Annotated in this window: 44 protein-coding genes, 1 tRNA gene and 1 pseudogene; 20 read left to right on the top strand and 26 right to left on the bottom strand. The window is 31.8% G+C overall.

Going from position 1 to position 46,079, the window contains the following annotated elements:
- The 9 genes and pseudogenes from Q4517_RS13605 to Q4517_RS13565 all read right to left on the bottom strand — a co-directional run.
- Positions 1-262: pseudogene (locus Q4517_RS13605) on the bottom strand (IS982 family transposase); the annotation flags it as partial.
- Positions 263-355: 93 nt separating this feature from the next.
- Complete coding sequence (locus tag Q4517_RS13600) at positions 356-958, bottom strand: DUF4230 domain-containing protein (protein WP_303510431.1); 603 nt, start codon at positions 956-958, stop codon at positions 356-358.
- A gap of 44 nt (positions 959-1,002) precedes the next feature.
- On the bottom strand, positions 1,003-1,593 hold the full coding sequence (locus Q4517_RS13595; protein ID WP_303510428.1) for a lipoprotein signal peptidase: 591 nt from the start codon (positions 1,591-1,593) through the stop codon (positions 1,003-1,005).
- A gap of 125 nt (positions 1,594-1,718) precedes the next feature.
- Entirely contained in the window at positions 1,719-3,611 is a 1,893-nt protein-coding gene (locus Q4517_RS13590; protein WP_303510426.1) for a peptidase M61, read from the bottom strand.
- 75 nt (positions 3,612-3,686) lie between these two features.
- Complete coding sequence (locus tag Q4517_RS13585) at positions 3,687-4,253, bottom strand: DUF4097 family beta strand repeat-containing protein (RefSeq protein ID WP_303510424.1); 567 nt, start codon at positions 4,251-4,253, stop codon at positions 3,687-3,689.
- 130 nt (positions 4,254-4,383) lie between these two features.
- Positions 4,384-4,761: a TraR/DksA C4-type zinc finger protein gene (locus Q4517_RS13580; RefSeq protein ID WP_115900129.1), complete on the bottom strand. Its 378-nt coding sequence runs from the start codon at positions 4,759-4,761 to the stop codon at positions 4,384-4,386.
- A gap of 4 nt (positions 4,762-4,765) precedes the next feature.
- Positions 4,766-8,173 (bottom strand): isoleucine--tRNA ligase, encoded by a 3,408-nt coding sequence (gene ileS, locus Q4517_RS13575; protein WP_303510421.1) that lies wholly within the window; start codon positions 8,171-8,173, stop codon positions 4,766-4,768.
- 118 nt (positions 8,174-8,291) lie between these two features.
- Complete coding sequence (locus tag Q4517_RS13570; protein WP_303510418.1) at positions 8,292-10,205, bottom strand: OmpA family protein; 1,914 nt, start codon at positions 10,203-10,205, stop codon at positions 8,292-8,294.
- A gap of 54 nt (positions 10,206-10,259) precedes the next feature.
- Positions 10,260-11,021: a TerB family tellurite resistance protein gene (locus Q4517_RS13565; RefSeq protein WP_303510416.1), complete on the bottom strand. Its 762-nt coding sequence runs from the start codon at positions 11,019-11,021 to the stop codon at positions 10,260-10,262.
- 116 nt (positions 11,022-11,137) lie between these two features.
- On the opposite strand from Q4517_RS13565, the gene Q4517_RS13560 reads away from it, so the two are divergent.
- On the top strand, positions 11,138-11,548 hold the full coding sequence (locus Q4517_RS13560) for a BrxA/BrxB family bacilliredoxin (RefSeq protein ID WP_073182156.1): 411 nt from the start codon (positions 11,138-11,140) through the stop codon (positions 11,546-11,548).
- Between the two features lie 57 nt (positions 11,549-11,605).
- On the opposite strand, the gene Q4517_RS13555 is transcribed toward Q4517_RS13560, so the two are convergent.
- Positions 11,606-12,064, bottom strand: coding sequence for a LexA family transcriptional regulator (locus Q4517_RS13555; RefSeq protein ID WP_303510411.1), 459 nt, complete (start codon positions 12,062-12,064; stop codon positions 11,606-11,608).
- Between the two features lie 25 nt (positions 12,065-12,089).
- The gene (locus tag Q4517_RS13550; protein WP_303510409.1) at positions 12,090-13,346 is read right to left on the bottom strand and encodes a Y-family DNA polymerase; all 1,257 of its coding nucleotides are present in this window, start codon (positions 13,344-13,346) and stop codon (positions 12,090-12,092) included.
- A 62-nt stretch (positions 13,347-13,408) separates the two neighbouring features.
- Between Q4517_RS13550 and Q4517_RS13545 the strand changes: the two genes are divergently transcribed.
- The 6 genes from Q4517_RS13545 (at position 13,409) to Q4517_RS13520 (ending at position 18,142) form a co-directional block, all read left to right on the top strand.
- Positions 13,409-13,870, top strand: a complete 462-nt coding sequence (locus tag Q4517_RS13545) for an Lrp/AsnC ligand binding domain-containing protein (protein WP_303510406.1) — start codon at positions 13,409-13,411, stop codon at positions 13,868-13,870.
- Between the two features lie 9 nt (positions 13,871-13,879).
- The gene (locus tag Q4517_RS13540) at positions 13,880-14,461 is read left to right on the top strand and encodes a HupE/UreJ family protein (protein WP_303510404.1); all 582 of its coding nucleotides are present in this window, start codon (positions 13,880-13,882) and stop codon (positions 14,459-14,461) included.
- Positions 14,462-14,529: 68 nt separating this feature from the next.
- Complete coding sequence (locus Q4517_RS13535) at positions 14,530-14,958, top strand: dCMP deaminase family protein (protein WP_303510402.1); 429 nt, start codon at positions 14,530-14,532, stop codon at positions 14,956-14,958.
- Positions 14,945-16,516 carry a S41 family peptidase gene (locus Q4517_RS13530; protein ID WP_303510400.1) on the top strand — a complete coding sequence of 524 codons (1,572 nt, stop codon included), beginning with the start codon at positions 14,945-14,947 and terminating at the stop codon, positions 16,514-16,516. Before Q4517_RS13535 ends, Q4517_RS13530 begins: the two co-directional genes overlap by 14 nt.
- A 210-nt stretch (positions 16,517-16,726) precedes the next feature.
- On the top strand, positions 16,727-17,323 hold the full coding sequence (locus Q4517_RS13525) for a TetR/AcrR family transcriptional regulator (protein ID WP_303510398.1): 597 nt from the start codon (positions 16,727-16,729) through the stop codon (positions 17,321-17,323).
- Positions 17,324-17,386: 63 nt separating this feature from the next.
- Positions 17,387-18,142: an HD domain-containing protein gene (locus Q4517_RS13520; RefSeq protein WP_303510396.1), complete on the top strand. Its 756-nt coding sequence runs from the start codon at positions 17,387-17,389 to the stop codon at positions 18,140-18,142.
- On the opposite strand, the gene Q4517_RS13515 is transcribed toward Q4517_RS13520, so the two are convergent.
- The 4 genes from Q4517_RS13515 to nadD all read right to left on the bottom strand — a co-directional run bounded on the left by Q4517_RS13515 (position 18,132) and on the right by nadD (position 21,766).
- Complete coding sequence (locus Q4517_RS13515; RefSeq protein WP_303510393.1) at positions 18,132-18,698, bottom strand: MOSC domain-containing protein; 567 nt, start codon at positions 18,696-18,698, stop codon at positions 18,132-18,134. The genes Q4517_RS13520 and Q4517_RS13515 overlap by 11 nt on opposite strands.
- 8 nt (positions 18,699-18,706) lie before the next feature.
- Complete coding sequence (locus tag Q4517_RS13510) at positions 18,707-20,203, bottom strand: GH3 auxin-responsive promoter family protein (RefSeq protein ID WP_303510390.1); 1,497 nt, start codon at positions 20,201-20,203, stop codon at positions 18,707-18,709.
- A 63-nt stretch (positions 20,204-20,266) separates the two neighbouring features.
- Positions 20,267-21,130 carry a M23 family metallopeptidase gene (locus Q4517_RS13505; protein WP_303510389.1) on the bottom strand — a complete coding sequence of 288 codons (864 nt, stop codon included), beginning with the start codon at positions 21,128-21,130 and terminating at the stop codon, positions 20,267-20,269.
- A gap of 48 nt (positions 21,131-21,178) precedes the next feature.
- Positions 21,179-21,766, bottom strand: coding sequence for a nicotinate (nicotinamide) nucleotide adenylyltransferase (gene nadD / locus Q4517_RS13500; protein ID WP_303510387.1), 588 nt, complete (start codon positions 21,764-21,766; stop codon positions 21,179-21,181).
- A gap of 199 nt (positions 21,767-21,965) precedes the next feature.
- Here nadD and Q4517_RS13495 point away from each other — a divergent pair, with 199 nt between their 5' ends.
- Together Q4517_RS13495 and Q4517_RS13490 are read left to right on the top strand one after the other, a co-directional pair.
- Positions 21,966-23,567 (top strand): hypothetical protein, encoded by a 1,602-nt coding sequence (locus Q4517_RS13495; RefSeq protein WP_303510385.1) that lies wholly within the window; start codon positions 21,966-21,968, stop codon positions 23,565-23,567.
- Positions 23,568-23,579: 12 nt separating this feature from the next.
- Entirely contained in the window at positions 23,580-24,137 is a 558-nt protein-coding gene (locus Q4517_RS13490; RefSeq protein WP_303510384.1) for a hypothetical protein, read from the top strand.
- A gap of 87 nt (positions 24,138-24,224) precedes the next feature.
- On the opposite strand, the gene gmk is transcribed toward Q4517_RS13490, so the two are convergent.
- From gmk to thiL, 5 genes are all read right to left on the bottom strand, one after another.
- Complete coding sequence (gene gmk / locus Q4517_RS13485) at positions 24,225-24,806, bottom strand: guanylate kinase (RefSeq protein ID WP_303510383.1); 582 nt, start codon at positions 24,804-24,806, stop codon at positions 24,225-24,227.
- A 3-nt stretch (positions 24,807-24,809) separates the two neighbouring features.
- Positions 24,810-25,676 carry a YicC/YloC family endoribonuclease gene (locus Q4517_RS13480; protein WP_303510382.1) on the bottom strand — a complete coding sequence of 289 codons (867 nt, stop codon included), beginning with the start codon at positions 25,674-25,676 and terminating at the stop codon, positions 24,810-24,812.
- A 31-nt stretch (positions 25,677-25,707) separates the two neighbouring features.
- Positions 25,708-26,607, bottom strand: a complete 900-nt coding sequence (locus Q4517_RS13475; protein ID WP_303510381.1) for a DMT family transporter — start codon at positions 26,605-26,607, stop codon at positions 25,708-25,710.
- 152 nt (positions 26,608-26,759) lie between these two features.
- On the bottom strand, positions 26,760-27,230 hold the full coding sequence (lysM, locus tag Q4517_RS13470) for a peptidoglycan-binding protein LysM (RefSeq protein ID WP_303510379.1): 471 nt from the start codon (positions 27,228-27,230) through the stop codon (positions 26,760-26,762).
- 159 nt (positions 27,231-27,389) lie between these two features.
- Positions 27,390-28,439 (bottom strand): thiamine-phosphate kinase, encoded by a 1,050-nt coding sequence (gene thiL / locus Q4517_RS13465; protein ID WP_303510377.1) that lies wholly within the window; start codon positions 28,437-28,439, stop codon positions 27,390-27,392.
- 139 nt (positions 28,440-28,578) lie between these two features.
- Between thiL and Q4517_RS13460 the strand changes: the two genes are divergently transcribed.
- From Q4517_RS13460 to Q4517_RS13420, 9 genes are all read left to right on the top strand, one after another.
- Positions 28,579-29,787, top strand: coding sequence for a choice-of-anchor B family protein (locus Q4517_RS13460; protein ID WP_303510375.1), 1,209 nt, complete (start codon positions 28,579-28,581; stop codon positions 29,785-29,787).
- A complete protein-coding gene (locus tag Q4517_RS13455; protein ID WP_303510373.1) occupies positions 29,788-31,113 on the top strand; it encodes a hypothetical protein in 1,326 nt (441 codons plus the stop codon).
- Between the two features lie 3 nt (positions 31,114-31,116).
- Positions 31,117-31,875 (top strand): MbnP family protein, encoded by a 759-nt coding sequence (locus Q4517_RS13450; protein WP_303510371.1) that lies wholly within the window; start codon positions 31,117-31,119, stop codon positions 31,873-31,875.
- 7 nt (positions 31,876-31,882) lie between these two features.
- Positions 31,883-32,950, top strand: a complete 1,068-nt coding sequence (locus tag Q4517_RS13445) for a cytochrome-c peroxidase (RefSeq protein WP_303510370.1) — start codon at positions 31,883-31,885, stop codon at positions 32,948-32,950.
- 136 nt (positions 32,951-33,086) lie between these two features.
- Positions 33,087-33,416 (top strand): iron-sulfur cluster assembly accessory protein, encoded by a 330-nt coding sequence (locus tag Q4517_RS13440; RefSeq protein ID WP_115899898.1) that lies wholly within the window; start codon positions 33,087-33,089, stop codon positions 33,414-33,416.
- Positions 33,417-33,448: 32 nt separating this feature from the next.
- A complete protein-coding gene (sufB, locus tag Q4517_RS13435) occupies positions 33,449-34,897 on the top strand; it encodes a Fe-S cluster assembly protein SufB (protein ID WP_303510365.1) in 1,449 nt (482 codons plus the stop codon).
- Positions 34,898-34,974: 77 nt separating this feature from the next.
- Entirely contained in the window at positions 34,975-35,724 is a 750-nt protein-coding gene (gene sufC / locus Q4517_RS13430; protein ID WP_303510363.1) for a Fe-S cluster assembly ATPase SufC, read from the top strand.
- 103 nt (positions 35,725-35,827) lie between these two features.
- On the top strand, positions 35,828-37,141 hold the full coding sequence (gene sufD, locus Q4517_RS13425; protein WP_303510361.1) for a Fe-S cluster assembly protein SufD: 1,314 nt from the start codon (positions 35,828-35,830) through the stop codon (positions 37,139-37,141).
- A 232-nt stretch (positions 37,142-37,373) separates the two neighbouring features.
- On the top strand, positions 37,374-38,057 hold the full coding sequence (locus tag Q4517_RS13420; protein ID WP_303510360.1) for a LytTR family DNA-binding domain-containing protein: 684 nt from the start codon (positions 37,374-37,376) through the stop codon (positions 38,055-38,057).
- Between the two features lie 3 nt (positions 38,058-38,060).
- Here Q4517_RS13420 and Q4517_RS13415 read toward each other — a convergent pair whose 3' ends face one another.
- Together Q4517_RS13415 and Q4517_RS13410 are read right to left on the bottom strand one after the other, a co-directional pair.
- A complete protein-coding gene (locus Q4517_RS13415; RefSeq protein ID WP_303510358.1) occupies positions 38,061-38,663 on the bottom strand; it encodes a hypothetical protein in 603 nt (200 codons plus the stop codon).
- 7 nt (positions 38,664-38,670) lie between these two features.
- Positions 38,671-39,480, bottom strand: a complete 810-nt coding sequence (locus Q4517_RS13410; protein WP_303510356.1) for an alpha/beta hydrolase — start codon at positions 39,478-39,480, stop codon at positions 38,671-38,673.
- A gap of 505 nt (positions 39,481-39,985) precedes the next feature.
- On the opposite strand from Q4517_RS13410, the gene Q4517_RS13405 reads away from it, so the two are divergent.
- Positions 39,986-40,705 (top strand): DUF547 domain-containing protein, encoded by a 720-nt coding sequence (locus Q4517_RS13405; protein ID WP_303510354.1) that lies wholly within the window; start codon positions 39,986-39,988, stop codon positions 40,703-40,705.
- A 43-nt stretch (positions 40,706-40,748) separates the two neighbouring features.
- On the opposite strand, the gene Q4517_RS13400 is transcribed toward Q4517_RS13405, so the two are convergent.
- The 4 genes from Q4517_RS13400 to Q4517_RS13385 all read right to left on the bottom strand — a co-directional run bounded on the left by Q4517_RS13400 (position 40,749) and on the right by Q4517_RS13385 (position 45,733).
- Entirely contained in the window at positions 40,749-41,120 is a 372-nt protein-coding gene (locus Q4517_RS13400) for a VOC family protein (protein ID WP_303510352.1), read from the bottom strand.
- A 12-nt stretch (positions 41,121-41,132) separates the two neighbouring features.
- A complete protein-coding gene (locus Q4517_RS13395) occupies positions 41,133-41,579 on the bottom strand; it encodes an SRPBCC domain-containing protein (RefSeq protein ID WP_303510350.1) in 447 nt (148 codons plus the stop codon).
- Positions 41,580-41,678: 99 nt separating this feature from the next.
- Entirely contained in the window at positions 41,679-42,887 is a 1,209-nt protein-coding gene (gene odhB / locus Q4517_RS13390; RefSeq protein WP_303510347.1) for a 2-oxoglutarate dehydrogenase complex dihydrolipoyllysine-residue succinyltransferase, read from the bottom strand.
- Positions 42,888-43,006: 119 nt separating this feature from the next.
- Positions 43,007-45,733: a 2-oxoglutarate dehydrogenase E1 component gene (locus Q4517_RS13385; RefSeq protein WP_303510344.1), complete on the bottom strand. Its 2,727-nt coding sequence runs from the start codon at positions 45,731-45,733 to the stop codon at positions 43,007-43,009.
- A gap of 271 nt (positions 45,734-46,004) precedes the next feature.
- On the opposite strand from Q4517_RS13385, the gene Q4517_RS13380 reads away from it, so the two are divergent.
- A tRNA-Asn gene (locus Q4517_RS13380) sits at positions 46,005-46,078 on the top strand.
- The last annotated feature ends 1 nt before the right edge of the window (position 46,079 follow it).

The raw sequence follows: 46,079 nt of genomic DNA, 5'->3' as shown, positions 1-46,079 counted from the left end.
GAATATTATCAATATGATTGATTAGTTTTCTTCTTCTACGATTATAAACACTTCGCTCAATTTTTGATGAAATAGTATCAGGAAGCTGTCTGAACAGATTGTTTTCACTATCAATGCCCATATATTCAGCAGTAAGACTTAAACTTATTAATTCCAAATCATTTAGCTTTGGCTGTCTTCTTTGGTAGGTTAAAAGCTGGTGTTTTGATATTTTTTGTAACACTTTCAATATTCTTTCGTAATTTGCATTTAAGTTGTTCATTGTTAATATTTTGTGGTTAAAACAAATTGCTGATTATCAGTAAGATGAACAACTTTTTTATTTTAAATCATAATGCACAACGGGTTATTAGATTTAATCTTTTAGTAACAGCCTTTCAAAAACACCAGAATTCGTATTATCCACCACTTTCCAATTATAAATTTTAGAGAGTTGGTAAATCTTCGATAATTCTTCAAACAAACGAGTTTTAGCATCTTCTTGTAGTTGAGATACAGTTATTGTCGATTTAATCTTTTCAATAGCTTTAGCATTCAACTTATTCAGTTCTTGTTTAGAAAAGGTATTGAACTGACTTTGTCGTAAATCGAAATATTTAATGTCGGGAGAAATTAGAATTTCTTCTTTAGGAATTTTATTTATGATGATTTGTTTACCGATACTGTCTATCTGGATTTCTAGTTCTGATAAATCATACCCCACCTCAACTTTAGCATTTACAGAAAGCATTGCTTTCTTTTCAAATGTAAGGTATCCATAAAAATATTTTTTGGCATCCATAAAGCTGTACATTTCAGAGAAACTTCCTTCTGAAACCACCAACTTACTTAGATTCTGAATTCCGTTTAAAACCACCTGAATTTCTTCTTGCTCGTACTTTTCTTCCTTCTTTTCATACCATAATTTTGCAATTAAAAATCCTAATACAAAGACAGCAAGATATTTTAGTAAGCGCATCGTTTTCTTTTTCTATAAATATAGGAAAAGTATTTAAAGTGCTTTTATGAAGCTTGTTTTGTTTCTTCTTCTTTAGGAAATGCTTGTTTATTAAAGATAAAAAGTAAAGCAACTCCTATCGTTATCCAAGAATCTGCACCATTAAAAATAGCATTAAAAAAGGTAAAACTTTCCCCTTCGTAAATAGGAAAGTATAACATATCTACTACTTTTCCGTGAAATAGTTCTCCGTAAGGATTATCTGAAAAAAGTGTTGCCACGTTGTGGTATGAAGAATCAAAAATAATTCCATAAAAAACAGAATCGATAATATTACCTACTGCTCCTGCTAAAATTAGCGCTATCGCAATGATAACAGCTGTATGCGCTTTTTTCTTGATAGATTGCCACAACCAATACACAATACCTGTAACCGCAATAACTCTAAATAAGGTTAAAAACAACTTCCCTGTTTTTCCACCAAATTCAAAGCCCCATGCCATACCATTATTCTCGGTAAAATGGATTTTGAACCAATCGTTAAAAACAACTACTTCTTCTCCTAGCTGAAAATGTGTTTTGATGTAAATTTTACTAATTTGATCAATTAAAATTGCCAGAATTACAGTAAGTATTGCGATGTGTTTTTTAGACATTTTTTCTATTTAATGGAAACAAAAATAAGAAAACTATTTTTATGTTTTTCTTCTGATTTTTAGAAAGAAAAGACCAATAGTCCTTTAGACATATTGGTCTTTAATATATGGTTAGATAAAAGATATTATCCTTTTAACCAAACTTTTCTTAGTTCTCTTTGTTCTTGTGTTGCTTTTGGGTTTTCTTTTAAGCTAGTTCCTTTTGTATACGACTGCGTTAAGGTTGTTTTAATAACCACCTCTTTACCATCTCTTTCTAATTTTACTTCAACTTTGTTTCCTGGTTGCCACATAAACATTTTAGTAAAAATTTGGTTTGCGTTTTCCTTTGTTATAGCTGCTCCATCTACTTCTTTGATTGCATCATTAGATTGTGCTCCATTTTCAGCCCAAAAGCTGTTGTCTTTTACAGCTTCTGTAAATCGGATAGTTTTTGTTGCTTTATCTGCTCTCACAATCATAGCTCCATTATTTTGGATATAATTTGTTTTCACTTTTGATTCATCTAATACTAATCCTGCCTTTGCAAAAAACTCATTATAATTAATTGGCGTACCATCTACTACATGTGTATTCAAGAATTCTCCTATTGAAGGATATGTCATTTCAGTAATTTCTTCAATTAATTTATCATCCTCGAATGGTTTATTTTTTCCATATTTTAATGACAACTCTTTCATTAATGATAACACACCTCTATTTCCATTACTTTCTTCACGCATTAAAAGATCAATACACATCCCTATTAAAGCTCCTTTTTGATACACATTGTAATACTGAGAAGCATAAGGCTCGTCTAATACATTTTCACTCATTTTAGTAAAACTCATAGCGTCATTCATAGAAGATGCTGTTTTAATTTTACCCATAATTTTACTGTAAAATTCATCTTCTGTTACCAAACCTTGATTTACTTGAAATAATGTAGCAAAGTATTCTGTAATTCCTTCATACATCCATAAATGCTTAGAGAATGTTGGCTGGTTGTAATCGAAGTAATGTACGTCTTCTGAATGTACACTTAACGGAGTTACAATATGGAAAAACTCGTGAGATACTACATCAATCATACTTTTTGCTAATGCTTCATCTGGCATTGCTTCTGGTAACACTACCACAGTTGATGTGTGGTGTTCTAAAGCTCCAAATCCTTTAGGTGCTTTTTCAGTTCCGTCAGATAAATATAAATAAATATCATAACGTGCCGTACTATTAATGCTTCCTAAATATGCTTTTTGCGCTTGCATCATTTTTTCCATCACAGCTTTAATTTTTTCAGCTGAGTGTTTTTTGTTTGGAGAATATACACTTAACACAATTTTAATATCACCAACTTTGAACTCTTCTACATCTAATTCTCCATAAAACATAGGGTTATCTGTAATATCAAAATAGCGTGGTGCAAAATAGCTTGACGTTAACGTTGAACCATCTTTACTTGATTTTGTTCCTACTTCTTGTAATGCAGAAGTTCTTGTAAAGTTGGTAGGCGATACAACATCTAACTTATATTGACTATTTTTTAAAGAATCAAAGTATCCTACAAATCCATGAAGGTTTAATACATAATTGGTAGGCTCTATATTGGTTCCTGCTGGTGAAAATGGGGCCTCTCCTCCAATTCCTCCTGAGACTTCCATATCAAAAGTATCATTTACTAAATACGTTACTTTATCTAATTTTTCAGCATTGGTAATTTCCCATGTATTGGTATCAGCTTTTGTAACTTCTAATTCATTTCCTTCATAATCTAAAGCCTTAAAGCTATCTATATATTTACCAAAATCACTTACAGAGTACGTTCCTTGAACTACTCTTGGTAGTCGATAGGTTACTTTTTCAACAGTAAATCTACCTGGATTAATCGTTACAGGTACTTTATCATTATCTACCTTTGTTAAATCTAAGGTTGTTACAATTGGCGTTTGAACGGCTAAATCGTTTGTTGCTTTTTTTGTAGAGTTACAGCTTGTTAATATCAATGCTGTAATGGCTGCGGTTAGTATACTTTTGTTCATTTCTTAGTTTTTAATTATCCATTAGACAAAGTGATGTATGTTTTGTTACGTGCAACTATTATAAAATTTTGTTAATTACTCTAATCCTATATTTAAGTTAGCATGAATTGAATTTATTGTAAGTATTTTAGAAGTAAATGTTATTTCTTTAGAAAATAGAGATATTTTTCTTTCTCCATTTATAAGGATTGTTCCGTTGTTAGTTTTTAACCCCAAACTTGTTTGTTTATCAATATTAGCAAAAACATTGCCTTGAAAAAGATCTATACTTGAGTTTCCTTTAATTGTGTTTAACTTTATATTTCCTCTTTCTATATAGATATTTACATCTCCTTTATAACTTTTTGAAGTTACTCCAATCGTTCTTCCATGAATGCTTATATGTTTATTTTTGGGAACTTTTATAACTGCTCTTGCTCTTTCTAGTCTCCTCGTTATATATTTTCGAAAGACTTCATTTTTTAATGCTGGAATATTTAACTCAAATGTTATTGTAAAAACTTTTCCTTCTTTTTTAAATAATATATTATGTGTATGTGGGTTTTCATCTAATAAAACTACTTCGAGTTGTTCATCTTTTGAATTTTCAATTACAATATCGTCCAAACCGTAAGTAACGACTTCGAGTTCGTTTGCTAACATTTTTCTTTTCTGTATTATTTTTTCTTGACAGTAAAGAAAATGAACACTTAGCATAAGTAAAAACAATAGATATTTTTTCATACAAAAAAAGCCTCTAAAAGAGGCTCTGTTTATTTTTAACTTTAATACGTTATTGTTTGCGTTTTGCTTCAATACTTAAAGTAGCATGTGGTACTAACTTTAAGCGTTCTTTTTGAATTAGCTTACCTGTAACTCTACAAATACCATAGGTTTTATTTTCAATACGAACTAAGGCATTTTTTAAGTCACGAATAAATTTTTCCTGACGTATGGCTAACTGCATATTTGCTTCTTTAGCCATCGTATCTGACCCTTCTTCAAAAGACTTAAATGTTGGCGACGTATCATCAGTTCCATTATCTGAACCGTTTTTATACGATGCTTGTAACAATTTTAAGTCTTCTTCAGCTTTTTCAATTTTCTTTTGAATGATTTCCTTAAACTCTAGTAAATCACTATCTGAATATCTTATTTTAACATCATCCATAATGCTATATTTTTTCAATTAACATTCTACTTTTAATGGTATCAAACTCAATTTCTGTACCATTCTTTAAATCATCAACAAAAACTAATTCGTTTGTTAATGTTTCTGTCTTAATGTAGTTTTCATTTGCTAATACCGATTCTTCTAAATCGTTCGCTTGTAAAATGGTTAATTTTATTTTATCGGTTACTTCTAAACCTGTGTCTTTTCGTGCGTTTTGAATTCTATTAATTAATTCTCTTGCCACACCTTCTTTTCTTAAACTATCGTTTATCGTAACATCTAAAGCTACTGTTAACCCTTCTGCATTTGCTACCAACCAGCCTTCGATATCTTTTGATGAAATCTCCACATCTGCGGTTCCTAAAGTAATCATTTTATCATTAACTTTTACAGAAATTTCACCATCTTTTTCAATTTTAACGATATCTTCTTGTGTAAAGTTTTGAATTTGATTTGCTATCAGCTTCATTTCTTTCCCAAATTTAGGTCCTAAAGCCTTAAAATTTGGTTTGATTTGTTTTACCAAAATTCCTGAAGCATCGTCTAATAATTCTATCTCCTTAACGTTAACTTCTGATTTTATTAAGTCAGCTACTGCTAAAATTTCTTCCTTCTGCGTTGCATCCAGTACAGGAATCATTATTTTTTGTAGCGGTTGACGTACTTTAATTTTCTCTTTAGCTCTTAGAGATAGAACTAACGAAGAAATGGTTTGTGCGTTTTCCATTTTACGCTCTAATGACTTATCTACTAAATCAGCATTGTATTTTGGAAACTCTGCTATATGTACACTTTCAAAACTTTCTTTTCCTGTAGCATTCACTAAATCTTTATATAAACGATCCATAAAGAAAGGAGCTACTGGAGACCCTAATTTAGCTACCGTTAACATACAGGTGTATAACGTTTGGTATGCAGAGATTTTATCTTGTGCATACTCTCCTTTCCAGAAACGTCTTCTACATAAACGTACATACCAGTTACTTAAGTGATCTTGTACAAAATCAGAAATAGCTCTGGTTGCCTTAGTAGGCTCATATTCAGCATAAAATTTATCTACTTTTTGAACTAAGGTATTTAATTCAGATAAAATCCAACGATCAATCTCTGGTCGTTCATTAATAGCTATTTCAGCTTCGCTATACGTAAAGTTGTCAATATTTGCATATAGAGAGAAGAATGAATAGGTGTTATATAAAGTTCCGAAGAACTTACGTTTCACCTCTTCTATTCCTGCTAAGTCAAATTTTAAGTTATCCCATGGATTTGCATTTGAAATCATGTACCAACGCGTTGCATCTGGACCATATTCTGACAATGTAGTAAACGGATCTACTGCATTTCCTAAACGCTTCGACATTTTTTGCCCGTTCTTATCTAACACCAATCCGTTAGACACTACATTTTTATATGCTACTGAATCGAATACCATCGTTCCAATTGCGTGTAAGGTATAGAACCATCCACGAGTTTGATCTACTCCTTCAGCAATAAAGTTCGCTGGATAGCTTTCTTTATTATCGATGAGTTCTTTATTTTCAAACGGATAATGCCACTGTGCATACGGCATAGAACCAGAATCGAACCATACATCAATTAAATCGCTTTCGCGCTTCATTGGTTTTCCTGATGCCGAAACTAAGATAATTTTATCAACTACATTTTTATGTAAGTCGATTTTATCATAGTTATCTTCAGACATATTTCCTACTTCAAAATCAGCAAAAATATCTTCAGACATTATACCTGCATCAACTGACTTTTGAATCTCTTCTTTTAATTCAGCTACAGAACCGATACAAACTTGCTCTGTTCCATCTTCAGTACGCCAAATTGGTAATGGAATTCCCCAAAAACGAGATCGTGACAAGTTCCAATCATTCGCATTTTTTAACCAGTTACCAAAACGTCCTTCTCCTGTTGATTTTGGTTTCCAATTAATAGTTTCATTTAAATCGAACATTGTATCCTTTACATCGGTTACTTTGATAAACCAAGAATCTAATGGATAGTATAAAATTGGTTTATCGGTACGCCAACAGTTCGGATAACTGTGCACATATTTTTCAACCTTAAAGGCTTTGTTTTCTGTTTTTAGTTGAATCGCTAGCTCTACATCTATCGATTTCTCTGGTGCTTCTCCGTCGGCATAGTATTCGTTTTTCACATACTTCCCTGCAAACTCCCCCATTTCTGGACGGAACTTCCCTTGTAAATCTACTAACGGAACTGGATTCTCATTTTCGTCTAATACTAACATTGGCGGCACTTCTGGAGTTGCTTGTTTTGCAACTAACGCATCATCTGCTCCAAAGGTAGGTGCTGTGTGTACGATACCTGTACCGTCTTCAATAGTAACAAAATCTCCTGAAATTACCCTAAAAGCATTTTCTGGATTTTGATATGGTAAAGCAAATGGTAATAATTGCTCGTATTTAATACCTACTAAATCTTTTCCGATAAATTCTTTTACAATTGCATAAGGAATTTGCTTATCTTCTTTAGTATAATTTACTAATTCAGCTACATCTTCTACTTGATTAAACTTCTTCCCTGCAAATTGTTTTGACACTAAGTTTTTAGCCAACACAACTTGAATTGGCTCAAAGGTGTATTGGTTAAATGTTTTTACTAAAACATATTCAATCTTTGGACCAACCGTTAATGCTGTGTTTGATGGAAGTGTCCATGGAGTTGTTGTCCAAGCTAAAAAATGTACATCTCCTTCAACTTGTAAAAACTCTGGTAAGGTTTCTTTTATTGTTTTAAACTGAGCTACTACTGTAGTATCGGTAACATCTTGATACGTTCCTGGTTGATTTAACTCATGCGAGCTTAATCCTGTTCCAGCTTTTGGTGAATACGGTTGAATAGTATACCCTTTATACAGCAAATCTTTATCATAGATTTGCTTTAACAACCACCAAACTGATTCCATATATTTTGGTTTATAAGTAATATATGGATCTTCCATATCTACCCAATATCCCATTTTTTGAGTTAGGTCATTCCAAATATCGGTATAACGCATTACCGCTTTTTTACAAGCTTCATTGTATTCTTCAACCGTAATTTTGGTTCCAATATCTTCTTTGGTGATTCCTAATTCTTTTTCAACCCCTAATTCTACAGGTAAACCATGCGTATCCCAACCTGCTTTACGCTTAACTTGGTATCCTTTTTGGGTTTTATAACGACAAAAAATATCTTTAATGGCACGTGCCATTACGTGGTGAATTCCTGGTAAACCGTTTGCTGAAGGTGGTCCTTCAAAAAACACAAATGGTTCGTTTCCTTCACGTGTAGTAATACTTTTTTCAAAGATGTTGTTTTCTTCCCAATAGTTTAATATTTCTTCTGCTACTTTTGGTAAATCCAATCCTTTGTATTCAGTAAACTTCTTACTCATTTTGTCGGTTTATTAATTGAATGTGCGAAATTACGTATTTTCTTGTAATTGTTGAATTTGAGATATAAAAAAACACCTCAAAATTGAGGTGTTTTTGATACTTTATAGGTTATAATTGTTATTTTTTAACTATATAAAAATAAGATCTTCTATTTTTTTGATGCTCTTTTGTAGAGCATTTTGTTGTTTCATCACAATCGTTTAATAGTTTTTCTTCACCATAACCTAGTGCTTTTTCTATTCTTTCTGAAGATATCCCTCTAGAAACAATGTAAGCTTTTGTTGATTTTGCTCTTTTATCAGATAGCTTTTTATTGTATTCTTTTGATCCTCTACTATCTGTGTGCGATTCTATTCTAATTATCATTTCTGGGTGATTTTTCATTACCGAAACAATATGTTCTAACTCATATTCTGCATCTTTTCTTATTGCATACTCATCAAAATCAAAATAAATAGGGTTAATCACAATTTGATCTTCTATAATCAATGGTTTTAATGATAAGTTTGTAGTAACAAGCTGTTTATTTACATCAAGGGTTTGTAATTGTTTTGTGTCTGCTTTATAATCTTCTTTTTCTGCTATAACTACAAAATTTTTCTGACAATCAACTTCAACAAACCTATAACTTCCATTTTCTCCTGTTATTTGCTGTGCTTGAACCTTACCATTAGAATCAATTAATTTAACTGTTGCTCCTAAGATTGGTTTATTACTTTTTTCTTCTGATACTACACCTGTTATATCTTCTTTACAGTTATATAAAATAAAGCTATAAATGTCATCGTCTCCTTTTCCTCCTTTTCTATTAGAAGAGAAGAAACCTTTGTTCTTTTCATCATCTATAACAAAAGCAAAATCGTCATACGATCCATTTATTGGAGCACCTAAATTATTTGGTTTTTGATAAGTACCTGAATTATTTTTTGATTCAAAAATATCAAGCGCTCCTAAACCTAGATGACCGTCTGAAGCGAAATACAAGGTATTGTTTTTAGCTATGAAAGGAAACATTTCTCTTCCTTCAGTATTTATTTCTTTTCCTAAATTTACTGGTTCTCCGTAAATGTTATTTTCTAAAAGTGCTACTTTGTATATGTCTGTTTTTCCAAAACCATTTGGCTTATCTGAAATAAAATACAATGTTTTCTCATCTGGACTTAAAGTTGGGTGCCCTACAGAATAATTATCATTATTAAATGGAAGTTCCTTTATGTTTCCCCACTCTCCGTTTTCAAACTCTGCTTTATATATTTTAAGATATGCTATTTGATTATCTCCTCCTTCTAATTTCTTCCCATTAAAATTTGTTCTGGTAAAGTACATTGTTTTACCATCTGAAGTAATTACAGCATTAGATTCGTGATATTGTGAACTTAATGATGAAATTATTTCTTCTTTTTCTAAATCTATTATTTGTTTTTCTTCATTATAAACTTCATTTGCTTTGTAGATGTTTAAATGCGGTTGGTTGTTCCATTTATATAGTTTGTCATTTTCTCCAACAGGTTTTGTAGAAGCAAAATAAAGCTCATTACCATAGGTAAACCCACCAAAGTCAGAATACTGAGTATTGACTGAGAGATTGGTTATATTTACAAATGTTTTCTTTTTTCCATTACTATATTTGTTAAAATAACCTTCATTTTTCTCTAAAGCTTGCCCTCTTGAATCATTCTCTTTAATTTCACTAAACTTTAAAAGCCATTTATCAGACTCTTTAATTTTACCATTACTTTTTAAAGATTGTGCATATCTAAAAAAATATTCTGGCGAAGTCATACTTTCATAGTTATCCATTAAAAGTTTATACCATTTTTCGGCCTCCAAAAACTCTGAATTATAATAATGAGAATCTCCTAAACGACTAATAACTTCGTATGATTCATTTCCTTTATCATAAATTTTCTCGTATAATTCTGCCGCTTTCTTATAAGCAAACTCTTCAAAATATTTGTCAGCTGTATACTTTCTTTGCCCTAAACAAATACCACTAAAAAAAATAAACAATACTACTAACTGTTTTCCCATATCTTCTATCTTTTGTAGTTAAACAACACTAAAAACATTCATTTTTTTGAAATTTCAGCTTATTCCTCGTTCTTTTTTAATTTGTTCATAAGCTGCTTGTATTTTTTGAAATTTTTCTTTGGCTCCTTTTCTATGCTCCTCTCCTAAATTTTGAAGCTTATCTGGATGGTATTTTTTTGCCATTCTACGATAAGCTTTCTTTACCTCATCGTTAGTGGATTCTTTTGTTATTTCAAGCATTTTATAAGCACTATCAGATTCGTCATAAAACATTGCCTTTATTGAAGAATAATCGTATTCGTTAATATACAAGTAACTTGCTATCTTTCTAATCTCTTCTTCCTCTACACTAGTTACTTGCCCATCTGCTTTTGCTATTCCAAACAAAAAATGTAGTAACTGTAATCGTGTAGCATGCGACATATACTGACGTATTTGTAAACAAACTTGACGTGTAGATACTTGTTTTTTAATAATCCCACTAAACAATTTGAATGCATGATTTGCTCGTTCTTTGCCATACATTTTCACAAAGTATGAACGAACATAATCTAACTCACGTTTATCTATCTTTCCATCAGATTTTATAACTACAGACGCTAATATTAATAAGCTTATTTCAAAATCACCTGACGTGGCTCTTCCTCTTCTTGGTTGACCTCCTGTCTTTTTTTGATATTCTTGCTGTTCTTGTACGAAATCTTCTACAGAAATTCCATCAATAAAACTTCCTACAGCAAACCCTATAACAGCTCCTATTGGACCTCCTAATGTAAAGCCAGCTCCTGCTCCAAGCCATTTTGCAAATTTTCCCATTGTTTGTTTTTTAGAGGCCACAAAGATAAAACATTACCAATCTATCTCCATACATATTTCAAGTTGATTGTTGCCACGAAAAGAAGTATCTTTGCCTTAAATTTTAATTCAAAAATATGTATCCAGAAGAATTAGTAAAACCAATGCGTGATCAATTAATTGACGCTGGTTTTGAAGCTTTATATACTGCTGAAGATGTTGACAATGCTTTAGCCAAAGAAGGAACTACGTTAGTAATGGTAAACTCTGTTTGTGGGTGTGCTGCAGGTACTGCAAGACCTGGTGCTATTGCTTCTTTAGGAGCAGATAAAACTCCAACAAACTTAACTACAGTTTTTGCAGGTGTAGAAAAAGAATCTACAGCGAAGGCAAGAGAATATATGATTCCTTTCCCTCCATCATCTCCTGCAATTGCTTTATTTAAAGATGGTAATTTAGTACACATGTTAGAGCGTCATCATATTGAAGGTCGTTCTGCACAAGCTATTGCGCAAAATCTAGCCGCTGCTTACGACGAGTTTTGTTAATTTTTATTTAGAACAAAACCTATTAAAATAAAAAATCCAGCAGTTTGCTGGATTTTTTTATACTTTCTTAATTACATTGGTTACAACTCCCCAAATGATAAAATTATTTTCTTCTGTAATTTTTATGATTGGGTAATTTGGATTTTCAGGCTGCAACCAAACTTCACTATCTTCAACTCTTAATCGTTTTACGGTAAACTCTCCATCTAAAAAACACACTGCTATTTTATTATTGGTTGGCGGAATACTTCTATCGATTACCAGTAAATCATTATCATCTAAACCTGCACCAATCATCGACTGACCACTTACTCTTGCAAAAAAGGTAGCTTCTTTATTTCTAATAAGTTCTTCATCTAAAGAAATACGCGTTTCCCTGAAATCATCAGCAGGAGAAGGAAAGCCCGCAGAAATACCTGTATCCATTAAAATAGCTCCTTCACTTTCATTTAACTCTTTTGGTAAGAAAAAAGTCAATGCCTCTGATGCTTTTACTGGTTTTAATTTTCGTAACATCTTATTATTTGTTGTTTAACTAAGCTTATTTTACTTTAATAATATCGTTAATATTTGTAGTATATTTTGGTGATAATCGTTCTTGACGCATCTTCCAAGTACGTTGTAAATCTTGGTTTGCTAATTTAATCTTATCTGCTTTATAAGTCTGATTAATTTTATCAATCGCACTCATTAAAGAGGCGTGCTTCGGATTTTCACTTGCAAACATATCTATCTGATAATTGTCTGAAGGTACCAACCCTGTTACAATTACTCCTGCTCTTTTATACTTTATCCCGGCTTTAAAAATAGCTGCTACCGCTTGTACTGCACTTTTACTTATTGTTAATGTGGAGTTTGTCGGGTATGGAAGTACAACTGTTTTACTTGCTCGATGTTGTTCAGTTTCTTTTTTATGATAATCACTACGCAATAACACTATTATCATATGACAACTTGAGTTTTGCTTTCGTAATTTTTCTGCACAACTTACAGCAAACGTTGAGATTCTTTCTTTAATATTATCTAAGTCCGAAAATGTATATTCAAAACTTCGGGTTGTTGCTATTGCTTTTTTATTAGTAGGTTCATCTAATTGTATTTTAGGCTCTCCTTCTAAATCTTTTTTTAACTTCCAACCTGTTATTGAAAGGTTTTTCAACACCCAATCATCATTTAACTGTGTAAAATCGTACGCTTTTATACATCCTTTAGCTTGTAGTCTTTTTTGTATACCTCTTCCAATTCCCCAAACACTTTCTATAGAAGTCCATTTTAATGCTTTTATTCTTTTTTCTTCGGAATCAATCACACACACTCCACCTGTTTCTTTCAAAAATTTTCGTGCAATTTTATTAGCTACTTTACTCAACGCTTTTGTTGGTCCAATTCCTACACAAGTTGGAATCCCCGTCCATTGTAAAATTCTACTTCTTATTTCAGTTCCATAAGAATTAAAATTATATTCATCAAAACCTTTGAATTGCAAAAATGCTTCATCAATAGAGTATACTTCCACATCTGGAGAAAATTGTTCTAAAATTTTCATCACTCTAGCGCTCATATCACCATACAACGGATAATTTGACGACAGCACTGAGATATTATTGTTTTTACAAAACTGATCCCACTTAAAAATTGGTGCTCCAAATGGAAGTTGCAAGTCTTTAGCTTCATCACTCATTGAAATAACGCAACCATCGTTATTACTTAAAATAGCCATAGGTTTCCCTTGCAAATTCGGATTAAAAACCCGCTCGCAAGAAGCATAAAAGTTATTACAATCTACCAACGCATACATAGTTGTAAAGGTACAGAATATTGAAAAAATGAACTCTAACTAACTTTCCTTATTTTTGTTTCATGGTTAGAAAATTAAAAATTGACGGAATTGATAAAATCATTATCAAACGCCTTGTTAAAGATGCACGTACACCTATTTTAAGTATTGCTCGAGAAGTGGGGATATCTGGTGCTGCCATTCATCAACGATTACGAAAGTTAGACGAATCGGATTTAATTGATGGTTACAAAATGGTATTAAACCCAAAAGCATTAGGATATACTACTACCGCTTTTGTTGGTGTATTTTTAGATTCTTCTAGCTTATATTCTTCGGCAATTAAACGCTTAAAAGAAATTCCTGAGATTGTAGAAAGTCACTATACTACTGGTAACTATGCTATTTTCATTAAAATACTGTGTAAAAACAACGAGGACTTAATGCATTTGTTAAATAAGGATATTCAAACCATAAAAGGAGTTTCAAGAACCGAAACTTTTATATCTTTAGACCAACAAATAGATCGACAAATAAAAATTTAAAAATCCCTAATGAACGATTTTATCTTCTACTTTAAAATGGGCTTGTTTCACGTACTAGATTTTAAAGCCTATGACCACATTTTATTCTTAATTGTATTAGCTGTTGTGTATCAATTTAAACAGTGGACAAAAGTTTTATGGTTAATTACTTTGTTTACTATTGGTCACTCAATAACTTTAGCACTTTCGGCATACGGAATTTTAAATGTACGAGCAGATTTAATTGAGTTTTTAATTCCGTTAACTATTTTTATTACGGGATTAATGAATGTATTAACCGCAAAAAAAGCATCGGTAGGAAAAGAAAACCAGAATTTATTTTTTGCTTTATTCTTTGGGCTAATTCACGGGCTTGGTTTTTCTAACTATTTTAAAATTATGATTGGAAAAACTTCTGATAAATTTTTACCTTTATTAGAATTTGCCTTAGGTGTAGAAGTAGCACAAATTATTATTGTATTGGGTATTTTATTAATTGGAGCACTAGTACAATCAATCTTTAGTGTAAATCGTCGTGATTGGATTTTAATCATGTCTTCTATCGTTATTGGTTTTGCGCTACAAATGATGTTTAACCGCGTTTTTTGGTGAAAAATTAACGACTAACTAACTCAAATCTAATTACCTTAGCTTATCTAAGAAAAATCACGCTAAAAAGTTTGAAAAAAAAACAATTAAAATATGACATTGCCTATTTAAAAATGGCAAATGAATGGGGACAACTTTCTCACTGTATTCGTAAAAAAGTAGGCGCCTTAATTGTTAAAGATCGAATGATTATTTCTGATGGTTATAATGGTACTCCTTCTGGTTTTGAAAATTATTGTGAAGACGAAGAAGGATACACCAAATGGTATGTGTTGCATGCCGAAGCCAATGCTATTTTAAAAGTAGCTTCTTCTACACAATCATGTAAAGGTGCTACTTTATATATTACACTTTCTCCTTGCCAACAATGCAGTAAATTAATACATCAAGCAGGAATAAAACGTGTAGTATATGCACAAGCATACAAAGACCGGTCAGGATTAGAATTTTTAGAGAAAGCTGGTGTCGAACTGACTTATTTACCTTATGAACAAGAATAATTTACCTATATATTTATCTATTGCTGTAGTTTTTGGAATTCTTATCGGAACTTTTTTTAGCAACGGAAATTCAAGCAGTCTTATTGGAAAAAGCTCGTCAAGCGAACGAAAAATAAAACGCTTAATTGACTACATTCAAAGTGATTATGTTGATGCTGTTAACACAGATGATTTATTAGATGGAGCCATTGCCGAAATGCTAGGTAAATTAGACCCTCATTCAGTATACATTCCTAAAGAAAACTTACAATTAGTTACCGAAAACATGCAAGGTAATTTTGTTGGAATAGGTGTTCAATTTCGTATGATTGGTGATACTATTACCGTTATAGAACCTATTAAAGGTGGACCAAGTATTGAAGCAGGCATTAAAGCAGGTGATAGAATTTTACTTGCAGACAAGGATACACTCTATGGGAAAAAACTGCAAACTTCCCAAATAATGAAAGCTTTAAAAGGAAAGCCAAACACTAAAGTTGATTTGCAAATTTATAGAAAAACCAATGATAGCGTTTTTAACGTCACTATTAATCGTGGTAAAGTAAATATTAAAAGTGTTGATATTGCTTATATGCTAAACGATAGTGTTGGTTATATAAAATTAGATCGTTTTGCTCGTAACACCTATATTGAGTTTAAATCTTCTTTAAATAAATTACTCACCAAAGGAATGACTGATTTGGTTTTAGATCTTCGTGGAAATGGTGGTGGTTTTATTGATATTGCTAATGATATTGTTGACGAGTTTTTGGAAGATGAAAAACTGATTGTATTTACTAAAAATAACAAAGGAGATATTGTAGAGTCTTTCGCTACTGATAAAGGTGATTTTGAGCACGGTGGGTTATATGTACTAATTGATGAAAACTCCGCCTCTGCTTCTGAAATTGTAGCTGGGGCCTTGCAAGATAATGACAAAGGTATTATTATTGGACGTCGCTCTTTTGGAAAAGGATTGGTACAGCAAGAAATGGACTTAGGAGATGGTTCTGCTGTACGATTAACTACTGCTAGGTATTATACTCCAACAGGACGTTCTATTCAAAAACCTTACAAAAAAGAAGCTGATGCCGAAGAATACAGTCACGATTTTGAACTTCGATTAGAAAATGGTGAATTATTCACTAAAGACAGTATTAAAACTATTGATAGTTTAAAGTTTACAACACCAAAAGGAAAAGTTGTATACGGTGGTGGTGGAATTATTCCTGATCATTTTGTAGCTGTAGATACCTCAGCTTATGTTCCTACAATTTTCTTCCGCCCTTTAAATGACTTCGCTTTTTCGTATGTAGATGATAACCGTAAAAAACTCGCTTCATTAACAGTTGAAGATTTTATTAGCAATTTTGATAAAAACAAAGAGGTTTCAGATAAATTCTTAACAAAACTAAAAGATTTTAGACTTTCGGAAAGAACAAAAAATCAACTTCGTAGTAACTTAAGAGTATTAATTGCTCGTGAGCTTTTTAGCGATGAAGGTTTGTATAAAGTAGACCAAAAAGATGATAAAATGCTTCAAAAAGTGTTTGAGTTAGAACAAAAGCAAAATGAATAAGAAGACGTTAAAAATAATTGGAACAATTGCGTCTGTAATTATAACTTTTAAATTCTTTGGTTTTATTGTTGAAAACTTTATACATGGGTGGAATAACCCTTTGTAGTCAATTCTTTTAGCTTAAACTATAGTTTTTTTATCTTACTTTTTTGTTACGTATAATAGTAAATTTGTGCTACGCATAAATCAATAAAAAGTAAGCTACTACAAATGAAGAAATCTGCAAATACAAGAGCAACTATTTTACAACAAGCTTTTGAGCTTATTTATAAAAAGGGATATCAATCTACCAGTATTGATGAAATTATAGCGACTACTAAAGTAACAAAAGGTGCTTTTTATTATCATTTTAAAAATAAAAAGCAAATGGGAATTGCTGTTATTAAAGAGGTAATACAATCCAAAACCATTTATTTTTCTGTAAGTTTTCTTTCTTCTTCTACCAGTTTACATCATTCTTTATATACAATGATTGAAGAATTACTTTTACACAATTCTTTTTTAACCATAGAATATGGTTGTCCTCTGGCTAACTTAATTCAAGAAATGTCTCCTTTGGACAATGATTTTAAAGAAGCTCTTGATGAAGCAAAGTCATTATGGACAAATGCTATTGCTACTTCTATTACCAAAGAACAACAAAATAATACTTTTAACTCAAATATTAATGCTGAAGAAGTTGCTAATTTTATTATAGCTAGCTATTGGGGAACTAGAGCTTTAGGAAAATTAAGCAACAAGATAGATACTTATACCCATCATTTAAATCAATTAAAACTTTACTTAACTAGTTTAAAACAGTCTTAACCCTAAAAACATACCGATTAGTATGTTTTTATTTTATCTTTGCTTTTTTCTAAAAAACAAGCAATGCAAATACATAATAATTATAGTCCATCTGTACTCAACAGAAAAGAAATCCAGCAGTTTAAAAAGCTTTTAATTACCTCAAAATTAAAAGAGAGTTTCACTAAAACACTATATAAAATCGGTATTAAATCTAAAATAAAGTTTGATTTTGATACTATAAACATTCCAGATTCTAAGCTATCTAAACTAGCTTTAGAAAAGGCAAATGATTTATGTAACCCTATATTACTTTACCATTCTTATAGAACCTTTTTTTGGTCTGCTGGTATTGCTCTTTCAGAAAAACTACACTATGATGAAGAGTTACTATTTGTTTCCTCAATACTACATGATATTGGTTTAACAGATACTCACAACCATGTGTGCAGTAAACAATGTTTTGCCAATTACGGAGGCTCTTTTGCAAATGAATTTGTAAAGAAAAACGATAGTGAAGATAAAGCTTCCGCTATTAAAACTGCTATTGATATGCACTTATATCCTAGTGTAGATAAAAAGAAATTTGGTAACGAAGCTTATCTACTTTCAAGAGGCGCTGCCATGGATGTAATTGGTTCACACTATTTTCAAGTTCCAACTTCTTTTATTAAAAAAGTTCATAAAACATATCATAGAAATGGTTTTAAGGAAGATATTATTGAAACTATGAAAACATTAAACCATAAAGAAAATACTAGAGCTGATATTTTATACAAAATGGGATTTGCCTCTATAGCTTCAAAAAATATTTTAGATTCTAAAAAATTTACTTTTTAGAGGTAAACTTGGCTTCCCTCTTAGTCTTATATACCTCTTCGATGGTTGGATTTTGAGGGCAGCTTTTTATTTGCTCAAACTTATCACCTGACTTTACATAACCTGTTTGCAATATTTTAAAGTAAACTCCTGGTATGTTTTGTTGCCAAAACTGTTTTACGATTTTCATATCATTAAAACGCACTCCTAGCTTCATGCATGGTTGACGTGGTTTAGTTACTTCAATAATAACCTCTCCTACTTTAAAAGTATCTCCCACGTGCAATTGACTTTCCTCTAAATCCGAAACAGTCAGATTTTCACCAAACATTCCATACATCCAATCCAAATTAGGATGCAACTCTTTCCAATATGCATAATGTTTCTCTGAATAGGCATATACTGCTTGATCTATTCCTCCATGATGTTCTCTATTACAAATAACATCATCTTTTACTTTTTCAACATCTAAAAAGATAGGTTTCTCAACAGGAAACTTAAAAATACCTGTGGTAACAGTTTTCCCTTTCCAATCAATTTCTTTTCTTTCTCCTATGTTTGTGGCTATAATTTTCATTTTATTTTTTATTCAATTAAAAAATTCTGCAATACATCCGCAATTTTTCGGTTGTCTGATAATTGTGGAATTTTATTCTGACCTCCAAACTTTCCTATAGATTTCATATATTCATGGAAACCTCCTTTTTCCACTTTTCTGATAATAAGAGGGCATAAAATTTTACCCTCAATTAAATCGAAATAATAAACATTCTGCTCTTGCATAGAAGCATCAATTTTAGATGCTAATTCTTCTAAGTTTTCAGGTTCATTTTCAAACTCAATAAACCACTCGTGATAGGGCAATCCACTTTCAGGATTTACTTGTGGAGCTACTGTAAACTCACTCACATTCACATCAGTTCCTTTTATAGCATCATTCAATGCTTTTTCTACCTCTTTCCCTATAACGTGCTCTCCAAAGGCAGAAATAAAGTGCTTTATACGTCCTGTTACTTTTATTCTATAAGGTTTTAACGAAGTAAACTCAACTGTATCTCCAATATTATATCCCCATAATCCGGCTGAAGTATTAAGAATAATAACATAATTCACTCCTAACTGAACATCTTTTAATGATATTCTTGTCGGGGTTTCATCAAAAAACTCATTCGCGGGAATAAACTCATAAAACATTCCGGAGTTTAATTGTAATAACATACCTTTTTCGGTTTGCGAATCTTGGTATGCAATAAACCCTTCAGATGCTGGATACAATTCTACATAGTCTATTTTTTTTCCAATTAACGCTTCAAACTTGTTCTTGTATGGTTCGAAGTTTACCCCTCCATACACGAAGAAGTTAAAGTTTGGAAAGAGTTCGGAAACATTCTTACCTGTTTTCTCTATCAAACGTTCAAAATACATTTGTACCCATGATGGAATTCCGCTAATTACCGTCATGTTTTCTGGCAAGGTTTCTTCAACTACTTTATCTACTTTGGTATCCCAATCTTCAATACAGTTGGTTTCCCAACTCGGTAAACGGTTTTTTAAGAGGTAATTTGGGACATAATGCGCTGCTATTCCACTTAACCGCCCTAATTTCACGCCGTTTTTATCTTCTAAAACTGGACTTCCCTGTAAAAAAATCATCTTCCCATCAACAAAGCTAGCATCGTTTGTTTCTGTAATATAAAACAACAAAGCATTTCTAGCTGCTTTGATATGTGTGGGCATGGATTCTTTACTAATAGGAATATATTTTGCTCCTGAGGTTGTTCCTGAAGTTTTAGCAAAATACAAAGGCTTTCCTTTCCACAAAACATTCTCTTCTCCAGCTACAACTCTATCTACATAATGACGTAAACCTTCATAATCGTTAATTGGAACTCTTTTTTTAAAATCTTCGTAATTATTAATTGATATAAAATCATGATCTTTTCCAAACGCTGTTTTACATCCTTCTGTAACCAAATATTCAAAAACTTTTTCTTGAGTTTTGTGTGGGTTATTTGCCCATTTATATACTTGCTTACGAACAATTTTCGCAAATGGAATTGCTAATGCTGATTTTATACTCATTATATCTTTACTATTTTAAATATGATTCAACGCTGTTTTTAGCTATATTATCTTTACTCTTACTTACTGAAAATCTATATAATTTTTTGGGTTAACTGGAAATCCGTTATTCCACAATTCAAAGTGTAAATGAGGCCCTGTAGTTAATTCTCCTGTAGAACCTACACTTGCAATTGCTTCTCCCGATTTTATAACATCACCTTGTTGCTTTAACAAAGTTCCATTATGTTTATATACTGATATAAATTCGTTAGAATGCTGTATGGTCATTACATATCCAGTTTCTGCTGTCCATTCTGCTAAAATAACTGTTCCGTCTGCTACTGCTTTTACAGGTGTACCTGTTTTTGCTACTATATCAATCGCATAATGTTTGTCATTAACATCAAATGGTTGTGATATGCTTCCTGTTAAAGGTGAAAAGAATACATTTTTAACTCTATTTTCCCCTGCATTATATAAAGGAAATAAATCTTTTCCTTCAATTTTTTCTCTAAACAATGAATCTTCCCTAGATGCCTGTAACTTACTTTCATCAAAAGCAATGGTTTTCATTTCTTTTGTTATGGAGTCTATCTTTTCGGGCTCAATTTGACCTGTTAAAACTGGCTTTAAAGCTTTTGTGTAACTTTCAATAACTGACAGTCTAGTTTTTAAAGAATCTGCTTCGTATGTTAATCTGGTAGCTTTTCTTTTTAAGGCTGTTGATGAATAACCTGGTATATATTCACGTATACCCGTAAAAGCAATTAACAAAGTGGTGAGTACAATGAGAAGTATAGAAAACACCCCTCCAAATACAAAAACATTTAATCGTGATAACTTTAGAGAAAATCGTTCTTGAAAGGTATCTTCATTTATAATTACTAAGCGATATTTATCGGTAAGTTTTTGTTTTAGCTTTCGCTTTTTTTTATCTTTTGCCACGTTTTATACTTGTTTGGATTTCAAATATACAACGAAAAAACGGCGAAACTATTTTTTATAAAAATTCATCTCGTCTATATACTTCCACACTTTATCAGACAACAAAGGTTTACAGTTTTTTTCTTCATTTATTGCATTCCGAATCATGGTTGAAGATATTTGTACAATAGGTGCTTCAACTCTATGAATTTTCTCGTGATCTTTAAATTGATTTTCTACAACACCTTTTGATATTCTGGGGTAAACATAAATATTATAATCCTCTAAAATAAACTCATAGTTTTTCCATTTATGCAAACTTTTCAGGTTGTCTTCCCCCATAATTAGGCTAAACTTATAATTAGGGTGCTTTTCTGAAATATGTGCTAACGTATTTATGGTGTAATTTGGTTGTGGCAGTTTGAACTCGATATCTGAAGGCTGAATTTTCTCATATCCTTCAGTTGCTAAATACACCATTTCTAAACGATGATGATTATCTAATAACGAGCTTTTCTTTTTAAAAGGGTTGTGAGGTGTTACCATCATCCAGATTTCATCTAAATCTGAGTTTTCAACTAGATGATTGGCTATAATTAAATGCCCAATATGAATTGGATTAAAAGTCCCGAAGTATAATCCTATGTTTTTAACCATTAAATATTACTGTTATTTAATTAACTGTAAAAATATTGTATTCATTTTACTTTTTTACCCATCAAATAAAATTTATTTCTTAAAAATTAGGGTTAATTAATTTTCAATTGTTTTAAACATCAAGAAAGTTATGATCTTTCTTATCTATTAAAGAAAAAACAAATTAATTATCACAATCATTTTTTTAAATAAATTTACTATGAAAAAAACACTATTAACATTTTTTACAACCCTTATAATGTTTTCTTGTAATAATGAAAACGACATACCGATTAAAGAAAAACTAACCAATAAAACATTAAATGGTGAATACAACAATGGGGTTTTAATATTTAAAGATATTAATTCATTAAAAGAAACCTATAATACTCTTAAGGAAATGGAAAACCCTAAAGAAGGCTTTGATAAGTTTTACAATGATGGATTTACCCCTTTAAAAGTTGCTGGGTATTTAACAGAGGAAGAAGCGGAATCTTTTTACTATAATAAACAGAAAAGATATCTGAATAAAAGTAATAAAAATGGATACCCTGAAGAAAACCTTATCCAAAATGAATTATTTGCCAACTTACTTAATGAAAAAGGAGAAATAGAAGTTGCCGGCAAGATATATAAATACACGTCAAAAGGAATATTTAGTGTTAACAAGGAAAACAGAAAGTTATTAGACGATATAAACTCTAAGGTAAACAAAGGTAAAGCTTACAAGAGTGATTTGGTAGAGTTATATATTCCAGACAAAAATAAATTACCTAATATGAGAATAGAACCTCCAAGAGAGATAGAATACCCTGAAGGTGGTGGAAGTGGAGGTGGTACTCCAACTCCTAATATTGGCCTTCCTACTAATACATCTCATTTTAGTGTTTGCTTAAACACCAAAGACGGATGGATAGATAATATTTTTGGAAAATCTTACGCTTGTGAATACAAGTTTAACAGTAAGAAAAAACTAAGAACGGTCTTTGCTGCGGAGGATTACTGGCTTTTTACTGATGTATATATGCAAGCTAAATTTAAACAAAAAACTTGGTTTGGGTGGTTTTCAGATAGAAGCGCTAATAAAGTCTATATTAAAAATAAAAAATCTATTTTTACAATGAAAACGAGAAATATAGACATAAGCATTAATTCAAAAGAAGCTAAAAAAGTTTACACTAAAATAAGTTCTTACATAAAAAAGCTTTTAGAAAAAAAAGAAACAATTAGTTATTTATCTGGTGTTTATGACTTAGACAACAAAACCCTAACATCTACTCAATTAAGTTATAATGACTTAGTAATGTATGCCAATAAGCCTGTATTTACCCCCAAAAAATATGTAAGAAAAAAATTTATAGATTTAGATATTAATATCAAAAATTTGTTTAAAGGAGGAGCGAATAAAGTTGCTGTTGTAAATATTTCTGGAAAGAACGTTTTAAACTTTAAAAGTAAAGATTTTTACTCTTATGCTGGAAAAGCATTACAAAACACCTTAGTTGATTTAAGGAAAAATCAAAAAGGCGCAGTTATAATAACAAATTACGATCCAAATAAAGACAAATATAAACCTATAGCATATTTCTTTGAAAATGAAATTGTAGAGGTAAAAAGACTAGCTATAGCACGAAGAACATTTAATCTACCTAAAAATTTCAAAGTAGATAAGGCCTTATTGAGTTTTAGAGATGATAATTCAGATTTTGTTTTGGATTTAAAGTTTTCTTGGGATATTGTTGGAAGTGTTTCTGTTGATATGGAATCGGGAGCATACTACAATAGACAATGGGGTGGTTCTAAATTTAGAGTTGAATATTAATCAATAGTTATAATGAAAAAAAATATTTTTAGTATTGTTTTATGCTTCTTTGTAATAAGCATAACTTTTTCTCAAGAAAAATTAAATACAGATTTAACCAGTCAATTTAAGGTCAATTATTATTTAACGGGGTTAGACGCATCGTACGAAATTCCTTTAAATAACAAGTTTACTTTTGAAGCAGGAGCGGGTATTGGAGCCGGTAGCTATATCAGAAACCTTCCCTTTTTAGAAGAATCTTTTAGAATAGACTTTAATACTTTTCCTGTTCTAAGATTAAGGAGTAAATTAAAATATGTTTATAATAGAGAAAATAGAATAAAGAAAGGAAAAAGTATTAGTTATAACTCTGGTAATTACTTTGCTTTACAAGGAACTTTTTCTTCTAAAAAAGAAGATGTAGCAAACAATATACTTTTTAGTGAATTACACTGGGGAATCCAGAGAAGTCTAGGTGGAAATTGGCTTTTTAATGTAAATGCTGGTGTTGGCTATGCAAAAGATTTCAACTCTAAGTTAGACAGAGTTTATCCAACAATAGGATTAGAATTTTCTTATATTCTTTTTTAAGAAAAACATCTTTTAGAACATAACAAAAACCATCATTTCAATTATGAAATGATGGTTTTTTTATATTTTTTGTTTTAAGTTCTCTTTTTATAACTCTAAAAAATCATCTACTAAATCTTCTGCTTCTTGTAAAGCTACTGGTAAATCGTAGTTTTTGATGATTTTATCAAACTGTGGCGCTGTGGCTAATTCTACTGATGCTTTAGCTATACGCATATTAATTTTGTCTTCGCTTTCGGTGCTTCTTTTCTTTAAACGAATCTTCAATTCATCAACACTTGGTGGTTTAACAAACACAGCTAAGGTTTCTGCTGGGAATTTCTTTTTTATACGTAGGCCTCCAACTACATCAATATCAAAAATTACATGTTTTCCTTGTGCCCAAATTCGTTCAACTTCTGTTTTTAACGTTCCATAAAAATTATCTCTATATACTTCTTCCCACTCTAAAAATTCGTCGTTTTTTATTTTTTGCTTGAATTCTTTTGCTGAAATAAAATAATAATCTTTCCCATCAACCTCTTCTCCTCTTGGTGCTCTAGATGTAGCAGAGATAGAAAACTCCAAATTAAACCGTTCTTGTGCTAACAAATGACGCACAATAGTAGTTTTACCTGAACCTGATGGTGCTGAAAACACAAATAATTTCCCTTTAAACTCTTTCGCCATTTTTTATAAAACGTTTAAAATTTGCTCTTTTATTTTTTCTAACTCGTCTTTCATTTGGATTACTAGCTTTTGCATTGGCGCAAAATTAGCTTTTGATCCTGTTGTATTGATTTCTCTTCCAATTTCCTGAACGATAAATCCTAACTTTTTTCCATTTGAATCTTCTGTTGCTAATTGCTGTAAAAAATATTCAAGGTGGTTGGCTAAACGTACTTTCTCTTCGTTAATATCTAACTTTTCTAAATAATAAATTAACTCTTGTTCAAAACGGTTCTCGTCAACCTCAACTTTTAAATCAGTTAATGCTTTTTGTAAGCGCTCTTTAACATGTTCAATTCTATCACCGTCTAATTTTTTAACCTCTTCTAAAGCAAATTGAATATTTAGTATTCTAGTTTTAAAGTCTTCTTCTAACGATTTAGCTTCGTCAATTCTATACTGAATGATTTCTTTTAATGCTACATCGATGTGTGCATCTATCTGTTTCCATTCTTCTTCATCTAGCTCTTCTCGTTCAGTTTTTAATGCGTCTGGCATTCTAACAGCCATTTTCATTAACTCAACATCATTAGAAGTTCCTACTTGAGTTACATTTCTTAATTGTTGCATGTACTCTTTTACCACACCTGTATTCACTGTCGTTGAAGTCTCATCGGCAGTCATTTCCACATAAATAGAAAAGTCTACTTTACCTCTTACTAAACTACTAGCTAGTTTTTTTCGAACATTTAGTTCCTTTTCTCTATAATATGAAGGAATTCTTGTGTTTAAATCTAAATTTTTACTGTTTAAAGATTTAACTTCGATTGTTACTTTTTTTGAGGGTAAATGTAGTACGGATTTACCGTAACCCGTCATAGACTGTATCATAACTTCGGTTTAATAATCCGCAAAGATACGTTTATTTATTGGGAGTTTCTGTTGAGCGTTTGGTTACTAAAAACACTCCTAAAAAGATTAATAATGCTGCTCCTATTTTAATCAAATCTAAATGGTCACTACCTACAATCAAAGCATAAATAGCTGCCACCACTGGTTGTAAGTACATAAAAACACTTACTGTAGTTGGTTTTAACTTTGATAAAGCGAATAGGTTAAACAAATAAGTAATACAGGTAGTAAACAATACTACAAAACCTACTTTCAAATAGATAGATGTTGGCATCATTTGCCATTGTACTTCTAACAATTCAGAAAAACCGAAGGGAAGCACAAGTATCAACCCAAAAAGATATAACCACTTTACAAAAACAATAGGATTGTATTTTGTTATCAGTTTTTTAACAACAACCAAATACATACCATACGATGCTGCATTAATGAATACTAAAAAGTTTCCTAGCACCATATTAGTTGCATCTCCTTTAAGTGGATTTCCGTAGGCTATTAAAATTACTGCCCCAACCATTCCAACAACAACTCCTGCAATTTTTCTTAAAACTAGTTTCTCTTTTAAAAGAATACTCGCAAAAATCAACACTAAAATAGGTGTGGTTACCATCATTACTGATGCATTGATAGGTGTTGTATAACTCAATCCTTTAAAAAAAGTAAGCATGTTAAAGGCAATTCCAAAAAAGGCTGCCATTGCTACTCGTTTGTAATCTGCTTTTTCAATAGACGGCGCTTTTACAAAAAGCCCTAACAACCAAAAAACTACAGTAGCTCCTCCAACACGAATTAATATAAACCCAAAAGGCTGAACATACCCTTCCATCACTTCCTTAGCAACAGTAAAAGTAATTCCGTAAATAAGTGTCGCGATAGATGCTGCTGTAAGTGCTAACGCTCTTTGGTTCATTTTTATGGTTTTAAAAACAAATGCAAAGATGATGATAATTTTATTCTTTTCTACTACTTTTTTATCCTATACCGTTCTTTAAATACCCTATTTTTAAAACTAAAAAAGCACTGCAAATGCAGTGCTTTTCCCTTTGGCTGATTAACTTTTGATTAGTCCACTAAAGGTGGTATTCTTAATACTTGTCCTGGATAAATTTTATCAGGATGTGTTAACATTGGCTTATTAGCTTCGAAAATTACTGGATACTTCATTGCGTCATCATAAAATTCTTTCGCAATTTTACTTAATGAATCGCCACTGACTACTGTATGGAACTGAGCCATAGCAGCTTCTTCGATTACTTCAACTTCCGCAACCGTCATGTTATCTTCTACAGAAGCAATACCTTCTGTATTACCTACTACTAAAACTACTTTTTCTTTAGTAGCTAAATCTGCTGCTTCTCCTGTTACTGTGGCCTTATCATCTTCCACATTAACAGCTAAGTTTTCAACAGAAAGCCCTAATTTATTTACTGCATCTACTAATTTTGTAGCTTTCTCTGTAGCTTCTTCTTCAGTTGTTTTTCCGATACCGAATACTTTTGCCCCGGCATTTTTAATAAATGAAAAAATTCCCATTCTCTTTTTTGATTTTTTGTTAATAATCTTTTTTCTGTCTGACCAATATACAATTTTTATACCAAAAATTCTACTCCATAAATAGTTTAAAAGAATTCTCTTTAACAAAAAAAGCATCCCAATAGTAGGATGCTTAATCTATTTATTTTGCTGCTCTTTTTACTCTTTATTAAAAGAGTTCCAACCTTGCGCTTTTAGTTCTATTTCTTGACTAGCACGAGTTATTAAATTCATTCCTTCATTTTTTTCGGTAATATGACCAATAACCGTAAAATTAGGGTTTCCTTTTATTTTATCATAATCATCTATAGAAGCTGTAAACAATAATTCATAATCCTCTCCTCCGCTTAAAGCTATCATCGTACTATCCATGTTAAACTCTTCAGAAGTAGAAATTACTTGAGGATCTAACGGTAGTTTATCCTCATAAATTTTACATCCTGTTTTACTTTGTGTACAGATATGCATAATTTCAGATGATAATCCATCAGAAATATCAATCATAGAAGTAGGTTTCACCTCTAATTCTTCTAATAACTTAGGAACATCTTTACGTGCTTCTGGTTTTAATTGACGTTCAATTATGTAAGTATATTTACTTAAGTCTGGTTGACTTTGAGGGTTTACCTGAAACACTTGTTTTTCACGCTCTAACACCTGTAAACCTAAATAGGCTCCACCTAAATCACCAGAAACAACAATTAAATCGGTAGGTTTAGCTCCACTTCTATATACAATATCTTCTTTTTTAGCTTTACCAATAGCTGTGATAGAAATTAATATTCCTTTCGTTGAAGATGTTGTATCTCCTCCAATTAAATCTACTTGATACGTATCACATGCTAATTGTATTCCTGCATATAATTCCTCAATAGCTTCTAATGGAAAACGGTTAGACACAGCAATTGACACTGTAATCTGTTCCGCATTCGCATTCATAGCATACACATCTGATAAGTTAACCATTACCGATTTATACCCTAAATGTTTTAAAGGCATATAACTCAAATCGAAATGCACACCTTCTACCAATAAATCGGTAGTAATTACAGTTTCTTTATCTGATGCATTAATTACAGCTCCATCATCTCCAACTCCTTTCACTGTTGACGAATGATACATTTTAAAGTGCTTTGTCAAATGGTTTATTAATCCAAACTCTCCAAGCTCAGCTAACGAAGTTCTTTCTTGGTTTTTATCTTCTAACATGCTGCAAAGATAATGACTAGCAAACAAACACACCTATTTTACTTAGTGTAATCTCCACAAAATAAAAATAAGGTTTTGTTGTTTTTGTATGTTATATGAGTAGTTAATTACTTAATTTAGTGCTTTAAACCCCCCATTTATGAAAAACCTTAAATTTCTATCTGTTTTAGTTGGGCTATTATTTTTAATTTCTTGCTCGTCCTCTTCAAGCGAAGCTCCAGTAGAAACCAATAAATCTACATGTTCTAATGGTAAAGCTGGAATTTACTCATGTGATAACTATGATTTATTATTAAACATTCCTTTAAGTACATTTAATGCAATTAGCGGAAGTGATTGTTGGGGGTGGACAGACGAAACCACCAACAAGGAATACGCTATTATGTGTGTAGATAACGGAACTATTTTTGTAGACATTACTGACACAGAAAACCCTGTTTATTTAGGCAAACTTCCTACTGCGACTATAAGTGAAGATTGGTGGGATGTAAAAGTTTATAACAATTATGCTTTTATTGTTAGCGAAGCAACAAACCACGGCATGCAAGTATTTGATTTAACCAAACTAAGAGACATAACTAATCCACCTATTACATTAACAGCTGACAAGCACTTTACTGATTTTGGTAGTGCTCACAATATAGTTATTAATGAAGACTCTGGTTATGCATACCCTGTTGGCACAAATAGATCTGGAACATATAAAGGAGGACCTTTATTTATCAACATACAAAACCCTATAAACCCAATAAGCGAAGGTGGATGGGGAATGGACAACTATAGTCATGATGCACAAGTAGTAACCTATAATGGACCAGATACAGACCACACAGGTAAAGAAATATTAATAGGAAGTAACGAAAATGAAGTTGTAATTGTTGATATTACCGATAAAGCCAACCCTATAAACATTTCTAAAATTTCATACGCAAACGTTGGCTATACACATCAAGGTTGGTTTACTGAAGATCAAAAATATTTTATTTTAGGAGATGAGTTAGATGAACAAAATTTTGGTCATGATACAAGGACTATTGTTTTTGATTTTTCTGATTTAGATAACCCAAAGGAACACTTTATATATACAGGACCTACTTCAGCAATTGATCATAATGGATATATTAAAGGAAATACTTTCTATTTAGCCAACTATACCGCTGGTGTTCGTTTTATCAATATTTCAAACATTGAAAGTAAAAATATTTCTGAAACAGGATATTTCGACACTTATCCTGAAAATGACAACGCTAACTTCAATGGGGTCTGGAGTGTGTACCCTTACTTTAAAAGTGGAAAAATTGTGGTAAGCGATATCAATAGAGGTTTATTTATCCTTAAAAAACAATAAATGCTCAAAGAACTCTCATTATTACTTTTCGTATTAATCATTTACAGCTGTAATAAAGATGATGGCATACAGCTTAACCCTACTTTAACAACTCCTGAAGTTAGTTTAGTTAAAACTCTCGGGGGCTCAGTAAATGAAAGTGGTAGAAGTGTAATTAACACTATTGATGGAGGATATATTGTAGCTGGTTTTACTCAAAGTATTGATGGAGATATAGAAACCACTAAAAACACAATTCAATATGATTTTTGGGTTTTAAAATTTGACACAAACGATAATCTTCAATGGCAAAAGACCTATGGGGGTTCAAAAGACGACAAAGCGTTTAAAATTATTCAAACAAATGACAGTGGTTTTGCTATTGTAGGTTACGGAAAAAGTGATGATGGAGATGTAGAGATCAATCAGGGCTTTGATGATGTTTGGATATTAAAACTAGACAGTAACGGTATAGTAGTCTGGAAAAAAAACACTGGTTTCTCTGGAGCGGATCAAGGTTTTTCAATCATTCAAACTTCTGATGGGGGTTATTTTGTTGGCAGCATTCTAGACGTTACAGCATCTGGAGGTTTAGGTAATTCAAAACAAGCGGCAAAACATGCTGGTGGAGACTACTGGGGTATTAAACTCAATACTAACGGAGGTATTGAATGGAGAAAATACTTTGGGGGTACAAATACTGATACTTGCTACGACATAGCAGAAGCTACTGATGGTTATTTATTAATCGGTTCTTCTGACAGCAATGATGTAGATATAAAAAACAACAAAGGTTCTTATGATTTTTGGGTTGTTAAAATTGACAAAAGCGGAAATTTACTTTGGGAAAAGTCTTTTGGTGGTACAGAAATTGATGAAGCTAGAGCAATAACAAAAACCAATGATGGAAATTTTATTATCGTAGGAGATACACGTAGCTCTGATAAAGATATTTCACAAAACAATGGAGGAGCCGATTTATGGGCTATAAAAATAACTAGTCAAGGTAAGTTACTTTGGCAAAAGAACTATGGTGGCTCAAGTTTTGATGTTGGTCGATCGATTAAAAAGACTTCAAACGGAGATTTTTTAATATCTGGAAGTTCTAGAAGTGCTGACAACAACTTTACCAATAAAGGTCAAAATGACGCGTTGATTATGAAAATTGATACAGATGGAAATCTCCTTTGGCAAAAAACCATTGGGGGAACAGAAATAGATTTTTGTTACGATGCTGTTGAACTAACAAACGGAAACATTATTGCTGTTGGCGAAAGCAGCAGTAATAATCAAGATATAATAACAAACAAGGGGTTTTCAGACCTACTAATTATCAAACTAAAATAATAAATGAAATATTTTTTAACTTTCTTCCTTAGTGCATTACTATTTTCTTGTAGCTCAGACAATGATGAATCTATCAAAGAAGTTTCAGTAAAACTAAAATTCAGTCAAAATTGGGATGGTACTTTAATTGAAAAGTCTGACTTAGAAAACACCGAATTCACCAACAAAACAGGAAGCAAACTTTCTATAAGTAGGTTACGCTATTTAATCTCACGTATTAGCCTTGTTAATGGCGCGGGAGACACAACCAAATTTGATAGTTACAAGCTAATAGACTCAAGTAAACCAGATAGTTTAACCTACGCTCTTTCTGAAAAAGTATCAGAAGGAAGCTATAAGCTACTTTTTACTTTTGGTCTTAACGATAATGACAATAAAAGTGGGGTATATCCAGATTTAAACTCTGCTGATTGGAATGTACCCGATATGATGGGGGGAGGGTATCACTACATGCAACTAGACGGTAAATACAAAGACACTTTAGGAGTAGAAAACCCATATAATTTTCATGCTATAAGAGCTTACGACAAAGAAAAAGATTCTATTTTAGATACTTCTTTTGGAGTTGAAACTGGTTCTATCCTATTAAAAAACAATGCTACTATAGAAATAAAAATGAATGTAGCTGGGTGGTTTAAAAGTCCTAATGATTGGGATTTAAACGAAAAAAGTGTTGATTTAATGATGGATTTTGAAGCTCAAAAAGAAATATCAGAAAACGGAAAAAGCGGCGTGTTTAGTCTAGGAGCCATCTCTCAATAAAAATAAAATGACACAAAAAAGTATATACCTTTCTTTATTACTACTCCTTTTACTCAGTTGTTCTTCAAAAGGAGAAGAAGAAAGTGTATATACACCTGTTCAAACTAGTTTAGAAATCCCGGAGTTATTTCAACAAAAATTAATCGCTCCAGTTATTCCAACCAACAATCCTTTAACCGAAGAAGGCATAGCCTTGGGCAAAAAATTATTCTTTGACCCCATTTTATCTAAAGACAATACTCAATCTTGTGCAAGCTGTCACAACCCTAAAAGAGCATTTACTGATGATACTCAATTTAGTGAAGGTGTTGATGGTAAATTCGGAACAAGAAATTCAATGCCGTTATTTAATTTAGCTTGGAACTTTGATGAACGCTTTATGTGGGACGGAAAAGAACTCAGTATTGAACGTCAAGTATTTTCACCTGTACGTAACCCAATTGAAATGCATAGTAACTGGGAAAATGTAGCTGAAAAATTACAAGAACATGCTGAATACCCAACGCTTTTTCAACAAGCTTTTGGAGCATCTAAAATAGACTCAACCTTAGTTACCAAAGCAATCGCTCAATTTGAAAGAACCTTAATTTCAGGGAACTCAAAATTTGATCAATTTCTTTTAGGAAAAGTTGAATTGACTCCTGAAGAACAAAACGGATTCAATGTTTTTATGGAGGAAACTCGTGGCGATTGTTTTCATTGTCATGGAAGTGACAACAATCCTTTATGGACAGATAATAAATTCCACAACAACGGTTTAGATGAAACTTTTACTGATTTAGGATTAGGCGCTGTTACAGGTGACCCAAATGATAATGGAAAATTTAAAAGCCCATCCTTACGAAACTTAAAATTCACTGCTCCATACATGCACGATGGACGATTTGTCACTTTAGAGGAAGTTATTAACCATTACTCTGAAGGATTAAAACAATCTTCTACAATTGATCCTTTAATGAAAAAAGTAAACCAAGGAGGTGTACAACTCTCAGGTAAAGATAAAGCCGACTTAAAAGCTTTTCTTTTGAGTCTTTCAGATGATGATTTTGTAAACAACCCTAATTTCCAACAATAATCTTCTAACAATCAATTAGTAGACTTAAAGTATAAACAATTTTTATCGCTTAATAACTATATTCATTTCAAAAAATGATATAAATCATATTTTGTCATTATCTTTGCAGTCACTTAGATTTAATCTATTTAAAACGATGATAAAAGTTTCAGACACAGCAAAAAAGAAAGTCATTGAACTAATGACTGATGACGGATTTGATACTACAACCGACTTTGTTCGTGTTGGAGTGAAAAGTGGCGGTTGTTCAGGATTATCATACGACTTAACTTTTGACAAAACCCAACAAGAAAACGATAAAGTTTTTGAAGACAACAACGTAAAAATTGTTGTTGACAAAAAGAGTTTTTTATACTTAGTTGGAACAACTTTAGAATATTCTGGAGGTTTAAACGGTAAAGGATTCGTATTTAACAATCCTAACGCTAACAGAACTTGTGGTTGCGGAGAGAGTTTCTCTCTATAAGCCTTACATCACAAAAAGAATACAAAAAACTGATGAGTAAATACACCGAGGACGATTTAAGAGAAGAATTAAAAACCAAAGAGTACGAATATGGTTTTTATACTGATATTGAAAGTGATAAGTTTCCTAATGGGATAAACGAAGATATTGTTCGTGCCATTTCTAAAAAGAAAAACGAGCCAGAATGGATGACTGAATGGCGTTTAGAAGCTTTTAGAATTTGGAAACAAATGGAAGAGCCAGAGTGGGCAAATGTTACCTATAAAAAACCGAGTTTTCAAGATATTTCTTACTACTCAGCACCTAAACAAAAACCCAAATTAAACAGCTTGGATGAGGTTGATCCTGATTTACTAGCTACGTTTGAAAAACTTGGAATTTCTTTAGATGAGCAAAAAAAATTAGCGAATGTAGCAGTTGATATTGTAATGGATTCTGTTTCAGTAGCTACTACTTTTAAAGAAACCTTAGCTGAAAAAGGGATAATTTTTATGCCAATTTCTGAAGCTATTCAAGAGCATCCAGAATTAGTAAGAAAATACATTGGTTCGGTAGTACCTCCAACTGACAACTTTTACGCTGCGTTAAACTCGGCTGTATTTTCTGATGGGTCTTTCTGTTATATCCCTAAAGGAGTTCGTTGCCCAATGGAGTTATCTACTTACTTCCGTATTAACGAAGGAGGAACTGGTCAATTCGAACGTACCTTAGTTGTTGCAGATGAAAGTAGTTATGTTTCTTATCTAGAAGGATGTACTGCTCCACAACGTGATGAAAACCAATTACACGCAGCAGTTGTTGAGCTTATTGCTTTAGACGACGCTGAAATAAAATATTCAACAGTTCAAAATTGGTTTCCTGGAGACTCAGAAGGTAAAGGAGGAGTATATAACTTTGTTACCAAAAGAGGTTTGTGCGAAACCAATGCTAAAATTTCTTGGACGCAAGTTGAAACAGGATCAGCAATTACATGGAAATATCCAAGTTGTATTTTAAAAGGAAATAATTCTGTAGGTGAGTTTTATTCAATCGCTGTAACCAACAATCATCAACAAGCTGATACGGGTACTAAGATGATTCACTTAGGGAAAAACACCAAATCAACTATTATATCTAAAGGAATTTCAGCTGGAAAATCACAAAACAGTTACCGTGGTTTAGTTCAGGTAAATTCAAGAGCAGAAAATGCACGTAACTTCTCACAATGTGATTCTTTATTAATGGGTAATGAGTGTGGTGCTCATACTTTTCCTTATATCGAAGCAAAAAATAAATCAGCTCAAATAGAACACGAAGCTACGACTAGTAAAATTGGTGAAGATCAATTATTTTACTGTAACCAACGTGGTATTGATACTGAAAAAGCTATTGCATTAATTGTTAATGGGTTTAGTAAAGAAGTATTAAATAAGCTTCCAATGGAATTTGCTGTAGAAGCTCAAAAATTATTAGAAATTTCGTTAGAAGGTTCTGTAGGATAATTAACCTAATGTGTTAATTATAAACACAACAATTATTAAAAATTAAACGTACGCTTAAAGCCAATAGTATAAGAACAATGTTAAAAATAGAAAACTTACACGCACAGGTAGAAGACAAAGATATTCTTAAAGGAATTAACTTAGAAGTAAAAGCAGGAGAGGTTCATGCGATTATGGGACCAAACGGTGCAGGTAAAAGTACCTTATCATCTATAATTGCTGGTAACGAAACTTACGACGTAACTTCTGGTTCTATCGAGTTAGAAGGTGAAGATATTAGTGAATTAGCTCCTGAAGAAAGAGCTCATGCTGGTGTATTCTTATCATTTCAATATCCAGTAGAAATTCCTGGTGTTACTGTTACTAACTTTATTAAAACAGCAATTAACGAATCTCGCAAAGCTCAAGGGTTAGAAGAAATGCCTGCTAAAGATATGCTTAAAAAGATTCGTGAGAAATCAGAATTATTAGAAATCGATCGTAAATTCTTATCTCGTTCTTTGAACGAGGGATTTTCAGGAGGTGAGAAAAAACGTAATGAGATTTTTCAAATGGCCATGTTAGAACCTAAATTAGCTATTTTAGATGAAACTGATTCTGGTTTAGATATTGATGCTTTACGTATTGTTGCTAATGGAGTTAATAAATTAAAGTCTAAAGATAACGCTGTAGTAGTTATTACTCACTATCAACGTTTATTAGAATATATCGTTCCTGATTATGTACATGTTTTACACAATGGAAAAATCGTTAAAACAGGAGACGCTTCCCTTGCTTTAGAGCTTGAAGAAAAAGGATACGATTGGATTAAAGCAGAGTTAAAATAGTTAGAAAAGTTGAAAAGTAAAAAGTGAAAAGTAGCCCTGTAATAATAAGCTTCTTTTCAGTTTTACAAACTTTTATACTTTATAAACTTTACAACTAAAAACAATGGAGTTGAGAGAAAAAATATTATCATCATACGTAGCTTTTGAAGACAGTGTAAACATCAATTCAGATTTACATGAGATAAGAACAAAAGCACTACAAAATTTTGAAAAACTAGGCTTTCCTACTAAAAAATTAGAAGCTTGGAAATACACTTCTTTAAATTCAGTTTTAAAAGAAGACTATAGTATATTTCCTGATAGAGATGCTTCTATAGAGTTTGCTGATGTAAAAAAATATTTCATCCATGAAATAGATAGCTATAAAATAGTTTTTGTAGATGGAAAATACAGCTCTTTTTTATCAACTACTACTCATGATGGAAAAGATATTTGTTTATTATCTGCCGCTTTTTCAAAAGAAAAATACAAACCTATTGTTGAAAAATATTTTAACAAAATAGCAAAGCAAGATAATTTAACTTCTTTAAATACTGCTTTTGCAACCGAAGGTGCGTTTATTCACATTCCTAAGAATGTTGAAGTTGAAAAACCTATTCAAATAATTAATTTTACTACAGGTAAAGAACATGCAACTATGTTACAACCTCGTAATTTAATTATTGTAGAGCAAAATGCACATGTTCAAATTATAGAACGTCATCAAAACCTTAACAATAATGCTGTATTAACAAATGCCGTAACTGAAATTTATACAGACACACATGCTACAGTAGATTATTATAAGATTCAAAATGACAATAATGATGCTTCTTTAGTTGACAATACATATATTGAGCAACAGAAAGAAAGCACTTGTTCTGTACATACTTTTTCTTTTGGTGGTAATATTACTAGAAACAACTTAAACTTCTATCAAAAAGGAGAACATATTAATTCTATTTTAAAAGGAATTACTATTATTGAAGGAAAGCAGCATGTTGACCATCATACACTAGTAAACCATATAGAGCCTAACTGTGAAAGTCACCAAGATTACAAAGGTATTTATACTGATCGTTCTACTGGTGTGTTTAATGGTAAAGTTATTGTTGAAAAAGAAGCACAAAAAACAAATGCTTATCAACAAAACAACAATGTTTTAATAAGTGATAAAGCAACTATAAACGCTAAACCTCAATTAGAAATTTTTGCTGATGATGTAAAATGCTCTCATGGTTGTACTATCGGTCAATTAGACGACCAAGCATTATTTTATATGCAGCAAAGAGGTATTCCAAAGAAAGAAGCAAAAGCTTTACTTATGTATGCCTTTGCAAATACTGTTTTAGAAAGTGTTAAAATACCAGAAGTTAAAAAAAGAATTACCAAATTAATTGCCAACAAATTAGGCGTTAACATTGGTTTTGAACTATAAAACAAACAAAAGGCATTATTAAATATAATGCCTTTTTAATTCTTTAAATGTTATGAAATATAAGTTTTTAAAAAACTTATCAACTCCTTATCCATATTTATTTCATACCAAAAGAAATCTTATCATTGCTTCTATACTAAGTATAGTAATATTCCTAATTAACTATTACTTTTCTCAAAATACTGTTACAAACAATTTTTATCCATGTTTAACGGCTAGCATAGTTACTTTTTTGAGCATCTTATTTTTTACTGAATTGGTGCCCAACGTTTTTTTTACTTCTGAAATTAAAGAAAGTTGGAATATTTTAAGAGAATTTTTCTTTACTCTTGGTATTCTTATTTCAATAGCTCTTTTTCAAAATAGTTTTCTATATCCTTTTAAAAACAGTATTGATAGCAACTTTTTTTTGAGTCTTATCAATACTTTCTCTTATGTTATTCTAATTGGTACCATACCTATACTGATTATTATTTGGATAAACTATGTCGTCATTTTAAAAGAAAATTTAAGAAGCGTCAAAGCATACAATAAAGAGCTAGAAAAGGAATTAAAACAAAAGGATAAAGAAATTGTTTTATCTATAAAAACGAATAATGTAAATGAGACATTAATTCTTGATTTAGCTACTTTTTTATTCGCTAAATCTGAAGGAAATTATGTAGATGTATACACTCAAACTCTTAACTCTGTAGACATAAAACCATACAGAATATCTATTCAAAAACTACTTAATAATTTATCTAACTACCCCTTTATTTTAAGTACACATCGTTCTTACATAATTAATATTAAAAATATTAGAAGAACCTCTGGAAACACAAGAAATTATAAAATTTCATTTCCCAATGTTTCCCATGAGGTTCCTGTATCTAGAAATAAATTTAAATTATTTAAAGAGAAGTTTTATAAATAGAGTTTACAACGTGTAACCTACTCCCATTCCAAAAAACAACCTTGAATCAAAACCTCCTGGTCTAAACCTTCCGCTATCAGCAACTCCTTTTAGCGAACTCCAAACATCGAAGGTTATAGTTATTCTATTAAAAGTATAACCTAGAGAATTTATCATTCCGTAATTAAAGTAAGAATATGAGTTTTTATACTTTTCATATATCTCTAAATGATCTATATACAAACTTCCTTTAGACTTTAAGTTAGTATAGCCAAAAAAGGGTTGAATTGACATATAAAACCTCCTTTTATTAAAAGGATAAAAACTAAAATCTACCAAACCAACAACAGATAAGTCTCTTGTATAGCCATCAACAAAACCTGTAAACATATTTTCGTCTTCATTAATAAAACTGTTTTGATAAGCTGCTCCTGCCATTAAGGTAATCTTCTTACTTTCTAACAATTTTCTTTTCGCTTTAAAAACAAAACCATAATGTTTTCCGAAACTTGCATTAATTATATCAGTCGTATACCCCAATTCTAATTTCCACTTTCTTGTAGTATCGTGTTCTTGAGCATTCATAAAAAAACTACTTAACAATACTATGTATAAAATTTTCTTCATTTTTTTCTTATTCAATAATTTGTAATCCTTTTTCAAACCCTTTTATTGGGCTATTTCTATGAGAAGTATTTTCTAATCTTTCGTAACTAAAATTAAAATCATTATAGTTACTCAGTTTTAGTCGCTTGACCATTGCATCAAATGATGCGTTCATACCTACTCCCTCTAAGTCTCCCATAGCCATGTAAAAAGATTTGCCCTCTAACAAACTAAATTCCTTAGCTTTTTCCTCTAAATCGAAAATAAATGAGTTATACCACATTAAATTAGGGCTTACCACAATTGCATTATCAAAAGGGTTTTCTTGTTCTTCTTGCAGCATAACATATAAAGCAAAATAACCTCCAAGTGAATGTCCATAAATTGTTTTTGTTAAACTCTTTATTTGATAATCTTCTTCAATCACAGGGATTAACTCAGAGTTTAAAAAGCTAATAAACTTCTTTGCTCCTCCTGAGTCTCCATCAAAATCTCTGTCATACGGGTAAGAATAATCTGTACCTCTTTCATTATCGCCCGCATAACCTATGCTCACTATAATGGTATTTTCTTTTTTTTCTAAGCTTAACATTTGCATACATTCATTGTAATAATCGTCACCATCAAGTAAATAAACCACGTGATAATCTTTAGTTACATCAGCTTCTTCAATGCTTCCTATTTTAACAGTATACTTAAAGTTTGTTGAGTTAGATTTTAGAGTAAATTTTTGCTGTTTAATATTAGAAGGTAAATCTTCTTCAGTACAACTCATAAAGAAAAAGAGTATAAAACTTAAAAATACAAAAGGGCTTTTTGTGTAAGAATGCGTAATCATTTTTTTATGTTTTTATTAATCCGCATCAAAAATATCTCTCTCCCCTGCCTTTAAATATTGTAAAAAGATATATGGTATGAAATGTTCTTTATTTGTGACAAATGGACTCTTTGTAGTATAATTTATATAGTGATTTTTCTTTTAAACCTGATGAAAGACCTTTATTTATTATGAAGAAACCCATTAAATCGATATTACTAATCGCTGCATTGTAATTCTTGTGTATGGAATTTATACACTTATTCAACCAGAAACATAAAATTCTATTGGCGATGTTGACTTGGTCAAAGCACAAAACAACACTAATTCTTACATTACCATTACTATTGGTATTGTTGCTATTGCTATAAGCTCATTTACTGGTAAAAAATTACAATCACTCTTTCACAATTTGAAAACCATTTTTTATGAGTGGTTTTTTACTTCTATAAAATTTTATGTAATGAATTAAACTTATCCACGTCAAAAGTATCGTGAACTAATTTATTTACTTAAAATTTAAAAAATGCGAAAAACAATTACTCTATCTTTTACCTATTTGCTAATTTTTGTGAGTATTCAAACACAAGCACAAACTGATGTATATGATGCTTTATTAAAAACCTATGTGGATTCTCAAGGTAATGTGGATTATAAAGGACTAAGAAAGAATCGTGCGGTTTTAGATATTTATATAAAGCATTTAGATAACACTATACCTAGTAATAAATGGTCACAAAATCAAGCTAAGGCTTTTTGGATTAACGCATACAATGCTTATACTATTAAGCTAATTTTAGATAGTTATCCTTTAAAAAAAATTACCGATATTAAACGTAAAGGAAGAAATGCTTGGAAAATTCCTTTTGCTGCTGTTGGTAAAAAACTATACTCGCTAGATTATATTGAACATAAAATACTCCGTAGATGGCATGATGATCCAAGAATTCATGTTGCCTTAAATGCAGCATCTAAATCTGGACCTCGATTTGTAAATTTTGCTTTTACTAAAGATAATATAGAAGAAAAATTAGAAAACTTAATGAAAGCTTTTATAAACGACTCCACAAAAAATAAGATTACATTAACTAAAGTTGAAGTTTCGAAAATATTTCAATGGTACCAAGAAGACTTTACTTCTCGTAATACCTTGGTAGACTATATAAATAAGTATTCTGACATTAAAGCTAACGACAATGCCGAAGTCGTATACCTAGATTATGATTGGAGTTTAAACAATAAATAGGTTATGCTTAAAAGATGAAAAACAGCAAGTGTTTTTCATCTTTTTATACATGCTGATCTATTAAAATGGTGTTTCCATCAGGATCGAAGAAAACAATACTCGCAGGTCCTGAAGTATCTTTGTCTACCTCTCTTTTCAATTTGATGTGGTTTTCTTTTAAATGTTGTTGAATGGTTCTTACATCGTCAAAATCGTCTAACACATTGGCACTTTCATCCCAACCTGGATTAAAAGTAAGGATATTATTTTCAAACATACCCTGAAATAATCCAATTAATGAGTTTCCATTTTTCATAATCAAATAATTCTTTTCTATTTGGCCTGCAAAAACAGTAAACCCTAACATTTCATAAAAATCTTTTGATTTATCAATATCTTTCACTGATAAACTAATTGAAAAAACCCCTAGTTTCATAATCTTATAGTTTTAATTTCTTTCCTCAAAAGGGATAACAATCCCTTTTTCTACATAATTTTTTAGTCCATTTAACAACAATGCCCAACAATAGGAAGAATGTTTAAAGTGATCGTTTTGCTCAACCCATCCTTTATGAAAAAAATGCACCCAAGTTACTCCTTCATCTTTTTCGAACAAGTCAAAACCGAAAGTTGTTGGATTCCAATCATCATCTGATTTACTCATTTTTATGTAAAAAGAAGTATTCTCTTTACATTGAACTACTTCACCATACCAATCATAAGCTCCACCAAAAAAAAGATTGTATTCTGCGCCTACTTTAGGAGTTCCTGTGCATTTAAGTGGCCACCAATGTATCAAATCGTCTGGATTTGTAATGACTTTAAAAACTTTATTAGATAACTCTTTTATAGGAAAGTTATGGTAAACGGTAAATCCTTCCTCAGTAACTTTCATAATCAGTTGATTTTATAGTTATTAAAGTTACTAAAAATTTAAACAAAAAAATCCTGCACTTTCGTACAGGATTTCATATCTATAAAACCAAATTTTGGTTTACATTTCTAAAGCTTTGGTAGGGTTGTTATCCATTAAGATTTCTACTGGGTTTTCTAACGCTTCTTTTACAGCTACTAAGAAACCAACAGATTCTTTACCATCAATAATTCTATGATCGTACGATAACGCTACATACATAATTGGTTGAATCACCACTTCTCCATTCACCGCCATTGGACGATTTACAATGTTGTGCATTCCTAAAATTGCACTTTGTGGAGGGTTTATAATTGGTGTAGACAACATAGAACCAAATACACCACCATTTGTAATTGTAAACGTACCTCCTGTCATTTCATCAACAGTAATCTGTCCATCACGAGCACGAATTGCTAAACGCTTTACTTCGCTTTCAACACCTCTAAACGTTAAGTTTTCAGCATTTCTAATTACTGGAACCATTAATCCTTTTGGCCCTGATACTGCAATTGAAATATCTTGAAAATCGAATGACACCATTTCTTTACCATCAATCATTGAGTTCACAGCTGGATACATTTGTAATGCACGTACTACTGCCTTTGTAAAGAAAGACATAAAACCTAAACCTATTCCGTGTTTTGCTTTAAATTCTTCTTTATACTCGTTACGTAAATCGAAAATTGGTTGCATATTCACCTCGTTAAACGTAGTTAACATAGCTGTTTCATTCTTTACCGAAACTAAACGCTCAGCAACCTTACGACGTAACATTGATAATTTTTTACGCTCTGTACCACGAGATCCCATTCCTGGAGTTCCCATTGAAGGCACTGCCTTTACAGCATCTTCTTTAGTTACACGACCGTCTTTACCAGTTCCTTTAACATCAGATGCACTTATTCCTTTTTCAGCTAATACTTTTTTAGCTGCTGGAGATGCTGTGCCTGTAGCGTATGTTTCTTTAGCGGGTTCAGCTTTAGGTGCTTCTTTTTTCTCTTCAGTTTTTGGTGCTGCTTCTTTAGGTGCTCCAGCTCCTTCTGGTTTTGCGGCATCCATATCAATATGACAAACTACTGCACCTACTGCTACTGCATCACCCTCTTCAGCTTTTAAAGTGATTATTCCGCTTTCTTCCGCAGGCAATTCTAACGTTGCTTTGTCAGAATCTACTTCGGCAATTGGTTGATCTTTCTCAACGTAATCACCATCTTCAACTAACCAAGTTGCAATTTCTACTTCTGTAATTGATTCCCCCGGAGAAGGAACTTTCATTTCTAAAACCATCAGTTCTAAATTTTATATATCTGAATTATTTTATTTCTTTTATTTGGACGTTCCCTATCGGGTCGGGCTTTTCGAGCTACATGGTAGCTTACTACAATCCCTAACGCATTATTTGTTTTTTAATCAAAAACCTTATCTATAATAGCCTGGTGACGTCTTTTAAAACGTGCACTTGAACCTGCTGCTGGTGCCGAACGGTATTCTTCTGAAGCACATTCTAACCTAGCTAATTCAAAACGTTCTAACATATAACTCCAAGCTCCCATATTTTTAGGTTCTTCTTGAGCCCAAACATAACGCTCTACATTTAGGTACTTATCCATTACTTCTTTAATTTTATCATTGTGTAATGGGAACAATTGCTCTATACGAACTAAAGCAACGTCTTCTCTTCCTAACTTTTCGCGTTCAGCTAATAAGTCGTAATAGAATTTACCTGTACAGAACACTATTTTCTTAGCTTTTGAAGTATCAATAGTGTCATCAATTACCTCTTGGAAAGTTCCGTTTGCTAAATCTTCAATAGGGTTTACTGCTTTTGGTAAACGTAATAAACTTTTTGGTGTGAAAACAATTAATGGTTTTCTAAAATCACGCTTCATCTGACGGCGCAAAATGTGATACATGTTTGCTGGTGTAGAACAGTTTGCTATTGTCCAGTTATCAGTTGATGATGATTGTAAGAAACGTTCTATTCTTCCTGATGAGTGTTCTGGCCCTTGACCTTCATACCCGTGAGGTAGTAACATTACCAATCCGTTTTGTAACTTCCATTTATCTTCTGCCGAAGAAATATACTGATCGAACATAATTTGTGCTCCGTTGGCAAAATCACCAAACTGAGCTTCCCAAATTGTTAATGTATTTGGTGCTGCCATTGCATACCCGTAATCAAACCCTAACACCCCATATTCTGATAAGTGAGAGTTGTAAATTGTCATCTCTCCTTTACTCTTAGGGTTTGTGTTTAGTAAGTTTACACGTTCTAAAGTTTCTTCATCACGCATAATTGCATGACGGTGAGAGAATGTTCCTCTTTCTACATCTTCTCCAGAAATACGTACATCATAACCTTCTTCTAATAAAGTACCATACGCTAGGTTCTCAGCAGTACCCCAATCTAGCAAATTATCTTCAAACACCATTTTTTCACGACCTTTTAAGATACGTTCAGCTTTACGTACAAATTTGTGTCCTTCTGGCGTTTTTGAAATTACCCTTGCAATACCTTTTAAATCTTCTATGGAATAAGTTGTATCAACAGGCTGTAACATTTCTTGTAATTGCTTTCGTACAAACCCATCCCATACATCTGGCATGAACTCCTGAATTTTAGACGTTTCTTTCTTTTTAGACTCTGTGAACTCAGCTTCTAAATGTGTCTTAAATTCATCTGTAATTTTCTGTAAGTAGTCCGCTGTTATGCTTCCCTCTTCAATTAATTTATTTGCATAAATTTCTCTTGCATTTTTATGCTTAGAAATTGCTTTGTATAATTTTGGTTGTGTAAATCGTGGCTCGTCTCCTTCATTATGCCCGTACTTACGGTATCCTAACAAATCAATAAAAATATCTTTGTTGAATTTCATACGATATTCAACTGCCATTTCCATTGCATGACATACAGCTTCTGCATCATCCGCATTTACATGTAGTACTGGAGACAAGGTTACCTTAGCTACATCAGTACAATACGTACTTGAACGAGCATCTAAATAATTGGTTGTAAAACCTACTTGATTATTTACTACAATGTGGATAGTACCTCCTGTTTTGTATCCGTTTAATTGTGCCATTTGCACAACTTCGTACACAATTCCTTGGGCTGCTACAGCTGCATCACCATGTACTAAAATTGGAAGTATTTTATTTTCGTTTCCTTCATAGTCTTTCTCTATCTTAGCTCTAACAATTCCTTCCGCTACTGCATCAACTGTTTCTAAGTGAGATGGATTTGGCACTAAGTTCATCTTCATCTTTTGTCCACCTTGATACGCTTTACTTAAGGTTAAACCTAAATGGTACTTAACATCTCCATCTATGTCTTGATCTTCGAAATCTTTTCCTTCAAATTCGCTAAATAAATCGCGAATTGGTTTTTTGAAAATATTTACTAAAGTATTTAAACGTCCACGGTGTGCCATTCCTAACACACACTCTTCTACTCCATATTCTTCAGCTGCATCTCGTAACGCCACACTAACTCCAGGGATCAATGTTTCTCCTCCTTCAACAGAGAATCTTTTTTGACCTACATACTTCGTTTGTAAAAAGCTTTCAAAAGTTGAAGCTTGATTTAGCTTTGTAAGAATATACTTTTTAGATTCTACATCGTAACTAGGATGGTTTGCGTTTTTATTCAAACGATCGTTCCACCATTTTAACTCTTCAGGGTTTCGTACATACATATACTCAACTCCTATACTTTCGCAGAAAACAGACTTTAAGTAGTTTATGATTTCAGCTAGACTTTTAGCCCCTATACCTAAAATTTCTCCTGCACTGAAAACCTTAGATAAATCTGATTGATTTAACCCAAAATTCTCAACATCTAATGTTGGGGTGTAGGTTCTTCTGTTTCGTACTGGGTTTGTTTTGGTAAACAAATGACCACGGGTACGGTAACCGTTGATTAAATCGATTACTAAAAACTCTTTACGTACTTCTTCAGGGACTTCTACCGAAACTTCTTCATCTGTTAATGAGTAATTCTCGTTAGCCAAATCATATCCTTGAAAGAAACTTCTCCAACTTGGTTCTACCGCATCAGGATTTTTTTGATATTGTTCATACAAATCACCTATAAAACCTGCATGTGTTGCGTTTAAGAACGAAAACTTGTCCATATATTTTGTTATACTTTTCTATCTATAAGAATAATGGTGACAAAAGTACAACTTTTACGAAAAAAACCATTCCTTTTTAGTCTAATTTTAAACTCTTTAACGAGTACTGTCTTTTTGTTAAATTTCAGTTAAAAGCATCTTTTTTTAAAAAATAAATCCCTGAAATTCAGAAATAATAAAAATCACATGCGTTTTTTATTAAAAATAATTTGCAGATATAAAAAAACCCCTTAAATTTGCACTCGCATTTTAAGACACATGTGTTTTAAATTCCTCCTTAGCTCAGTTGGTTAGAGCATCTGACTGTTAATCAGAGGGTCCTTGGTTCGAGTCCAAGAGGGGGAGC

Source organism: Tenacibaculum sp. 1_MG-2023 (assembly GCF_030547425.1).
In the GTDB taxonomy this organism is placed as follows: Bacteria; Bacteroidota; Bacteroidia; order Flavobacteriales; family Flavobacteriaceae; genus Polaribacter.
Note: the sequence above shows the minus strand (reverse complement) of the source record. Positions and strands in the feature narration are given on the sequence as shown.

Excerpts from the sequence above, each read along its gene's own strand:
- Q4517_RS13600 (WP_303510431.1), bottom strand. The coding sequence starts at position 958 with ATGCGCTTACTAAAATATCTTGCTGTCTTTGTATTAGGATTTTTAATT.
- Q4517_RS13595 (WP_303510428.1), bottom strand. The coding sequence starts at position 1,593 with ATGTCTAAAAAACACATCGCAATACTTACTGTAATTCTGGCAATTTTA.
- Q4517_RS13590 (WP_303510426.1), bottom strand. The coding sequence starts at position 3,611 with ATGAACAAAAGTATACTAACCGCAGCCATTACAGCATTGATATTAACA.
- Q4517_RS13585 (WP_303510424.1), bottom strand. The coding sequence starts at position 4,253 with ATGTTAGCAAACGAACTCGAAGTCGTTACTTACGGTTTGGACGATATT.
- Q4517_RS13580 (WP_115900129.1), bottom strand. The coding sequence starts at position 4,761 with ATGGATGATGTTAAAATAAGATATTCAGATAGTGATTTACTAGAGTTT.
- ileS (WP_303510421.1), bottom strand. The coding sequence starts at position 8,173 with ATGAGTAAGAAGTTTACTGAATACAAAGGATTGGATTTACCAAAAGTA.
- Q4517_RS13570 (WP_303510418.1), bottom strand. The coding sequence starts at position 10,205 with ATGGGAAAACAGTTAGTAGTATTGTTTATTTTTTTTAGTGGTATTTGT.
- Q4517_RS13565 (WP_303510416.1), bottom strand. The coding sequence starts at position 11,021 with ATGGGAAAATTTGCAAAATGGCTTGGAGCAGGAGCTGGCTTTACATTA.
- Q4517_RS13560 (WP_073182156.1), top strand. The coding sequence starts at position 11,138 with ATGTATCCAGAAGAATTAGTAAAACCAATGCGTGATCAATTAATTGAC.
- Q4517_RS13555 (WP_303510411.1), bottom strand. The coding sequence starts at position 12,064 with ATGTTACGAAAATTAAAACCAGTAAAAGCATCAGAGGCATTGACTTTT.
- Q4517_RS13550 (WP_303510409.1), bottom strand. The coding sequence starts at position 13,346 with ATGTATGCGTTGGTAGATTGTAATAACTTTTATGCTTCTTGCGAGCGG.
- Q4517_RS13545 (WP_303510406.1), top strand. The coding sequence starts at position 13,409 with ATGGTTAGAAAATTAAAAATTGACGGAATTGATAAAATCATTATCAAA.
- Q4517_RS13540 (WP_303510404.1), top strand. The coding sequence starts at position 13,880 with ATGAACGATTTTATCTTCTACTTTAAAATGGGCTTGTTTCACGTACTA.
- Q4517_RS13530 (WP_303510400.1), top strand. The coding sequence starts at position 14,945 with ATGAACAAGAATAATTTACCTATATATTTATCTATTGCTGTAGTTTTT.
- Q4517_RS13525 (WP_303510398.1), top strand. The coding sequence starts at position 16,727 with ATGAAGAAATCTGCAAATACAAGAGCAACTATTTTACAACAAGCTTTT.
- Q4517_RS13520 (WP_303510396.1), top strand. The coding sequence starts at position 17,387 with ATGCAAATACATAATAATTATAGTCCATCTGTACTCAACAGAAAAGAA.
- Q4517_RS13515 (WP_303510393.1), bottom strand. The coding sequence starts at position 18,698 with ATGAAAATTATAGCCACAAACATAGGAGAAAGAAAAGAAATTGATTGG.
- Q4517_RS13510 (WP_303510390.1), bottom strand. The coding sequence starts at position 20,203 with ATGAGTATAAAATCAGCATTAGCAATTCCATTTGCGAAAATTGTTCGT.
- nadD (WP_303510387.1), bottom strand. The coding sequence starts at position 21,766 with ATGGTTAAAAACATAGGATTATACTTCGGGACTTTTAATCCAATTCAT.
- Q4517_RS13495 (WP_303510385.1), top strand. The coding sequence starts at position 21,966 with ATGAAAAAAACACTATTAACATTTTTTACAACCCTTATAATGTTTTCT.
- Q4517_RS13490 (WP_303510384.1), top strand. The coding sequence starts at position 23,580 with ATGAAAAAAAATATTTTTAGTATTGTTTTATGCTTCTTTGTAATAAGC.
- gmk (WP_303510383.1), bottom strand. The coding sequence starts at position 24,806 with ATGGCGAAAGAGTTTAAAGGGAAATTATTTGTGTTTTCAGCACCATCA.
- Q4517_RS13480 (WP_303510382.1), bottom strand. The coding sequence starts at position 25,676 with ATGATACAGTCTATGACGGGTTACGGTAAATCCGTACTACATTTACCC.
- Q4517_RS13475 (WP_303510381.1), bottom strand. The coding sequence starts at position 26,607 with ATGAACCAAAGAGCGTTAGCACTTACAGCAGCATCTATCGCGACACTT.
- lysM (WP_303510379.1), bottom strand. The coding sequence starts at position 27,230 with ATGGGAATTTTTTCATTTATTAAAAATGCCGGGGCAAAAGTATTCGGT.
- thiL (WP_303510377.1), bottom strand. The coding sequence starts at position 28,439 with ATGTTAGAAGATAAAAACCAAGAAAGAACTTCGTTAGCTGAGCTTGGA.
- Q4517_RS13460 (WP_303510375.1), top strand. The coding sequence starts at position 28,579 with ATGAAAAACCTTAAATTTCTATCTGTTTTAGTTGGGCTATTATTTTTA.
- Q4517_RS13455 (WP_303510373.1), top strand. The coding sequence starts at position 29,788 with ATGCTCAAAGAACTCTCATTATTACTTTTCGTATTAATCATTTACAGC.
- Q4517_RS13450 (WP_303510371.1), top strand. The coding sequence starts at position 31,117 with ATGAAATATTTTTTAACTTTCTTCCTTAGTGCATTACTATTTTCTTGT.
- Q4517_RS13445 (WP_303510370.1), top strand. The coding sequence starts at position 31,883 with ATGACACAAAAAAGTATATACCTTTCTTTATTACTACTCCTTTTACTC.
- Q4517_RS13440 (WP_115899898.1), top strand. The coding sequence starts at position 33,087 with ATGATAAAAGTTTCAGACACAGCAAAAAAGAAAGTCATTGAACTAATG.
- sufB (WP_303510365.1), top strand. The coding sequence starts at position 33,449 with ATGAGTAAATACACCGAGGACGATTTAAGAGAAGAATTAAAAACCAAA.
- sufC (WP_303510363.1), top strand. The coding sequence starts at position 34,975 with ATGTTAAAAATAGAAAACTTACACGCACAGGTAGAAGACAAAGATATT.
- sufD (WP_303510361.1), top strand. The coding sequence starts at position 35,828 with ATGGAGTTGAGAGAAAAAATATTATCATCATACGTAGCTTTTGAAGAC.
- Q4517_RS13415 (WP_303510358.1), bottom strand. The coding sequence starts at position 38,663 with ATGAAGAAAATTTTATACATAGTATTGTTAAGTAGTTTTTTTATGAAT.
- Q4517_RS13410 (WP_303510356.1), bottom strand. The coding sequence starts at position 39,480 with ATGATTACGCATTCTTACACAAAAAGCCCTTTTGTATTTTTAAGTTTT.
- Q4517_RS13405 (WP_303510354.1), top strand. The coding sequence starts at position 39,986 with ATGCGAAAAACAATTACTCTATCTTTTACCTATTTGCTAATTTTTGTG.
- Q4517_RS13400 (WP_303510352.1), bottom strand. The coding sequence starts at position 41,120 with ATGAAACTAGGGGTTTTTTCAATTAGTTTATCAGTGAAAGATATTGAT.
- Q4517_RS13395 (WP_303510350.1), bottom strand. The coding sequence starts at position 41,579 with ATGAAAGTTACTGAGGAAGGATTTACCGTTTACCATAACTTTCCTATA.
- odhB (WP_303510347.1), bottom strand. The coding sequence starts at position 42,887 with ATGGTTTTAGAAATGAAAGTTCCTTCTCCGGGGGAATCAATTACAGAA.
- Q4517_RS13385 (WP_303510344.1), bottom strand. The coding sequence starts at position 45,733 with ATGGACAAGTTTTCGTTCTTAAACGCAACACATGCAGGTTTTATAGGT.